Genomic DNA, 57,671 nt, shown 5'->3' with positions numbered 1-57,671 from the left:
TTCTGACAACTTCCGCCAGAGCTCAATCCAGGGAGTGATGAAACGGGTAAAAGCGAAAGGAGCGACGGTATTTGTCTATGAACCAACACTGGAGAATGGTTCTACTTTCTTTGGAAGTAAAGTAGAAAACGATCTGAATATTTTCAAGAAGGAATGTGACGTGATTATTGCAAACCGATATGACTCTTGCCTGGATGATGTAAGGGAGAAAGTGTATACGAGAGATCTATTTGAGAGAGACTAGAAATGAACGAAAATAGAATAAGCTACGGCTGAAAGAAAAGAGTTCTTCTTGATTTTGCCTTATATTTATGTAAAACTGTACCTATCTAATAAAAATCTGCTTTTTATGTTTCTAGGGCATTTTGCAGAATGATTCAAGGTAACACGTTTGAAAAGTCCAGGTCATTTGTCGGGAGAACTCTTTTTCTTTTTTCGCTTCAGAAGCATATCATGTTAGAACCTTTATAGGACAGATCTTTTAGAGTCAATCTTTTTATTCATCTTTTTATCTGAGGATAGCCACTGCCACTGTGCGGCTAAAATTACTGCCGTCCGATAAGAGCGGCAGTATCAGTTAATTTTTCAAAAAATCAGTTGGTGTGATCGCCAAAACTGTGGAACCGTCAAAGTTCTTGTTATTCCTTGTGAGGATATAGCTTGCATCGATCCGCTCCTTTGCTTTTTGAGCGGACTGGAACCCTTGTAGAGTATATAGAAAATATCATGCGATTTAAAATGTTCGGTGGCAATGGGACACTTTAATCTGTATGATTCGAGTTCATGACATGGGTAAAATAGAGAATCTTACTTTTTGCCAAATCCCCTTGACAATTATCTACCTTGTTATATAATGTAGTTAAGAAAAGAACCTTATATTACAAGGTAGATAGGAGGGAAGATGATGGGAACAGTATTAGAGGTTCGGGATATTATCAGAAATTACTCAAAGAAAGGAGATGGTGCCCGTCCGTCAGAGGATGATATCAAAGTAATACGCGGACTCAGCTTGAAAGTGGAGAAAAAAGATTTTCTTGGAATTATGGGGAAATCTGGTTGCGGGAAATCCACGCTTTTGAGAGTCCTGGGACTTTTAGACCGGCCGACGGAGGGAAAAGTATTTTTTGAGGATTTCGATACAGAGGAGCTTTGGAAGGATGAGCTGGCTGATATCCGTAGACGAAAGATTGGATTCGTATTTCAGGATTATTATCTCATGGACAGTCTGACGGTACGGGAAAATATGATTTTGCCAATGATTCTTGACAAGGCAGATTCTAAGGAGATGCAAAGAAGGGCAGAAAAGTATGCCGCGCAGTTTGAACTGACCCATCTTTTGGAGAAAAAGCCAACAGAGCTTTCAGGGGGAGAGAAGCAAAGAGCGGCAATCTGTCGGGCACTGATCAATGATCCGGAGCTGATTCTAGCGGATGAGCCAACCGGAAATCTGGACTCCAAGTCTGGAAAGATTGTGCTGGATGCACTCAAAGAAATCAACGGATGGGGCAAGACCATTATCATGGTAACTCATGACCCGCAGATGGCGAGCAACTGTAAGAAAGTCATTTTATTAAAAGACGGCGTTATTTTAAAGACGCTGGAAGGAAAAGGCGACAGTGAAGAGGAGAGAGAACGGTATTACCGTGAAATTCTCGGGGAGATGGAACAACTGTAACAAAGCCAGATAGAACAGGCGGTGAGGAGCATGGATAAAGCACAGCTTATGAAAGGAATCCTGGAGGGATGTATTTTAAAAATCATCGATCAGGAAGAGACGTATGGATATGAGATCGTGACCAGACTTCAGGATTATGGATTTACGGATGCGAAAGAAGGCACGCTTTATCCATTACTGCTTCGTTTGGAGAAAAAGAAACTAATTCAAGGTGTCTTTAAAGAAAGTCCTCTTGGACCTAAGCGGAAATACTATACGTTGACACAGGACGGGGAAATGTATGTAAGCCGGTTTTATCAGGTGTGGAAAGAAGTGGAGGCTTCAGTCGAGAGTATATTTGGCGGGAGGTGACAAAGTTATGATAAGGAAAAATAATCTGGAGATACTGAAAGAAGAAAATGTGGATCGGATCGCCAATATGGGCGGTGAAATGTGGGATCAGCTCGCTCCTGTTTTCCGCTATCTGTCAATCAGCATGATATCAGAATTTGAGATCGAATCGATCAAAAAAGATTTGATAGGAATGGCGGAAGAGGCCGAACTACAGCATATTTCTCTGGAAGAGAAACTTGGAATACCGGCGAAAGAATTTTGTGAGGATCTGATTCAAAGCGTGAGACGAGATGGCGGTGGGAAATCGAAAGCTGGAGAAATATGCATGGTTTTTCTCTCCTCTGTTGTAAGAACACTGACGTTCTTTTGGGTTCTGGACAATGTTTTCTTTGGGGAACCGGGAAGAATTAATCTTTTCAGCATCTGGTTTGCCGTAATCCTGGGGGCGATAGATGTGGGAGCTCTTGTGGCGCTGAAGTTTGCGTTTGACAGACGAAAAAGAGGGATGATAGAAGTAGGCGGGCTTGTACTCATTTTAATCTGCTTTTTCTACGGTGGAATAAGAAATTCCTTTATAGTAATTAGCAGAGGATGGAATCTTTTCCTGGGAATGATCCTGATAGCTGCCACGGTGTTGACGTATGGGATACAGAGATGGTACTGGAACCGACAGTCGCAGAAATATGAATGGAAATAGATTGACATTTGAAAAAGGGCCTTCGTGATGATTGGGGATGAAATCACGAAGGCCCTTTTTTGGAAAATAACTGAAATTGACTAAAATGAGCATGAAAATGACTGATTGTGAAAGAATTACAAAAATATAAATGGATTTTTGTGAAATAATATGATTGATTTTGAATGAAAATGGAAGTATAATAAGGGCAGAAAGAACGGAGGTAAGAAAAGATGATCTACACAGTAACATGTAATCCGTCCCTGGATTATATTGTAACCGTAAATGATTTTCAACTTGGACAGACGAACCGGACGACGTCAGAACAGATGCTTCCGGGCGGGAAAGGAATTAATGTATCTACAGTACTCAAAAATCTGGGGGTTGAAAATACGGCACTTGGATTTGTAGCCGGGTTTACCGGCCGGGAGATCGTAAGAAAAGTGCGGGAACTTGGTTTTCAAAATGAGTTCCTGGAGCTTTCGGAGGGATGGTCCCGTATCAATATTAAGATGAAGGATTTTGACGGAACAGAAATCAATGGAAAAGGTCCTGAGATCAGCGAAGAAGCGGTACAGGCTCTGCTGGACAGACTGGATCAGGTTGAGGAGGGAGATGTACTTGTGCTGGCGGGGAGTATCCCGGAGAGTATGCCGTCCACGTTTTATGCGGAGATTCTAAGCCGGATGCAGGGGAGAGGAATTCTGACTGTGGTGGACGCAACAAATAATCTTCTTCTGGAAGTGCTGCAGTACCGGCCGTTTCTTGTGAAGCCGAATCAGCATGAGCTGGGAGAAATCTTCGGCGTAAAGCTTGAGACACAGGAAGATGTCATTCCATATGCCGGAGAGCTTCAGGAAAAAGGGGCAGTCAACGTGCTCGTATCCATGGGAAGCAAAGGAGCAGTGCTTCTGGATGAACAAGGGGAGGTACACAGACTTCCGGCTCCGGAAGGAAAATTGATCAATGCGGTTGGAGCAGGAGACTCCATGGTGGCAGGTTTTTTAGCAGGATGGTTGGAAAAACATGATTATGAACACGCCTTTCGTTTGGGGGTTTCGGCTGGAAGTGCCAGTGCGTTTTCGGAAAAACTGGCTACAGAAGCCGAGATACGAAACTTATATAAAACAATCGGAAATAGGAGGTAAGAGGAATGAGAATTACGGAACTGCTTGATTTGAGAAGTATTTCTCTGGATGCAGTACCTGCGTCCAAACAGGAAGCGCTTGATATGGCCGTGGCATTGATGGCCAAAAGCGGCAAGATCCGGGATGAGGAAGCATACCGGAGAGAAGTCTACTTAAGAGAAGAGGAAAGTACCACCGGTGTGGGAGGGGGGATTGCGATTCCGCATGGAAAATGTGATGCTGTGATCCGTCCGGGGCTGGCGGCGATGGTGATTCCAAACGGTGTGGATTTTGATTCCCTGGACGGAGAGCCGGTTCACCTGATTTTCCTGATTGCGGCTCCAAACACCAAGGATAATGTGCACCTGGACGTGCTGAGCAAGCTTTCTGTTCTTCTGATGGACGAACAGTTTTCTGAGAAACTAAGACGGGCAAAGACGGCAGAAGAATTTTTGCGGATTGTAGATGAAGCGGATGCGGAGAAACCGGATATAGACGAGCAGCTTGCGGCGCAGACGATGGAAGAAAAGGAAAAGAAATCGTTCCGGATTCTGGCAGTTACGTCCTGCCCGACAGGAATCGCACATACCTATATGGCGGCAGAAGGAATAGAGAAGGCGGCAAAGAAAGCAGGATGTTTTGTAAAAGTGGAGACCAGAGGATCCGGCGGGGCAAAAAATGTGCTGACGGAGACGGAAATTCAAGAGGCTGACTGCATTATTGTAGCGGCGGACGCGGAAGTTCCGATGGATCGTTTCCATGGGAAACGGCTGATTGAATGTCCTGTTTCGGACGGGATCGGAAAGGCGGATCAGCTTGTGGAGCGTGCGATGAACGGAGAAGTCCCGGTATATCAGAGTGGAAATCTGAATGTTGGCAAGACCCGGAAGTCTTCTGGCGGTGGTGCTCATAAAGTCTACACACAGTTGATGAACGGGGTGTCCCATATGCTGCCGTTTGTCGTGGGCGGAGGAATCCTGATTGCCCTTGCGTTTTTGATTGATGGATTCAGTGTGGATATTCATTCCCTTTCCGATGAAATGCGTGCAAACTTCGGTACGATCACTCCGACGGCGGCAGCCCTCAAAGGAATCGGAAATACGGCGTTTGGATTTATGCTCCCGGTGCTGGCCGGATTTATCGCCATGAGTATCGGAGACCGTCCGGCTTTGGCCGTCGGCTTTGTCGGCGGTATGATCGCGTCCCAGGGGAAATCCGGATTTTTAGGAGCACTCCTTGCCGGTTTTATCGCAGGATATCTCATTGTCTTTTTGAGAAAAGTATTTGGCAAACTTCCTCAGTCCATTGAGAAGATTGCCCCGGTACTGTTATATCCGCTTTTCGGAATTCTTATTATGGGACTTTTGATGAATTATGTGATTGAGCCTCCGATTGGAGCCCTCAATACAGCCCTCAATACCGGACTCACCAATATGAGCGGAAGCAGTAAGGTTTTACTTGGCATGATTGTCGGCGGTATGATGTCCATCGATATGGGCGGACCGTTTAACAAAGCTGCCTATGTATTTGGAACGGCGTCCATTGCGGCAGGTAACTATGATATTATGGCGTCAGTTATGATCGGCGGTATGGTTCCGCCATGTGCGATTGCCCTTGCGACGTTACTGTTCAAACAGAAATTTACGAAAGAAGAAAGAGAATCCGGCCCTGTCAACTTTATCATGGGACTGGCATTCATTACAGAAGGTGCGATTCCATTTGCGGCGTCAGATCCGCTTCATGTTCTTCCTTCCTGCATCGTAGGTGCAGCGGCAGCAGGAGCACTTTCCATGGCATTTGGATGTACATTGATGGCTCCGCACGGTGGAATCTTTGTATTCCCGGTTGTGGAACATGCTCTGATGTATCTGGTAGCTCTGGTGATCGGAACGATCATAGGAGCAGTACTTCTTGGACTGTTAAAGAAAAAGGTAGAAGAATAAAAAATCCGGTGATGAAAACAGACTGACACTTGTCCATACTTCAGGTTTTGTTGTACAATAAATGCAGCCATGACAGAAAGGAAGGGAAGTATGCTGACAGAAAAAAGGCAGAAAGAAATCCTTCGTTTCCTGGATGAAAAGGGGAGTGTGACGGTGCAGGAGCTGACAGAACGTCTTGACGCTTCAGAGTCCACGATCCGCAGAGATCTGGCGGTACTTCACCAGAAAGGTGCTCTCGTCAAGGTGTTTGGCGGAGCAGTGCAGGCAGAATCCAGAATCAACATCCGGGAAGAGAAGGTGGCTCTTAGAAAAGAGCTGAATAAAGAAGAAAAGATCCGGATAGCGGCATATGCGGCCACCCTTGTGGAGCCGGACGACTTCGTCTATCTGGATGCCGGGACAACTACCGAGTATATGATTCCGTTTCTGACGGAGAAGTCCGCCGTCTTTGTGACAAATGCAGTGTCCCATGCATTGAGGCTGACGGAGAACGGATTCCGGGTTATTTTGATCGGCGGCGAATTGAAAGCCGCGACGGAGGCGATCGTCGGAAACGAAGCGTATGTCAATCTTCAGAAATATAATTTTACCAAAGGGTTTTTTGGAACCAACGGGTTGAATCGTACATCCGGATTTACCACGCCTGATATCAATGAGGCCATGATTAAAGAGTGTGCACTGAAGCATACCCAGAAGCCGTACATTCTTTGTGACAGCAGCAAGTTTCTGCAGACTTGCCCTGTAAGCTTTGGTGAATTTCATAGTGCCAGGATCATTACAGACCGGTATCCGGAAGAATCGATGGAAACGGAGGGCCATATTATCATAGCAAAATAGTGAGATGCCAAGGGGTAATCTGGACATAGAAAGGCAGCAGGAGAAATCCGCTGCCTTTTGTGATTTTGACCAGGCAGGGCATCCGGCCGGGATTTTCGGTTATTACATAAAAAGGAGGAGCCGTCTTGACGGCTCCTGAAGGAAGAGAGAAAAATCTATTCAAACTATAACGTAATGTCTTGGGCGAAGGACAACAGCCGCAAAGAACTAGGAACTCTCTACAACTGTTGTCTTCTTCTTCATTGAAGATGATTCTACTATATCGTACAAATGTGAGGGATTTATGTCTTTGTAATGAAGGTTTTATAAAAGAACTTAAGAAAATATAAACATCATCTGAATGATTTGGAAAGCTTACAGATACAATAAAGGGAAACAGGTTTTCCGGAGGATGGTGCGGTGAAAAAGAAAAGAAAAATCATCTTATATTTGTTTGTTCTGGCTGCTGCGGCAGGGTTATTCGTCATCTGGATTCTGGCAGGGAGAGAAAATCCAGGTTTGGGAGCAGAAGACCTCAATACACAGGGGATAGTCAGAGTACATTTTCTGGATGCAGGGCAAGGAGATAGTATCCTTATCCAGTCAGAAGGGGAAAATCTGTTGATTGATGCAGGGACGAACGAGGATGAGGAACTGGTTGTTTCCTATTTAAAAGAGCAGGGTGTGGAATATCTGGATTATGTGATCGCCACCCATCCGCATATCGATCATATTGGGGGAATGGACGCCGTGCTGGAGACATTTCCGGTGGGAATCTTCTTTCTGCCTGAAGAGGAGTACGATACGGAGAGTTATCAGGATGTGGAGAAAGCACTGAAACAAAAGGAAATTCGTATGAGGCATCCGGACTTCCTGGAAAACTATGAAATCGGGAGCGCCCGGTTTGTATTTATTACCCCGAATTCCCGGAAACAGTATGAAGATCCAAACGACGCTTCCCTTGGAATACGCCTTACGAACGGAGCCCATAGCTTTCTGCTGTGCGGGGATATCAGCAAATCCATAGAGGCCGAGATCCTGGCGTCCGGTGTCAGGATTCGGTCTGACGTGCTGAAACTCAATCATCATGGCAGCAGTGACGCCAATTCCTGGGAATTTCTAAAAGCGGTGGATCCGTCCTTCGTAGTTGTGACCTGTGCGCCCAGAAATGAATTCGGCCATCCTCACGAAAAAGTGATGAAGAGAGTGGAAAAACTGGGGGCAGGCGTTTTCCGGACTGACAGACAGGGAGCGATTGTTTTTGACAGCGACGGGAAACGACTGAAGAGCAGTACGGCGCCTGAAGACGAGGAAAAGGAAAAATAGTAATGTACACAAAAAGGACATATTTTTCTGTTAGAATACAAAAAAAGAATGGAAAAGAAGGGATCAATCGGTTATGGAACAGATCAAGATATTAGTAGTAGACGACGAAAGCAGGATGCGAAAGCTCGTCAGAGATTTCCTGGAGAGAGCTGGATTTCAGGTGCTGGAAGCAGGAGACGGGATGGAAGCGCTGGATCTTTTTTATGAGGATCAAGGGATCAGCCTGATTATCCTGGATGTGATGATGCCGAAGATGGATGGCTGGGAAGTGTGCAGAGAGATCCGTAAAGAATCCAAAGTCCCGATTATTATGCTGACGGCACGGGGCGAGGAGCGAGATGAACTCAATGGATTCGAGCTTGGAGTGGATGAATATATTTCCAAGCCGTTCAGCCCGAAGATCCTTGTCGCAAGGGTGAACGCGCTTCTTCGCAGGACGAGCGGTCTTTCCATGGATCAGACGATCGCGGCGGGAGGCATCGAGATCGACAAGGCAGCCCATATCGTGAAGATCGACGGCAATATGATAGATTTAAGCTTTAAGGAGTTTGAACTTCTGACATACTTTATTGAAAATCAGGGCATCGCCCTTTCCAGAGAGAAAATTCTCAATAACGTTTGGAACTACGATTATTTCGGGGATGCCAGGACGATCGACACCCATGTAAAAAAGCTGAGAAACAAGCTGGGAGACAAGGGGGAATACATCCGTACCATTTGGGGAATGGGCTATAAATTCGAGGTCACAAAAGCATGAGAAAATTAGGAGAAAAGCTTTCCATCCGGAAACAGATGATCGTCATCTTTGCCAGTCTGATTTTGTTTTTGCTTCTCCTTTTCATAGTTGTAAACGGGATGTTTGCGGAAGAGTACTATGTGGCAAACAAGCGGTCGGATTTGGTGAGTGTCTATAAGGAAATGGATTCCGTGTTGGAAGATGATCTTTTCCAGAGTAATACGGAGCTTTTAAAGCTGAACCGGATGCTGGAGAAAAACAACGTATCGGTCCTTTTGGAGGATGGCTCCGGGACAATCCTTTATGCCAATGTATATAATGTGGAACCGCTTCACAAACGTTTGGAACAGTATCTGTTTCATGCAAATTCCATGGCGAAGAAGTACCAGATCAACCGAACCCGGGAAATCATCAGTGGGGCGGAATATCTGGAGTTGTGGGCGCCGCTTGGAAATTCCAATTATCTGATGATGCGAAGTCCCCTGGACAGTATCCGGTCCAATGTCACAATTTCCAACCAGTTTATTTTCTACATCGGAATCGTGATTCTGGGAATCGGAGTGATCCTCGTATGGTTCTTTTCCCGGCAGATTTCAGAACCGATTCTGGAGCTGGCGGAGCTGTCTAAGAAGATGGCAAAGCTGGATTTTGACGCAAAGTATACCCGCGGAGGAGTGGATGAGATCGGAATTCTGGGGAAGAGCTTCAATACGATGTCTGATGAGCTCAAAGAAAAGATTTCTGAATTAAAGACGGCCAACTATGAGCTGCAGAAAGATATCAAGAAGAAAGAGCAGATCGAGACGATGCGTACAGAATTTATCGGGAATGTGTCCCATGAGCTTAAGACTCCGATTGCCCTGATCCAAGGCTACGCGGAGGGGCTAAAAGACGGGATCACCGATGATCCGGAGAGTATGGAGTTTTATTGTGACGTTATCATTGATGAGGCAGGCAAGATGAATCGGATGGTGAAAAATCTCCTTACCTTGAACCAGTTAGAGCTTGGAAGGGATGACACCCAGTTTGAGCGGATTGATATTACCAGCCTGATTCAAGGCGTCGTGCAGAGTCTTGATATTGTAGCCAGACAAAAGGAAGTTGATGTGCGTATGAATGTAAGCGGCCCGGTCTATGTATGGGCGGACGAGTTTAAAGTGGAGCAGGTCGTGCGGAATTATGTCAACAACGCCCTGAATCATGTGGACGGCCAGCGGATTATAGATATCCGTATTGAGGAACGGGAAGGAAAGATCCGTGTCAACGTCTTCAATACCGGGAAGCCGATTCCGGAGGAGGATATCGCACATATCTGGGAGAAGTTTTACAAGGTGGATAAGGCAAGGACGAGGGAGTACGGAGGCAATGGAATCGGACTTTCCATCGTCAAAGCTATTATGGAATCCTTTCATCAGAATTATGGAGTCAGAAACTACGAAAATGGAGTACAGTTCTGGTTTGAACTGGATAAAAAATAGGAATATGGGAATGATTCAGCCATGCGCCTCAAAGTTGCGGCTTGCAACAGACTTTATTGATTTCAGGATGCATGGCTGAATCAGAAAAAATGCGGGTAAGTCCCGCTTTTTACATTTCTTTTTTAAAACGAGTGTGGTAAACTGGAAAAGATAAGGAGTGGATAGCAATGATAGCATTGATCGATTATGACGCGGGAAATATGAGAAGTGTGGAGAAGGCGCTGACATATCTGGGGGAGCGGCCGGTTATCACACGAAAAAGAGAGGAGATCCTGAAAGCGGACCGGATCATTCTGCCAGGGGTAGGGTCGTTTGGGGACGCCATGGAAAATCTGGAGCGGTTTAGATTGTCGGAAGTGTTAAAGGAGGCAGCTAAGAGACAGATTCCTCTGCTTGGTATCTGTCTTGGTATGCAGGTGCTTTTTGAGGCGAGTGAGGAAAGTCCGGGAGTAAAAGGACTTGGGATTTTAGATGGACAGATCGTCCGTATCCCGAAGAAAGAGGGACTGAAGATTCCGCACATGGGATGGAATTCTCTTTCCTGTGCGCCGGACGGGACACTGTTTGAGGGACTTCCGGATCACCCGTATGTCTATTTTGTCCATTCCTACTACTTAAAGGCGAAAGATCCGCAGATCGTAAAGGCTATGGCCGAGTACGGCGTGATGATCCATGCCTCGGTGGAGAGCGGCAATGTTTTCGGCTGTCAGTTTCACCCGGAAAAGAGTGGGGAGACAGGGCTTCACATTCTGAGAAATTTCATAGCAAGACAGGGGGAGTGAAACGATGTTTACAAAGAGAATTATTCCATGTCTGGATGTGAATCAGGGACGTGTTGTCAAGGGAGTCAATTTTGTGGATCTTAGGGATGCCGGGGATCCGGTGGAGATCGCAAAGATTTACGATAGAGAGGGGGCCGATGAGCTGGTATTTCTTGATATCACCGCATCGTCGGACGCCAGAGCCACTGTGGTCGATATGGTAGAGCAGGTGGCGGAGAATGTATTTATTCCCTTTACCGTAGGCGGAGGAATCCGCACGGTGGAGGATTTTCGCACAATTTTGCGTGCCGGGGCGGACAAGATTTCCATCAATACTTCGGCCATTCATACGCCGGATTTGATCTCTGACGCGGCATACAAGTTCGGGAGCCAGTGCGTGGTAGTGGCAATCGACGTCAAGCGATGTGCGGATAGCAGCGGATTTCACGTCTATAAGAATGGAGGGCGGATTGATACAGGACTGGATGCGGTAGAATGGGCCGTGGAGGTCGAGCGCCGTGGAGCCGGGGAGATTCTTCTGACCAGTATGGACGGAGATGGGACAAAGGCAGGCTATGATCTGCGGATTACGAGACAGATTGCGGATGCGGTATCAATACCGGTCATTGCGTCTGGAGGAGCAGGGAAACTTTCCCATTTTTACGATGCCCTGGGCGATAACGGACGAGCGGACGCAGCGCTGGCGGCATCGCTGTTCCACTATAAGGAACTGTCAATCCGCGAAGTAAAAGAATATCTCCGGGACCTTGGAATCCCGGTCAGACTTTAACAGAGGAGGAAGAAATGGCAGCGATACAAAATGACTGGCTGGACGCCTTGCAGGGAGAGTTCAGACAGCCTTACTATAAGAAGTTATTTCAGACTGTAAACGAAGAATACCGGACGAGGCGGATTTTTCCGCCGGCGGATGACATTTTTAATGCCTTTCACCTGACGCCGCTTCGTGACGTAAAAGTGGTGATTCTGGGGCAGGATCCGTACCATGGGGAAGGGCAGGCACATGGGCTTTGCTTTTCCGTACGTCCTGGGGTGGAGATTCCACCGTCCCTTGTCAATATCTATCAGGAGCTTCACGATGATCTGGGATGTACGATTCCTAATCATGGATGCCTCGTCAAGTGGGCGCAGCAGGGCGTACTGCTTTTGAATACCGTATTGACGGTGAGGGCGCACCAGGCTAACTCTCACAAGGAAATCGGCTGGGAGAAATTTACGGATGCAGCCATCCGCAAGGTCAGTGAACAGGACCGGCCGATTGTGTTTATTTTATGGGGGAGGCCGGCACAGGCGAAGAAATCCATGCTTCATAATCCCAAGCATCTGATTTTGGAGGCGCCGCATCCAAGCCCATTGTCCGCATACCGGGGGTTTTTTGGAAGCAGGCCGTTTAGTCAGGCTAACCGGTTTCTAAAGGCACAGGGGATCGAGCCTGTGGACTGGCAGATCGATCCGATCGAAGAAAAGGAAGTATGACAGATGAGGAAAAAAATAGATTGTGCGGAAACAGAGTGTTGTGACTGTATTGAGATTCATGGGGAATGTATCAAAAAGGTAATAGAACGGATGCCGGCAGAAGTGACGCTGATCGATCTGGCAGCCCTTTTCAAGGTGTTCGGGGATCCGACGAGAGTGAAGCTTCTCTACGTCCTCATTCAGTCCGAACTATGTGTCTGCGACCTGGCCGAGGTGCTTCACATGACGCAGTCCGCCATTTCGCATCAGCTTCGGATTTTAAAGCAGATGAAGCTTGTGAAGAGCAGACGGGAGGGGAAGACCGTTTTTTACTCTCTGGCGGACGATCATATCCAGACGATACTAAACCAGGGCATGGAGCATGTGATGGAGTAGCCGGGGACAGTGAAAAAAGAGAAGGGTGATAGAAAGATGAAAAAGCGGTTTGGACTGGTGGCGGCAGGGCTTCTGGCGCTTACCATGGCAGGGTGTTCCACACAGATTGAGAAAGGGACGTCTCTTCTGAAAGAGGAAAAGTACGAAGAGGCGGCCGAAGTGTTTGAAAAAGCGTCCGGGAAATCTTCCATGGAGAGGGAAGCATACCGGGGGCTAGGTATCAGTTATTTTGAGCTGGGGCAGTATGACAAAGCTGCGTCAGCCTTTGAGACGGCTCTGGAAAAAGGAGTCAAGAAGACGCCGGAGCTATATAACCTCCTTGGTATCTCTTATATGAAGATCGGACAGTATGATAAAGCAGCGGTTTCTTTTGAGAATGGAAGCCAGATGGATGGGGCCGGAGATCAACTCAAAAGAGAAATGGCGTACAATGAGATCTTCGTCCTGGAAAAAGCGGGAGATTATACAAAGGCAAAGGAGAGGGCAGACGCCTATCTTCAGACGTGGCCGGATGATGAAGATGTGAAGAAAGAAGCAGAGTTTTTAGAGACACAGGCGGGAAATGCATGATTGAGACAGGAAAGAAACAGGAAAAAGTGATTCTCGTGGCGGCGGCTACGGAGGAGATAGAGAAGGCGGAGCGCTCCCTCGATGAACTTGGCGAGCTTGTTAAGACGGCGGGGGCCGAGGTGTGTGGACGTATGATTCAGGCAAGAGACATGATTCATACGGGAACTTATATCGGAAGCGGAAAGTTGGATGAGCTCAAGTGGCTCGTGTGGGAAAAAGAGGCAGATGGTATTGTCTGTGATGACGAGTTAAGTCCTGTCCAGCTCAAGAATCTGGAGGAGGCGCTGGACTGTAAGATTATGGATAGAACACTTGTAATTCTTGATATTTTTGCGGCGAGAGCGTCCACAAAAGAGGGGAAGATCCAGGTGGAGCTGGCACAGCTAAAATACCGGCAGTCCCGTCTGACCGGCCTGGGAAAGAGTCTTTCCAGGCTTGGAGGCGGTATCGGGACGAGAGGGCCGGGAGAAAAGAAACTGGAGATGGACAGAAGACTTATTAAAAACCGGATCGCCCAGTTAAACCGGGAGCTGGCAGATGTAAGGAGGCACCGGGAAATAACAAGAGAAAAGCGCAGTCAGAATCATATTCCGGTCTGTGCGTTGGTCGGATATACGAACGCCGGGAAATCGACACTTTTGAATACCTTGACCGGGGCGTCGGTGCTGGAGGAGGATCAGTTATTTGCTACGCTGGATCCGACCACAAGGATGTTGATTCTTCCGGGGAATCAGAAAATTCTTCTGACAGATACCGTTGGATTTATCAGTAAACTTCCCCACAATCTGATCGAGGCTTTTCGCAGTACATTGGAGGAAGCGAAATATGCGGACATGATACTCCATGTGGCGGATCTGTCCAATCCTCAGATGGAAGAGCAGATGCATGTGACTTACGAAACCCTTCGGGAGCTTGGCGTTTTGAATAAAACCGTGATCACCGTGTTTAATAAATGTGACAAGGCTTCGGAAGAGATTTTGATCCGGGATTTTCAAGCAGACGCGAAAGTGATTGTCTCCGCAAAGACCGGAGAGGGGCTTGACAGACTGCAAGCGCTTCTGGAGGACTGGGTCAGAGAGCAAAGAATGGAAATTAAGAGGCTGTATCCATATACGGAGGCAGGCAAAATACAGTTGATCCGCGCCTACGGGGAAGTATGCAAGGAAGAGTACCAGGAGGAGGGAATCTACATTGAAGGGTTCGTTCCCAGTGAATTGTACACAAAAGTGAATTAGGAGAAAAACATGGCATTGCAGTTTATTTTTGGGAGTTCCGGTTCAGGGAAGTCCCATTCTCTATATAAAAAGATAATCGAGGAGGCGGCGAAGCACCCGGAGCGAAATTACATCGTCCTCGTGCCGGAGCAGTTTTCCATGCAGACGCAGAAAGACCTGGTGGAGGCAAGTCCGGATCACGCGATTATGAACATCGACATCTTAAGTTTTGGACGGCTCGCCTACCGGGTGATGGAAGAGACCGGGGGGAACCAGAAGATCGTGCTGGATGACGAGGGAAAGAATCTGATTCTCAGAAAGATTGCTGGGGATTATGAGGACGAGCTGACGATCCTTAGAGGCAATCTGAAACGGCAGGGGTATATCAGCGAAGTAAAATCCGTGATCTCCGAGTTTGCCCAGTATGATATCAGAGAAGAACAGATTGATGCAATGATGGAGCAGGCAGGGGTGGGAACATCTCTGTATTATAAACTTTCCGATCTGAAGAAAGTTTATCAGGGATTCTATGCCTATCTGGAGGAGAACTATATTACAAGAGAAGAGATACTGGATCTTCTCTGCGAGCGGGTGCCAAAGTCTGCCATCCTGAAGGACAGCGTTCTTGCTCTGGATGGTTTTACCGGATTTACTCCGGTGCAGAACCGTCTTCTGGCAGAGCTGCTGCGAGTGTGCCGGGACGTGAAGGTGACGGTGACGATTCCTGGATCGGAAGATCCGTACCTCTACCAGGGTCCGTACGAACTGTTCGCCCTGAGTAAGGAAATGACGTCCAGGCTTCTTTTGATCTGCAGGGAGCAGAAAATTCAGGTGAAGGACCCGGTCTGGATGGACGGGAAGGTTCCGTATCGGTTCCGGAAAAATGAGCCGATGGCATTCCTGGAGAGTCATCTGTTCCGCTACCAGAAGGACCGTTATGAAAAAAAGCAGGACCGAATCCATATCCTGCATGCCTCCTCACCGGGAGATGAAGTGGAGGCGGCGGCAAGGCAGGTTCGCCATCTTGTCCGCACGAAAGGATGGCGGTACCGGGATTTTGCTGTTATTGTGCCGGACCTTTCGGCATACTCCGACGAGATCCGCACCCGGTTTTCACAGTACGGGATTCCCGTCTTTATGGACCAGAAGAGAAGCGTTCTTCTTAATCCCTTTGTAGAATATGTGCGGAGTGTCCTGGCGATGATTCAGAAAGGATTCACATATGAGAGTGTCTTTCGGTTTCTGCGGACCGGACTTTTTGAGTTTACCATGGAGGAAGTAGATACGCTGGAAAATTATGTGCTGGCTCTTGGAATCCGTGGCTACAAGAGGTGGCAGGAATCCTGGATACGGAAAAGTGCGGGAATGTCCGAAGAGGAGCTCGTGGAGGTCAACTGTTTGCGCATCCGATTTGTGGAACAAATGGAGAGCCTTGTCTTGGTACTGCAGAAGCGACGGAAGTCTGTCCGGGATATCACGGAGGCTCTCTACGATTTTCTCGTACAGGAGGAGATGTATCGGAAAGTCAGAGAGCAGCAGAGGTTTTTCGAGCAGAATGGCCAGCTTGCACTTGCCAAGGAGTACTCTCAGGTGTACCGGATCGTGATCGATCTGTTTGATAAGTTTGTGGAGCTTCTGGGGGAGGAAACGGTTTCACTTAAGGAGTACGGAGCTCTTTTGGATGCGGGACTTGAGGAGGCGAGAGTCGGCATCATTCCGCCTGGAACGGACGAGGTGATGGCCGGAGATGTGGAACGTACCCGGTTAAAGGAGATCAAAGCACTCTTTTTTCTGGGGGCAAACGATACGTTCCTTCCGGGGCAGCTTGGTTTGGGAGGGCTGCTCTCGGAAACCGACCGGGAGAAGATCCGCTCGGGCGGCACCAAGCTTTCGGCAGGAGGAAAGGAACAGGCTTACGTCCAGAAGTTTTACTTATATATGATGCTGACGAAACCGGAGGAGGAATTGTATCTGTCTTTTGCATCGGCGTCGGCGGACGGGGCTCAGCTTCGTCCGGCATATCTGATCCGGGATATCAAGAAACTCTTTCCTCAGATTTCAGTGAAGCGAGAAGAAGAGAGGACGTTACGGGAGACGGAGTTGACGAATAAAAACAGCCTGGAGCTTTTGATCCGGGGCTTGCAAAATGAAGACACAGAGCGGCCGGAATGGATGGAGCTTTGTGCCTGGTACAGGCGGGATCCGGCACGCCGAAAAAAGCTTGAGGAGGTGCTGGAAACATTCTTCTACCGGATGCCGGACGACCGGCTCTCAAAGGAGGCGGCAAAGATCCTCTATGAGGAGGGGATCGACAGGGGCGTGACGAGGCTGGAAAGGTATGCGTCCTGTGCGTTTGCCCACTTCCTGGCCTACGGTTTGAGACTGAGGGAGCGTCAGGAGTATGAGTTCAAGCCGCTGGACTGGGGGAATCTTTTTCACCGGGCTATGGAGCATTTTGCCAGAAAGGCAGAAATACTGTCTGTTCCCGTGACGGAGATCACGGATGAAATGCGGCGAAATCTTGTAGAAGAAAGTGTGGAGGAGAGTATCGTGGACTATGAAAACACGATTCTCTACAGCACGAAACGGAGGGAATATCTGATTACAAGAATGAAGCGCCTTGTGGACCGGACTGTCTGGGCTCTGCTTCGTCAGCAGAAGATGGGAGATTTTATTCAGACCGGAACCGAAGTCTGTTTTGATGGAGGAAAAATCGACCGGATTGACACCTGTGAGGAGGAAAATCAGGTCTATGTCAAGGTCACGGATTATAAGACGGGCTCCAAGGCGTTTGACATGACAGCGTTTTATTACGGACTGCAGCTCCAGCTTGCGGTCTATCTGAACGCTGCCCTGGAGCTGGAGAAAAAGAAGCATCCGAACAAGGAGATCATTCCGGCGGGTATCTTTTACTACCAGATGAAGGATCCGATGGTAGAAAAGACGGAGGAAGATCAGGTACAGGACGCTCTTTTAAAAGAGCTTCGTCCGGACGGACTTGTCAGTTCGGATCCGGAGGTGTTAAATCATCTGGATCATACGGGAACCAGAAGTTCATTGGCGGCTCCGTTTGCAAGGAATAAGGATGGAAGTATTTCCAAGACGTCCAGAGCAGCGTCCCGGAAAGAATTTGAACTTCTGTCTTCCTATACAAGGAAAAAGACGGGACAGCTCAAAGAGGAAATTCTGGAAGGAAATGCGAAAAAGGAACCGTATGAGCTGGGAACGAGTACCGGGTGCGACTATTGTCCGTACCACGGGATCTGTGGGTTTGACGAGAAAATCGAGGGGTGCGGATATCGGAACCTGGTATCACAGAAGCGGGAGGAGATCTTCCGCCTGATTGCCAGGGAGCTTTCAGAATGGGAAGGAGAGTAAGAGGCATGGGATGGACAACAGAACAAGAACAGGTTATTGCGGCAAGAAACTGCAATCTTCTCGTTTCAGCAGCGGCGGGTTCCGGCAAGACGGCCGTTTTAGTGGAGCGGATCATCACCAGACTGATTGAGGGAGAAGATCCACTTAACGTAGATCAGCTTCTGGTTGTAACGTTTACTGAGGCGGCGGCGGCAGAGATGAAAGAGCGGATCCGGGGAGCCATCGAAAAGAAGCTGGAGGAGGAGCCGGAAAATATTCACCTGCAGCGGCAGGCAACCTTGATTCATCATGCCAGAATTACGACGATCCACAGCTTCTGTCTCTCGGTCGTCCGAGATTACTTTCATACTATCGATCTGGAACCAGGATTTCGGACGATGGAGGAGGGAGAACGAAAGCTTTTGATGCAGGAGGTGATGGAAGAACTTCTGGAGGAAGAGTATAGGAAAGGGGAGGCGTCATTCACGGATTTTGTGGAAATGGCTGCCACCGGAAGAGACGATAGAAAAGTAGAAGAGCTGATTTTAAATCTATACGAGTTTTCCAGAAGTAATCCGGATCCGGAAACGTGGCTTTGCGACAGTATCCAAAGTTATGAGGAGGCAGAAAATCAGCCGTGGGATTCGCTTCCTTTTGTAAAACTGGCGTTGGAGCAGACATGGGCATCCCTGGAGGATCTGGAGCAGTCTCTCGTCTATGCGAAGTCTGTCTGTGAAGACACAGATGGTCCGGCGGCGTATGAAGCAGCCATTGTTTCGGATATTGAGAGGATTCGCAAGCTTCGTAAGGCAGAGAGTTTTCAGAAACTTCAGGAGGCACTTTCCGGGCTTTCCTTTGACCGTCTGGCGACAAACCGGGATCAATCCGTCTCCGAGGAAAAGATACAGACAGTGAAATCTCTGCGGGATCAGGTGAAGAAAGAGCTGACTTCTATCAGAGATCAGTTCTTCTATGAGATAGTGGAAGAGCTAAGGGGAGATCTAAGACGCGCCAAGCCTTTTGTCCAGGAACTGGTGCGCCTGACGGTGGCGTTCGGTCAGGCGTTCGAGGCAAAGAAGCAAAGCCAGGGTGTGATAGACTTTGGCGATATGGAACAATACGCTCTTCGGATTTTGCGAAAAGAAGAGATTGCTGAGGAATACCGGAACAAATATGAAGAGATTATGATTGACGAGTATCAGGACAGTAATCTCATCCAGGAAACTCTGCTTACACAAATTTCGCGGGTGAACAGGGGAAAATATAATGTGTTTATGGTCGGAGATGTGAAACAGAGCATCTATCGTTTCCGCCTTTCAAGGCCGGAGCTGTTCATGGAAAAGTATGAAACGTATGGGATAGAAGCAGATGGTCCCAAACGGAGAATCGACCTGCACAAGAATTTCCGGAGCAGAAGGGAAGTCCTGGATGCCGTAAACTATCTGTTTTATCAGATTATGACAAAGGCGCTCGGACGGGTAGAATATGATGAACAGGCTGCCCTTTACGTAGGAGCCCGGTTTGAGGAGAAGCCCGGATTTGACACGGAAGTTCTTCTGATCGAGGAGGGGGACTCCTTGGAGTCAAAGGAGCTGGAGGCGAGGGCAGTAGCGGCCCGTATTAAGGAGCTTAAAGCCGGGATGGTGATTTTTGATAAGGAAAGTGGAACATGCCGGAGCGTGGCGTATCGTGACATCGTGATTTTACTTCGTAGTCTCAAGGGTTGGACCGACATTTTTTCAAACGTGCTCAACGAAGAGGGGATTCCCACATTCTGTGGGACAAAGGAGGGGTATTTTCAGACAAGGGAGATCAGTCTGCTCTTAGATTACCTGAAAATTTTGGATAATGAAAAGCAGGATCTGCCGTTGACGGCAGTACTCGCCTCCTGCTTCGGAGGTTTGACAAGCGAAGAGCTGGCGCGGATCCGGTGCGCTTATCCACAGGGACCGTTCTACCAGGCGGCAATGGACTATGCCAGGGAAAGGAAGGATCCGAAGCTTTGCGCTTTTTTTGCACAGGTTCATGCGTTTCGGAAACAGGTGCCGTATACGGCGATCCATGAACTATTGGAGACGATTGTCTCTGTGACCGGATACCGGGACTATGTACTGGCTCTGCCGGGAGGCGTACAAAGAAGAGCAAATCTGGATATGCTGATTGAAAAGGCGAAGGCCTACGAGAGCACCAGCTACAAAGGACTGTTTCATTTCCTTCGCTATGTAGAGCAGCTCCGGAAATACCAGGTGGATTATGGCGAGGCCAACACAAGCGATGAGATGGGGGACGCTGTACGTCTGATGAGTATTCACAAAAGTAAAGGACTGGAATTCCCGGTTGTGATCGTTGCCGGAATGGGAAAGAGGTTTAATACCCAGGATATTCACAGTCAGATGGTGATTCATCAGGATCTGGGGATCGGGGTAGACGCTGTTTATTTAAAAGAACGGATGCAGGCTCCAACCTTTCTGAAGAAAATGATCCAGAATGAGACAAGATTGGAAAATCTCGGAGAGGAGCTTCGGGTACTCTATGTTGCGCTTACAAGAGCAAAGGAAAAGCTGATTCTTACAGGAACACTGAAAAGTGTGGAGGAAAAGAGAAAGCAGTACGACCGGATCCGGTCTCAGACGGGGCGTCCACTCGCTTTTGGTCTGCTCCAGAAGGCTGCAAGCTATCTGGATTTTCTTGTTCCGGCACTGATGAGGCTGGAACAAGACCACGCAAAGGGAGCGTATCCACCGATCCAAGTGGAAGTTTTGACAGAAGAAGAGATCTTGATGGAGTCGGTGATAGAAGAAGAGCGGCGGCAGATTCGAAGGGAGGATATCGAAGCGATCGATCCGGACAACGTGTACGATTCGAAGGTTCACGATCATCTGAGAGAAAGTTGGCTGTTCCGGTACCCGTACGAGGAGCAGAGCCACTGGAGCAGGAAATTCTCCGTGTCTGAGCTGAAACGGGCGGCCTACGAACCACAAACGGAGGAAGAGAGTGGAACGAGACTTTACGAAAAACCGCTCCATGAAAAATCAGATGAAGAGATTGTACCTAAATTTCGCAGGAGCCAGGACGAGACAGACATCAGCGGTGCGGCACGGGGAACGGCCTATCACAGGATCCTGGAACTTCTGGATTATTCCTGCTCTTATACAAGGGAGACGTTAAAGGCTGCCATTCAGAGATTTGTTGAAGACGCAAAGATCGACAGCGTGTCCGTACAGTCGGTGAATCCGGACGATCTCTGGCACTTTCTTCAGTCGGACTGCGCCGCAAGGATGCAAAAAGCGGCACTTTCCGGGAAGCTCAGAAAAGAACAGCCTTTCGTTCTTGGTGTGGAGGCAGGACGTGTTTACCAGGAAGCAGATCCGGAAAGGAAGGAGGAACTTCTGATCGTGCAGGGAATGATCGACCTGTTTTTTGAGGAAGACGGGGAGATTGTCCTTTTGGACTATAAGACAGATTGGGTGCACAATGAGGAGGAGCTGGTAAAGCGCTATCAAATCCAGCTTGACTATTATCAGGAAGCTCTCGAAAAGAGCCTTGGAAAACGAGTGAAAGAAAGACTGATCTATTCCTTTGCACTTGGCAGAGAGATCAGGGCATAGGAGGAAGGATGATCTGGCAATATGGATTATTAACTTGGGCTGTGTGGAATGTGATGGTCTTCACCCTGTACGGTGTGGATAAATGGAAAGCAAAAAGGCAAAAGTGGAGAATTTCCGAGATGACGCTCCTGGGAATGGCATTTGTCTTTGGCGCGGCGGGCGCTTTTGCGGGGATGCTGTTGTTTCACCACAAGACGAGAAAATGGAAATTCCGGATTCTGGTGCCACTGTTTTTGCTGTTGCAGGCGGCAGGGGGATACTGGATCCTGAGATGAGAAGGAGAAGAGAGATGCAAATTTTCATTGCGGCACTTGGAGGTGCCCTTGGGGCGTCTGCCCGTTATGGATTGAGCCTTCTTCCGGGAAAGTGGGACTTTCCGGTCTGGACATTTCTTACGAATCTTTGCGGGGCTGTTATCATCGGTTTTCTGGCGGGGATTTTGGCCGGGGAAGCGCAAGAGAGCTCCAGGAATGTTGCACTGTTCTGGAAGACCGGATTTTGTGGAGGATTTACGACCTTTTCCACGTTTTCTTTGGAGGCGTGGAATCTTCTGGAGCAGGGCAAAATGCTGACAGGAGGGCTTTATATTGTGGGTAGTGTAGTCTGCTGTCTTGCGGGCATATGCCTTGGAAAATTTTTAGCCGCCAGATGACAGAAAATGCGAGGGGATGACACAAAGGTGATAGGATCCTCCTTAAGTAGAAGTGGAAAGAATCAAAATCTACTTAAGGAGGATTTCATTATTTCAGTTCTGTACGACGAATAATAGCATAAGAACCACTTCCAAATACAGCAATGAGTAATAGGAAAGTCAGAGTAGGGAACAGGTAATTGATTCTTCCGTCATTCATAAAGCCCATGGCCTTTGTCAGAAATTCTATCACAGTACTTATGGTTTTTGCTGAAAAAACATATCGGAATAATGCGATGATCAGCAACACGATACCGCCAAAACAAACTCCCAGACAAAGGGATATTTTTTTCCCTGCTTTATTGATGATCAGTATTCCTAAATACAATAAACTACAAACTAATATATAAACAAGAAAAAGCCACAGCCAATTCATAAATAAATGATCATATCCGTATATTGAGCCATAAAGTGAAGAATAATTGTCGTTAAAATAATGAATCATATTTCCCACCGCCGCGTCTACAAGTGCCATTGTGCCGGCGATAAAGCAGAACATGGAAAATGTCGCTATAAAAATATATTTTCGGGTAAATCCATGCTGTATCAACATTTTGAAGTCTTCTTTAAATCCAAGTACGCCTAAAATACTGACGTAAACCAAGGAATTCATTTCTAAGCAGTTTGTTCCTACCTCCTCAAATGTTCCCATTACAAGTCCAACAATCATGGTAATAAAGCCGACAAGCGCGTACTGGATTGCATAGAAAAGCCAAATATACTTAAATGAAGTGGCACATTCATAGTGAATAATTGATTTCAGATTCTTCATATCAGATACCGCCTTTCTCTGTTAATTTGACAAACAGTTTTTGTAAATTCATAGCTGAAACCTGTAAGTTACTGCCTTGCGGGATTGCCGATTTTTCACCTAATATATAAGCAATTTTGAGACCGCCTAATTCATCGGAGTCAATTACATTTTTATCACTGCAATAGTCTTCAACATCTTTTGCCATACCGGAGACACAATACCCTGTCTCCAATAATGCTGCTACATTTCCCTGTAATAATAATTTCCCTTTATCGATCAAAATAACTTCCTCAATGATATTTGCGACTTCTTCAATTAAATGTGTTGCAATAATAAAGCTACGTTCTTCATTTTCGTATTCTTTCAGAAGCAGACTGTAAAACAGCTCTCTGTGATTTGCGTCCAACCCTAAAACCGGTTCGTCGAAAATGATATAAGGTACATGAAGCGACAAGGCGACGGTTAATTTGAAAATGGACTGATAGCCTTTTGACAAAGCCTTGAATTTTAGGTTTGTATTAAGATGGAATTGCTCTGAAATTTTTAAGGCTTTTTCCAGATCAAAGTTTTCATAGAAACGATGAATCCACTTAAAATGATCTTTGATTTTTAAACCGGTATCATATAAGTCCGCTTCACTCATACAAAAGATTTTTTCATGTATCGCCATATTTTCTGTTGCCGGCAAATCATCAATTAAAATTTCGCCGCTATCAGCAAAGATACGATTGGCAATAATATTAATCAGTGTCGATTTTCCGGCGCCGTTTCTTCCCAAAAAACCGTATATTTTTCCAAATTCAAAAGAAAAAGAAACATGGTCTAATGCTGTTACGCCATTATACGCCTTTGTAATATTTCTAATTTGGATGGTGTTCATTTCTAAAGCCCCTTTCTATTAGTTGAATTACTTCTTCTTTTGTCATGTTCAACTTCGATGCTTCCGCAACCAGCGTTGCGATATACTGGTCAAAAAACTGTCCTTGACGCTTGGCGCGGATTTTATTGACTGCCCCTTCTCTTACATACATCCCTAAGCCTCTTTTTTTATAAATAACTTCTTCGTCTACGAGCATATTCATTCCTTTCAGTACGGTATGAGGATTGATATTCAACAGTGCGGATATTTCATTTGTAGAGGGGATCTTCGTTTCCTCCGGAAATGTTCCTGTGAATATAGCGTCCTCAAGCTGTTCGGCTATCTGAATGAAGATAGGTTTATCGGCATTTGTATCTATATGCACAATATCACTCCTTTTGATTGCTAGTTTGTTACTTGAGCAACTAACTAGATTACGTCTTTAATATAGACAATAAAGAGAAAAATGTCAAGAGATTTTTATAAAATATTAGGAAAACTTTTCGCAATCCCTTATTGACGTACAATATTATACGTCATATAATATAGAAAATGATATAGGGATGGATGTGTCCTACACAAAAGGAAGTGAGGCTATGGTTTTTAATACCGGGGCAGCTCTCTTGGATGCGATCGTACTTGCAGTAGTATCGCAGGAAGAAGAAGGTACTTATGGGTATAAGATTACGCAGGATGTCAGAAAGGTGATTGAAATTTCCGAATCCACGCTCTACCCGGTGCTTCGTAGATTACAAAAGGACGAGTGTCTGGAAGTATATGATAAGCAGTATGATGGAAGGAACCGCCGTTATTACAAGACGACGGAGAAAGGCGTCCTTATGCTGGAATTGTACCGGTCAGAGTGGATGAAATACTCAAAAAAAATTACTGAAATATTCGAGGGAGGAATGAGTTGATGAATCGTCAGGAGTTTTTGGAAAAGTTGAGATTACTTCTCGGCGATCTTTCAGAAGAAGAGCGGGAAGAAGCGATCCAATATTATGAGGACTATTTTGCAGATGCAGGACCGGAGATGGAAGAACAGGTTATCCGGGAGCTTGGAAGCCCGGAGAAGGTCGCCTTGATGATCCGGGAGGCAATCCGGGGAGAAGAGCCAGGTGGAGAGTTTGCAGAGACCGGATATTCTCAGAGCCGGTACGACAACAGGGATGTTCCGGCAGACTACACTAGGAGAAGAACCGGGGATTCGGACTCTTACTGGCAAAAAGAGACCGGGGAAGAATACCGGAAACCGTGGACAGACAGGAGACTAAAACTGATCCTGATTATTTTGATTATTATTGTCGGTTGTTCTACGGTTGTTCCGGTGGTCGGGGGAGCCGTACTGGGAATCCTTGGCGTAATCGCAGGTATTTTCGGGGTTTTCATTGCCTTTGTCATTGCGGCCGTCTGCATTGTCGTTGCGGGTGTTGCGATGGCGATTGCCGGGATTCCGCTGATGATTGCAGGATCCGGAGCGGGGCTTCTTGTCTCCGGCATCGGCTTGTTGTTGCTGGCGGCAGGGGTTCTGGGTACGGCTTTTAGTATCCGGCTTTGCGGTGTGATGATCCCGGCGATTTTCCGGATCATGGTAAAAATCGCAAGAAGACTGATTTACAGAGGAAAGGAGCGCGCATAATGATGAAGAAACGATGGAAAGGACTTCTTGGCATCTGTGGAGCGATTGCCATTGTTGGAGCCGGGATGTGTATTGCCGCTGTTGCGGTAGGAGTCGACAGGTCAGAGATTCCGAATCAGATTTTTCCTCATGTCAGATGGCTTCATGAGACAAAAAACGATGGCGACCAGGGAACAGGAACGTATGTGGAGAGGTATAGCGGTATCCGATGTCTGGATTTCAGGGCAGATGCCACTTCTATTGAGATTCAAACCCAAAACAGTACCAAAGACCGGATTGAAATATCTACCCGTGGCATGGATAAGGATGAACTGGATGTAAAGAAAGACGGAAGCACCCTTGAGATTCGTACAAAAGGGAAGCCTAAGATTCATTGGATTGGAAAAAGCAGGACTGTGATTGTGACAATACCAAAAGAAAAGAAGTTTGATCAGGTTGAGGGAAAAGTTGGCGCTGGTTCGCTCTCCTTTGAAGAGATCCACTGTGACAAAATGGAGCTGGATGTAGGAGCCGGGGCAGTCGAAGCGTATGATTTTTCAGCGAATGAGATGAAAGTTGACTGTGGCGCAGGCAGCGTGGAATTATTCGGCGGCAATCATCCATCGAAGATCGATATATCCTGCATGGCAGGAGCGGTGGAGATGGAGCTTTCCGGTGATCGGACACAATATGACTATGAGGTAGATACCAGCGCAGGAAGCGTCAGTGTGGACGGCAGCTCCTTAAAGTCCGGCCATCACGATAACTATCACAGTCACCACGGTAATGGTGGGATGATTCACGCGGACTGCAAGGCCGGCAGTATTGAGATTATGTTTGCATAAAGCCCGGTTTCTGGGTAAGAGTAAGATAGACAGGAGGGAAATGTATGGAACCGGAAAAAAGATTATACCGTTCTAAAAATGACAGAATGTTGTGCGGAGTATGCGCGGGAGTGGCAGAATACTTTCACATTGATCCGACGTTGATCCGTCTGGGCTATGTGTTGTTTACCTGCGCAAGCTTCGGGGCGGGCGTACTCGGATATTTTATTGCGGCGGTTGTGATACCGGAGCGTCCGTAGGCGTATAAATAAGGAAAAAGATGGAAATACTCTCTTCTGTGAAAGGAGAGAGTATTTTTATGTCTCAGAAAAAGGAAAAGAAAATCAATTTGAACGAACTCACAGAAGAAGAATTATTAAAATATGAAGTCGCGGAAGAACTGGGATTACTTGACCGGGTCTTAAACCAAGGGTGGAAGTCTCTCTCTTCCAAGGAGACCGGAAGAATCGGAGGTATGGTCAACCGAAAGAAGAGGGAGAAAAAAGAAGAAAAGTGATACGAAAAAGGAGCCAGGGCAAGCGCGGAAACATATAAAATCCATTCTGCAAACGAATTTGCGAATGTCTTCCATATGTTCATGGCCCCTGGCTTGTAGCGTTACAAAAGTATTAATTTGTGTGAATAGAATGTAAAGAGTTTGCAAGAATTCTTGCAATACGTGCCCAGGTCTGCTATAATTGCCCGGTTAGGAATAATAGGTGATGGTATGTGTGAAAAGATTGAGGTTTTAGGGTTACAATTAGACGGATTTACTGCAAAAGAGGCCATGCAGGAAGCAATCCGTTATATGGAAACAGAACCGATCAGCACGATAGAGATTCTTGCCGGGACTTCGGTGGTCGAACTGACAGAAACAGGAGATCTGCGCGACAAGCTTGCCCAGATGGAGCTTCTCATTGTGGGCGACCGGACGCTTTTGGAGCTTTCCGGGATTGAGGACCGGACCCTTTTAAAGGAGGCTGAAACGCATTTATTTTTGAAGATGTTTCTCCGTTACCTGAAAAAAGGGAACAGAAAGGTCTTTCTGCTTGCACCAAGCGAGGAGAGAATGGGGAAGCTTCGGGACTATCTGGCACGGTATTACTCCGGGATTGAGATTTCAGGTGCTGAGATCGTGGAGGACAAGCCCCAGGTGGGCGATATGATTGTCAATAAGATCAACGGAGCCGAGACGGAGTGTATCTTATCGGTACTTCCGTCTCCACAGCAGGAGAACTTTATCGGGGAGAATAAAGCGGTACTGGATGCTAGAGTCTGGCTTGGGCTTGGCGATGGACTTTCAAAGAGCGACGCAAAGAAAAGTACGCGTGGAAAGATTCAGAATTTCTTTGTGAAGTTTATGTTGAAATCTGAAATAAAAAAGAAAGAAAAGAAACAGCACGGGCAGGCCGATGCAAAATAGAATTTCGTCACTATGCACAGTGGAGAGCAGGACAAATCCGAGCCCATGGAAGAGGAAATGCATAAAAAAATGCGATTTCCTCTTTCTTTTTTTGTGAATTTATATTAGTATATATCATAGGTGAATTTTAGAAAGCGAAAGAGAAACAAGATGCAGTTGTGAAAATTGCATACGAAAAATTGGAGAAAAGAGGAGTCGGAATGATATCAAACCAGATACTACAAAACACAATAGAAGGATTAAAAGGGATCACAAGAATTGACTTATGCGTCATGGACATCGATGGAAAAGTACTGGCATCAACCTTTTCTGAAAACGGCGATTATGAGAATGCGGTGCTTTCTTTTGTAGCATCTCCGGCCGACAGTCAGGTCATTCAGGGATATCAGTTTTTCAAGATTTTTGACGAACACCAGCTTGAATACATCCTTCTCGCAAACGGAGGGAACGACGATGTATATATGATCGGAAAGATCGCGGCGTTCCAGATCCAGAACCTGCTTGTCGCATACAAGGAGCGGTTTGACAAGGATAACTTTATCAAAAATCTTCTGCTTGACAATCTTCTTTTGGTAGATATTTACAACCGTGCAAAAAAATTGCATATTGACACTGACGTCAGACGTGTTATCTTTATTATTGAAACTTCTCACGATAAGGATACGAATACGCTGGACAGCGTACGCAGTCTTTTCGGGGGTAAGACAAGAGATTTCATCACGGCGGTAGACGAGAAAAATATTATTGTTGTAAAAGAGCTTTTCGCAGGGGAAGGCTACGCCGAGATGGAAAAGGTTGCCGAAGAGATGCTTTCTATGTTAAAATCGGAAGGCGAAGAGGGGGCGCATATCGCATACGGCACGATTGTGGGCGATATCAAGGAAGTGTCAAAATCATATAAAGAGGCAAAGCTTGCTCTGGACGTCGGCAAGATTTTCTTTGAGGAGAAGGACATCATTGCCTACAGTGCGCTTGGCATCGGACGGCTCATTTACCAGCTTCCGATCCCGTTGTGCAAGATGTTTATCCGTGAGATTTTTGAAGGGAAGTCTCCGGACGACTTCGATGAGGAGACACTGACGACGATCAACAAGTTTTTTGAGAACAGCCTGAATGTATCTGAGACATCAAGACAGCTTTACATCCACAGAAATACGCTGGTGTACCGTCTGGATAAGCTTCAGAAGAGCACCGGGCTGGATCTTCGTGTGTTTGAAGATGCCATCACCTTCAAGATTGCGTTGATGGTCGTGAAGTACATGAAGTATATGGAGACACAGGAATATTAGGCGGCAGCCTGTCTACAAGGAGTATCAGTAATTAGCAGGAGGAGACTTATGATTGAATTTAAGGACGTGACGAAAGAGTATTCCAAAGGAATCGCTGCTCTGAACGGGGTAAACTTAAAGATCGAAAAAGGTGAGTTTGCTTTTATCGTAGGGGACAGCGGTTCCGGGAAATCCACGCTGATCCGTTTACTGTTAAAGGAGCTGGATCCGACCAGCGGCAGCATTATTGTCAACGGTCAGAACTTAAATCGTCTGAAACACAGGAAGATTCCACAGTACCGGAGACATCTGGGGGTCGTGTTCCAGGATTTCCGTCTGTTGAAAGACCGGAACATCTATGAGAACATCGCGTTTGCTCTCCGGGTGACAGAGACGTCACCACGTATTATCAAACAGAAAGTGCCGGCAGCGCTGTCGCTCGTGGGACTGGCACAGAAATATAAGGCGTTCCCGAAGGAGCTTTCCGGAGGGGAGCAGCAAAGGGTGGCGATCGCAAGAGCGATTGTCAATGAGCCGGCGATTCTTTTGGCCGACGAGCCTACAGGAAATCTCGATCCGACCAATTCCTGGGAGATTATGAAGCTTCTGGAGGAGGCAAATGAGCGTGGTACGACAGTCCTTGTCGTAACGCACAACCAGGAAATTGTCAACGAGATGAAGAAACGCGTTATCACGATGAAAAAAGGCGTTATTGTAAGCGACGAACAAAAAGGTGGGTATAATAATGAAAATTAGTACAGTAGGATATTCGACAAAGCAGGGGGTAAAGAACATTTTCCGAAACAAACTGTTCTCACTTGCTTCTGTTGCCACAATGGCAGCATGTATTTTCGTGTTCGGCCTGTTCTTTGCGATCGTTATGAATTTTAACTACATGGTTCAGAAAGCAGAAGAGGGCGTGGCGATTACGGTATTCTTTAAAGAGGGTACGGCACAGGAACAGATCGATGCGATTGGGGCGGACTTAAAAGGTCAGCAGGGAGTTTTAAGAGTAGAGTATGTTTCAGCAGAGGACGCCTGGGCAGAGTTCCAGGATGATTATTTTGCGGGAAATGAGGATGCGGCAGAAGGGTTTGCGGATGATAATCCGCTGATTAATTCCAATCATTATGAAGTATATATGAGCGATGTTTCCAAGCAGCAGGATATCGTGGAACACGCACAGAGTCTGGAGGGCGTAGGCAATGTCAACAAGTCTGACGTGGTGGCAAAGACCCTGACAAAGTTGAATTCCCTGATTTGGTACGTGTCTATCGCGATCATCGCAATTCTGCTTGCGGTATCCGTCTTCTTAATCAGTAATACGGTCACAATGGGTGTTACCGTCCGGCGGGAGGAAATCGCTATTATGAAATATATCGGAGCGAAGGACGGATTTGTCCGGGCGCCGTTTGTTATCGAGGGTCTTGTTATCGGAATCGTGGGAGCGATTATCCCGTTGATTCTTCTCTACTTTATGTATAATAAGGCAGTAGAGTATATTATGATGAAATTCAGTCTTCTGAACAATATTATTGACTTCCTTCCGGTTATGGATGTTTATAAGACCCTTCTTCCGGTAGGGCTTGCGCTGGGGGCCGGGATCGGGTTCCTCGGAAGTTTTATCACGATTCGGAAGCACTTGCACGCATAGTCTTAGGAGGACAAAAGAACATGTTGAAAAAGAAAGCCAGACGAATGGCGGCTGCGATGATGGCGGGTATTCTGACCTGTTCTCTGACTGCAGTTCCTGTCAAGGCTGATTCTATTTCAGAGACCGAGCAGAGAGGAAAAGAGCTTCAAAAACAGAAGGAAGCAGCGGAGAATGAGAAAAGCTCTCTGGCCAGTCAGTTGAATCAGGTCATCAGCGATATGCAGGAAACTGAGAAAAAACTGACAGAGAAGCAGGACGAGATCAAGAAGGCACAGGATGAGCTTGTTCAAGCGCAGATTCAGGAAAATGACCAGTATGAAGCGATGAAGCTTCGCATAAAATATATGTATGAGAATGGCAACGCAAGTCTCCTTGAGATTCTTTTCAGCGCCAAGAGCATGGGAGATCTTCTGAACAAAGCGGAGTATGTACAGTCCATCTCTGAGTACGACAGAAACATGCTGGAAAAGTATGAGAAGCTTACAAAAGAGATTGAGGAAAAGGAAGCGGCTCTTGAAAAGGAAGAAGAAGAGCTAAAGACGCTTCAGAATGACTTGATTGCAAAGAGAAACAGTGTAAATCAGCTTCTGGCGGAGAAAGAGGTACAGATTTCCAGTCTGGAGGATCAGATCGGCGCCAATGCCGCAAAGCTTCAAGAGCTCATTAAGGAGGCTGAGGAGGCGAAACGCCGTCAGGAAGAAGCGGCGGCGGCCAAGCGTGCCGCGGAAGAAGCAGCAAGGAAAGCAGCGCTTGCCGCACAGCAGGCAGCATCCTCATCCGGAAGCAGTTCAGGTTCCGGTAGTTCCAGTGCCGGGAATTCTCATGTATCTGGAAACGGATCACTGGCTTATCCGGTTGCAAGTCCGCGGATCACAAGTGGGTACGGCTACCGTACTGCGCCCACAGCAGGTGCTACCAGCAGGCATGATGGAATCGATTTTGGGGGCGCGACAGGCACGCCGATCTATGCATCAGCGGCAGGGACCGTTGTTACAGCGGCATATAACAGCGCACGGGGCAACTATGTGGTAATTAACCATGGCAACGGGCTGCAGACCTGGTATCAGCACTGTAGTGCAGTCTATGTCAGTGGAGGACAGAAGGTATCGAAAGGACAGAACATCGCGGCCATTGGTTCCACAGGAATTGTCACCGGGCCGCATCTGCACTATGAAGTCCATGTAAATGGGACTCCGGTGAATCCACTGAACTACTTATAATTTTCAGACTCAGAAAGGGATCAGATGGAAGAGCAAAGGAAAGAAAAACGGATATTACTTAAGGGGGCGCTTTATGGCGCCCTCACGATGTTTCTGGCAGGGGTGCTCGTTTTGGCGGGACTGACGGCCACCGGGACGGTCAGTATTCACACGGGAGCCATCCAGGCCGGAACAACGAGAAAGGCCGAACAGATCCGGCAGATTATCGAGAAGCAGTTTCTCTACGGTGATGACATCAAAAATGAAGATCTGCAGAATATGTCTCTGAAGGGATATGTGGCGGGACTGGGAGACCCGTACTCTGTGTACTACGATCCGGAGGAGACGAAAGAGTTTTTTGCTTCGACGGAAGGGAAATATGCAGGGATTGGTGCTTTGATGTCTCAGGATCAGGAGACAAAGGCGATCACAGTAGAAGAAATCTATGAGGATACCCCGGCGGAAACAGCCGGCATGGAAACAGGAGATGTGTTGACGGCCGTAGATGAGAAGGATGTGACAGGAATGGACCTATCTGACGTGGTCGATCTTGTAAAGGGGGAGGAAGGCAGCAAGGTGAAGATCACCGTGCAAAGAGGGGGAGACTCCATTGAAATGGAGATGACCCGAAAGATCGTCAAAACACAGACAGTGGAAATCAAGATGAAAGACGAAGACGTTGGCTATCTGAAAATCAGTGAATTCGATGAGGTTACATTGGAGCAGTTCCGGGAAGGAATGGAGGAGTTGGAACATCAAGGGATGAAAGGCCTTGTAGTGGACTTACGGGACAATCCGGGTGGAAATCTGGACACGGTCTGTGAGATTCTCGATCTGATTCTTCCAGAAGGCATCATTGTCTACACGGAGGATAAGGAAGGAAAGCGGGTGGAGACAAAGACGTCGGATGAAGAGCATCAGTTCACCAAACCGATGGCAGTCCTTGTCAATGGGAACAGTGCCAGCGCTTCGGAAGTGTTCACAGGAGCGGTGCAGGACTACGGACTGGGGACAGTGATCGGAACCCAGACTTTCGGAAAAGGGATCGTACAGACGCTTTTTTCTCTGGATGACGGTTCATGCTTAAAGCTTACGACGGCACAGTATTTTACTCCGAATGGCCGAAATATTCATGGAGAGGGGATTTCTCCAGACATCGCAGTGGAGCAGCCGTACGGTGTGAAAGAGGATGTACAGTTGGAAAAGGCAGTAGAGACCGTGCGGCAGCAAGTTGCCGGATCCGAAAAGGAATGAGATTTTCATTCCTTTTTTTTGTGTCCTATGGTAAGATAAGTATGGAATGAAACAGAACAGGAAAACGATAGAAAATCAGAAAGGAAAAAACCGAATGAAAACATGGATTCAGAACGGGCATGTACTGGATCCGCTTACCGGAACGGATCAGATCTATGATGTTCTGGTAGACGGAAAGGATATCAAAAAACTGGGAACCCGGGAAGAGATCGCAAAAATTCTGAAGAGAGAGGAGAACGTTCAGGTACTGGATGCCTCCGGATGCTATGTGATGCCAGGTTTTATCGATCTGCATGTACATTTCCGTGATCCGGGACTGGAATATAAAGAGACGCTAAAGACCGGAGGGGAGGCAGCGGCCAGGGGCGGTGTGACGACTGTCTGCGCCATGCCAAACACGAAGCCGGTCATCGATACGAAAGAGAAAGTGGAGGAAGTACACCGCAGGGCAAAGGAGGAGTCCCCGGTTCATGTGATCCAGCTTGGAGCAATCACAGTGGGAGAGGAGGGAAAAGAGCTTGCCGATATTAAGGGGATGGCCGAGGCAGGATGTATTGCACTTTCTGAGGATGGCAAGTCTGTGATGAACTCTGCTCTCTACCGGGAAGGAATGAAGATAGCAAAGAAGTACGGGCTTCGGATCTTTGCTCATTGCGAAGAGATTGACCTGCGCCGTGACCCGGACACTGGGGAGGACGGCGTGATGAATAAGTGTGAGAAGAGCGAAGAGCTGGGACTTCCAGGCATTACCAATTCCGTGGAGGACATTATTACGGCTCGTGACATCTTTCTTGCAAAGGATACCGGAGTGCATCTTCATCTGTGTCATTGCTCCACGAAAGGGACGGTGGATCTGATGCGGATGGCAAAGGAGGAAGGCGTTTCTGTATCTGCTGAGGTGTGCCCGCATCATTTCATCCTTTCCACTGACGACATTACCGAGGATCACGGACGATTCAAAATGAATCCGCCACTTCGGGAGATGAAGGATGTGGAGGCGCTCCGACAAGGTATAAAAGAGGGCGTCATGGAGGTGATTTCCACCGACCATGCACCTCATTCCGCCGAGGAAAAGGATGCGCCGATGAGAAAAGCCGCCTTTGGAATTGTAGGACTGGAGACGAGCGCATCTCTGACCTATACAGAGCTTGTGGAGGGAGGCGTACTCACGCCGATGCAGATGGCAGAGCGGATGAGCTTTGCCCCGGCTAGAATTCTGGGGCTGGAGAACAAGGGGTCAGTATCCGAAGGAAAGACTGCGGATCTGGTTGTCTTTGATCCGTCCAGAGAATACGAGATTGATACGGACACGTTCTTGTCCAAAGGAAAGAACACACCGTTTGATGGATGGAAAGTCAAAGGTGATGTCAAATATACATTGGTAGACGGAAAGCTTGTCTACAAAAATAAAGCATATGAGGAACAGGAGTAGAGATTATGATTAACAAATTAGTGGCGAATATTAAAAAGACAAACGCACCAATCGTAGTAGGACTGGATCCGATGTTGGATTACGTTCCGGATCAGGTGAAAGCAAAGGCATTCGCTGAGTGCGGAGAGACCCTTGAAGGGGCGGCAGAAGCAATCTGGCAGTTCAATAAAGAGATCGTGGACAAGACTTACGATCTGATCCCGGCTGTGAAGCCACAGATCGCCATGTACGAGCAGTTCGGAATACCGGGACTGATGGCGTTTAAAAAGACAGTGGATTACTGTAAAGAAAAAGGCCTGGTTGTCATCGGAGATATCAAGCGAGGCGATATCGGTTCCACGTCGGTAGCTTATGCGGTAGGACACATCGGGAAAGTAAAGGTGGGCGAAAAGAGTTACGCACCGTTTGACGAAGATTTTGTGACAGTCAACCCATACCTGGGATCTGACGGCATCAATCCTTTTATTGATGTGTGTAAGGAAGAGAAAAAAGGTCTCTTCATTTTGGTAAAGACGTCTAACCCGTCCAGCGGGGAATTCCAGGATCTGATTGTTGACGGACGCCCACTTTACGAACTGGTAGGAGAGAAAGTTGCCCAGTGGGGAGAGGACTGTATGGGGGATGAGTACAGTTATATCGGAGCGGTTGTCGGAGCGACCTATCCGGAGATGGGAAAAGTGCTGCGTAAGATTATGCCGAAATCCTATATCCTCGTGCCGGCATATGGCGCACAGGGTGGACGGGGGAAAGACCTCGTACATTTCTTCAATGAAGACGGCCTTGGAGCAATCGTCAATTCTTCCAGGGGAATCATCACCGCATATAAGCAGGAGAAATACGCACGTTTTGGTGAGGAGCATTTCGGAGATGCGTCCAGAGCGGCAGTGGAAGATATGATTGCGGATATTAGTCAGGCACTGAATTAGAGATCATACTGGATAAGGGGAAAGAAAAATGGCAGAAAGAGAAAAAGAGCTGGCAGTTGTCTGTTCGCAGGAGCAACTGGCAGAAGGAATTTTCAGTATGTGGATCCGGACGAAGGCAGCTATGACGGCAGTGCCTGGACAGTTCCTTTCCATGTATACAAATGATAAGAGCAAACTGCTTCCTCGCCCAATCAGCATTTGCGAGATCGACAGGGAGAAGGGGATGATAAGAGTCGTTTACCGAGTGACCGGGGAACATACCGGAACGGAGGAATTCTCCAGGATGCGTGAGGGGGATACGCTTCCGGTTATCGGTCCTCTTGGAAATGGATTTCCACTGGAGGAGGCAAGAGGCAGAAAGGCTTTTTTAATCGGCGGTGGAATCGGTGTTCCCCCGATTCTGGAGCTTGCCAAGCAGATTAATTGCGAAAAGCAGATAATTGTAGGATACCGGGACGACCAGACCTTTTTAAAAAAGGAATTTGAGCAAAATGGAGCTGTCTACATTTCTACAGAGGACGGAAGCGTGGGGACGGCCGGAAACGTCATGGATGCGATCCGGGAGAACGCTCTACAGGCTGATATCATTTATGCCTGTGGTCCAACTCCGATGTTAAAAGCGATCAAGGCTTACGCGAAAGAGCAGGAGATCCCATGTTACATCTCCCTGGAAGAGCGGATGGCATGTGGTATTGGAGCCTGCCTTGCCTGTGTATGTAAATCCAAGGACAAAGACCACCACAGTCACGTACACAATAAACGCATTTGTAAAGATGGGCCGGTATTTCTTTCGACGGAGGTGGAATTATAATGGCAGATACAAGAGTAACGATTGCGGGCGTCGAATGGAAAAATCCGGTTACAACTGCTTCCGGAACGTTTGGATCCGGCACGGAGTTCAGTGAGTTCGTAGATTTGAACCATCTGGGAGCTGTCACAACAAAAGGTGTTGCCAATGTTCCATGGGAAGGTAATCCGACGCCGAGAGTGGCCGAGGTTTACGGTGGTATGATGAATGCGGTAGGTCTTCAGAATCCGGGGATTGACGTCTTCTGTGAAAGGGATATTCCATTTCTCAGAAAGTATGATACGAAGATCATCGTTAATGTATGCGGACGTTCCGAGGAGGATTACTGTGAAGTCGTGGAGCGGCTGGCGTCCGAGGATGTGGATATGCTGGAAATCAATATTTCCTGCCCGAATGTCAAAGAGGGAGGAATCGCCTTTGGACAAAATCCGAAGGCAGCGGAAACTATTACCAGAGCAGTGAAAAAATACGCAAAACAGCCCGTGATTATGAAGCTGAGCCCGAATGTCACAGATATCACGGAGATGGCAAGAGCCGTTGAGGCAGGCGGGGCGGATGCGGTCTCCCTGATTAATACCCTGACCGGAATGAAGATCGATATCAACCGGAAACAGTTCGTTCTTGCTAATAAGACGGGCGGAGTGTCCGGACCGGTCGTGAAGCCGATTGCTGTTCGGATGGTTTACCAGGTGGCAAATACAGTCAAGATTCCGATTATCGGCATGGGAGGCATCAGTACATGGGAGGATGCGGTAGAATTCCTGCTTGCGGGGGCAAGCGCCGTATCCGTCGGAACCGCCAATTTCTACAATCCGAAAGCAACGGAGGAGATCGCGGACGGTATTGCTGCTTATATGGACCGGAATGGATATGCGGCCGTACCGGAGATGGTAGGAATTGTGAAATAGCGTTGTGCCGGAGTGAAAGAGAGCAAAACCAGAGGCGTATCGTTTAGATGCGCCTCTTTTTCAAAACTCAGAAGGGTAGGAGGGACAGACGATGACAGATTTAGAACAAAAGCTCAACTCAGGGAAAGTATATCAGGTGATAGCCCAGGAAAATCAGGATCCTCGGTTTTACGAGTATCTGGAAAAGATGGAGAAGTACAATACTCTGGGATATACGGAAAGAGCAGAAAAAGAGAAACAGCAGATTTTAAAAGAGCTGTTTGCGGAAATTGGAAACAATTCCTACATTCAGGCACCGTATCATGCGATGTGGGGAGGCCGGCATGTCCACCTTGGAAAAAACGTATATATCAATTTTAACTGCACTTTTGTCGATGACGCACAGGTCTATATCGGAGATGATACGCTGATTGCTCCGAATGTGACGATTATCACTGCTTCCCATCCGATTTCTCCGGCACTGCGGGCACAGAAATATGGATGTAACTGGCCGGTTTTCATCGGAAAAAATGTCTGGATCGCTTCCAATGTTACTATTCTTCCGGGCGTTACGATCGGAGATAATTCGGTTATCGGGGCCTGCTCTGTGGTGACAAAAGATATTCCGGCCAATGTGGTCGCAATGGGAACTCCGGCAAAAGTAGTAAGAGAGATCACACCGGACGATGACATCTATTATGATCATGGAAAGCTGATTGCCGAAAATATGGCGTAAACAGAAAGAGCGGAGAACTTACAGAAAAAGATGAATCGACTCAGGTGGTAAACTGGCGGGGCAGGGGAGAGACAATGAATGGGATTTTAATCAGGAGGAATGTATGAAGAACTATTATGGTAGTTTATGTACAGAGATGTATGAAATTTTACATGAGAGTGCGCCTGGGGATGAATTGAATTTTTATCTTTCCTATGCGGAGAAAGGAATGTCAATTTTGGAACCTTTATGTGGAAGCGGAAGGTTTTTGATCCCATTTTTAGAAAGAGGGTTTGAAATCTGTGGTCTCGATTTGTCCGAAGAGATGCTTGCGAAACTAAAAAAGAAGGCGCCTCAAGCTAAATTTTTTCAGGGAAATATATTGGAGTATGAATCGAAAGAAAAATTTGATTATATTTTCATTTCATCAGGATCGGTGTCACTATTTACGGACATAGACGTATGTAAAAAGATATTGTGGAAAATGAAAGAATTATTAAAGCCGGGAGGGAAATTCGTTTTTGCAGTCGACTCTATAAAAGATCGGTGTGAGGATGACGAGGAATACAAAACGTCTATAGAGGTGAAGACAAAAGAGGGATTTGACCTTGTATTGAAAGGAAAAAATCGATTCGATGAGGAGACCAATACACAGTATTCTCCAAGTGTTTATGAATTATACCGTGGTTCGGAATTATTACAGAAGGAAGAGATGGATTTCCAGACCCACCTTTATGAATTGGGGGAATTGGAACCGTATCTGGAGGAGATCGGATTTTCCAAGGTGACGGTGTATTGTTCTTATGAGAAAGAAATTGCACAGAATAATGAAACAAATATGTTTTTATATGAATGTTCATTATAATTGGAGAAAGAAAGTTAGAAACGTATGATCCGGTTATATAAAAAGCATGGATTATTGTTATAGTGGGTGTAAAACACCCAAAATCGGGGAGGAAATTTAGGATCATGGAACAAACAGAACAGGGATTGTCCTGTGGAGGTATGAAAGATGAGAAGTGAAAAAGAAATGATGGAGCTGATTCTTAGCGTGGCCAGGAAGGATGAGCGTATCCGTGCGGTTTACATGAATGGATCCAGAACAAACCCGAATGTGAAAAAGGATATTTTTCAGGATTATGATATTGTGTATGTTGTGAAGGAAAACAGGCCCTTTTATGAAGACGAAAGATGGATCGACCGATTTGGAGAACGACTTTATATGCAATGTCCAGAAAAGATGGATAAGGATCGCGGACAGGCAGTGGATCTCGATCAATGTTTTGGATGGCTGATGCAGTTTCAGGATGGAAACAGGCTGGATCTGCATGTTGTCCCAGTAGAAAAAGCAAATGTCATGGAGGATAAGCTTTGCGTGATTTTACTTGACAAAGACCATATTCTCCCATCGATCCAGCCGCCGACAGATGAGGATTACTGGATCAGAAAGCCTTCAGAGCCGGAGTTTCTGGCTTGTGCAAATGAGTTCTGGTGGTGCCTCAACAATGTGGCAAAAGGATTGTGGAGGGAAGAAATTCCCTATGTACACGCAATGTATACGGAAGGAAGTCACGCCCAGCTTCTTAAAATGCTTAACTGGAAAGTCGGATATGAAAATGGATTTTGTCTGTCCACCGGAAAAGCATCGAAATATCTGAAAGATTATCTGCCCGAGAATTTGTGGGGAAGATTTTTGAAAACATATATCACGGGTGATATTCCGCAGATATGGGATGCTATGTTCATCATGTGTGATCTGTTCCAAGAGACGGCGACAGAACTTGGCGGACGACTGGGCTATGCATACAATATCCAGGAAGCAGAGGCGAGTTATCAATATGTAAAACATGTTCGGACGTTACCCAAAGACGCCAAAGGGGTATTTTAAAACAAATAGGAAACGTGATAAAACTTCCATAGAGAAGGGGATGTAGAAAGGTGGGGGGCCTAAGAAATTGCAGGCTCTACCAGCGGAGGAAATTTATGAAAAGAAAAGTACAGGAATATTTTTTCTATTTTATGTTGTATTCTATTTTAGGATGGATCTATGAAGTGTTTCTGGAAGTCGTCATTTATAAGTGGGGATTTTCTAACAGGGGCGTTTTATTCGGTCCATATTGCGTTATATATGGAGTGGGGGCTCTTGTTTTGATTATTTTATTGGGAAAAGCAAAACAAAAAGCGGTACATATTGGGAAATGGAATGTGACGCCGATTTTGATTTTTATTGCAATCATAGGAATTACTACAGTGATCGAATTGATTGGAAGTTATATTATGGAATTCACAAGGGGAGAATGGCTGTGGGATTATACGAGGTTCCGGTTTAATTATCAGGGGCGTATTGCCTTGAATCCAAGTATCCGTTTTGGAATCGGAGGTATGATTTTCTTATATGTGTTGCAGCCGATTTTTGTCAAACTAACAGAAAAGATGAATAGAAGATTGTTTGAAAAGATTGTCGCTATTATGGGGATTCTGTTTGCGGCAGACGTTCTCGTATTGATCATCAAATAAAAAAGTAAAATCGTTCAAAGAATGTAAGCAGGCAGGTTCCTCAATCCTTGGCGGGTAATTGAAATGAAGGGGATTCTATGTTAGAATGGAAAAGATTTAAAGTACAATGTAAATCATAGCTGGCGAAAGATAAAACAGGGCGTATAAGCCTGATTATATAGGAGGTTGAAACAGATGGAAACTTATAAGAAAGAATTTATCGAGTTTATGGTGCAGAGTGATGTGCTCAAGTTTGGAGAGTTTACATTGAAGAGCGGAAGAAAGTCCCCGTTTTTTATGAACGCAGGAGCTTATGTGACAGGGGCTCAGTTAAAGAGACTGGGAGAATACTACGCAGAGGCGATTCACGATAATTACGGTGATGATTTTGACGTGCTTTTCGGACCAGCATATAAGGGGATTCCTCTTGCTGTCGTGACAGCAATCGCTTACAGTGAGTTATATGGCAGGGAAGTGCGTTACTGTTCCGACAGGAAAGAGGAAAAGGATCACGGCGCGGACAAGGGAAGCTTTCTTGGGAGTAACTTACAGGACGGTGACCGTGTAATTATGATTGAGGATGTAACGACTTCGGGAAAATCCATGGAGGAGACTGTGCCGAAAGTAAAAGGGGCTGCGGACGTCACGATTAAAGGATTGATGGTTTCCTTAAACCGCATGGAAGTCGGAAAAGGAGGGGAAAAATGCGCCCTTGATGAGATAAAGGATCTGTATGGTTTTGATACCGCTGCGATCGTGACGATGGAAGAGGTTGTCGAGCACCTCTACAATCGGCCATGTCAGGGTCGGATTGTAATTGATGATGCATTAAAATCAGCGATTGACGCATATTATGAACAGTACGGAGTAAAATAGGGAGGCTTGTGATTATGGAAGAAAAGGTATATCGCAGCATGGGAGTCATTGGCGCATGTAATCTTGCGGTGGGAATCATTCTGATTGTCGTCGGAGTGGCATGTGGGATTCTTTCTATTATCGGAGGAGCACGGTTATTCAAAAATCAGAAGATGCTGACATTTTAAGGCGGTGCCGGATTGTGAGAACTCGGGAAAGAAAGTGGCTTCGCCGTTTTGGCAAATTGTTGTTTCTTCTTTATATTGTGTTTCTGTTCTGGTTTCTGTTGTTTTCGGACTGGTACGGCCGCGGCGGGGAGATGCGGGAGTACCACTATAATCTGGAACTGTTCCGTGAGATCCGGAGATTTTGGACGTATCGGGAGCAACTGGGATTTCTGGCCTTTGCCAATCTGGCGGGAAATGTACTGATTTTTGTGCCGTTTGGTTTCTTTATGCCGATGGCGAGCAGATCCTGGAACCGGAGTTTTTTTCTTACGGTATTTTACAGTTTTGGAATTAGTTTTTTTGTGGAAGTCTTTCAGCTCCTTACAAAAGTAGGGAGCTTTGATGTCGATGATATGCTGTTGAACACAGCCGGGGGATTGTGCGGATATATCTTGTTTGCACTGTGTAATGTAATAAGGAGAAGCTATGTGGAAGAACGAAAAGGACAACGACAGAGAAAAAAGAAGAGTAAGAGGTAGAAAAAGGCGGGAACGGGAAATAGAGAGGCGGAAGAAGTCTGCCCGGAAACGGGAGGAAAATAAAACGCCTCATGCATCCAGAGGGATTACATCCTGTATCTATGCGGGAGGATTTTTTGCGGCTCTGATTGCTATGATTGTCATTTCTGTGGCAACTGGAGGGAAGGCGCCTGCTTTTGTGGGTGGGCTTTCGATTGTAATCTTTTTCGGAGCATGGATGGGAGTGATTACCGGATTTCGGGGATTCAAAGAACGGGACAAGAATTATGTGACCTGCAAGATCGGTGTTGCCTGTAATCTGGCAATTCTGGCCTGTTTTGTAGGAATTTTTATCAGGGGGCTTTTGTAAGATGGATGAAAGTATGATGAAAGAACGGTATGCGCTGGCAAAAGAGCGACTTGGCGGGATCCTGACAGAGGAGACGGTAAAGGAGCCATACCGGGATTATTTTCAGAAGACAGCGGCATTTCTTCTGATGCTTGCTGAAGTACAGGAAAAGATACAGGGAAGAGATTGGGGATCCTTAGACCCGGAAGAATTAAATGAGGAGAATGAAAAGCTCTATCAGGATATTTTGCCGGAACGATATGGGACGAGCTACGGGAATCCGGCTTTTGCAAAAGAAACGCTCGGCGGGACGTTTGGCCCGTTCTTAAGCGCTCTTTACAGTGAGCTTCGCGGTGGGATCGTCTATGCCTTTGAAGGGCAGGTCGAGTTTCTGACGATTTTAAATGAGCTCTTTATTGAAGTCTACAATAGTTTTGAGCAGGAAGAGCCACAGTATCAGACAGTGCGGGACATTTTCTATTGGTACGCCATCGATTACTGTGAAGTATTTGCGGCACATCGTGTTCTGGAACAGATTGATCCGAAGTGTTCTTTTGCTATGGATATTATCTGCGACAGCGATTTGAGTGATCCAAAGTATTTGTACCGTTATGGAGAGTACATTTCCAAGAATGAGATTGAGACAGCGAAGTTTATCGGTGAGCTTCCGGAGGAGACAGTGCGGATGATGGCTGATGTGTACACAGAGGGATTCCGCAAAGGCTTTGTGCTTGGAAACAAAGATCTGACAAAAAAGTCAACCGTAAATATACGTTTTAAGCTTGGATTTGAACGGGTGGTGAAGCAGGCAATCGAGAACTTCCAGGCTATGGGGCTTGCTCCGACTATCTATCGATCGGGAGCCAGTGTTCTGACCAAAAGAGGTGCATCCAGAAACGGCTATTTCGGGGGAATACCGAACAAGCAGTTTGATTACGATCATAAGGATGATCAGATGTTATTTTTGGACAAGCATTACGTGGAGCGCAGACTTGAGGTCTTAAAAACTGTGTATGAGCAAAACAAAGAGCTGGCGGCAGGATTTGCAGGACCGGCTGTTATGGAGGTGTTTGGTGAAACGCCGTTTGCACCGCGCAAGAAGGAAGAAGCGCTGGCGCTTACGAAGAAGCAGGAGGAGCTTCTGCTCTCATTTGACGGGAAAGCAAGTCAGATTTCCAATACCTATATGCCGGGGGATGAGAGAAGCTTTACGATTATTTCCTACCCGGTGCCGGAAATCGGAGATCAGTTCAGGGAGATTTTCGAGGAAGTGATCCGGATTAATACCTTGGATTCAGACCTTTATTTGCAGGTACAGCAGAAGATGATCGACGCCCTGGACCGGGGAGAGGCGGTACGCATCCTTGGAACCGGGACAAACCACACAGATTTGACGGTACAGCTCTACCGTCTGAATGATCCGGAAAAGGAGACAATCTTTGAAAACTGTGTTGCGGACGTCAATATTCCAGTGGGCGAGGTCTTTACGTCCCCGGTATTACAAGGGACGAACGGCGTGCTGCATGTGAGCCGGGTATATCTAAATGGCTTACAGTACAAAGATCTGGAAATATGCTTTGCGGATGGTATGATTTCCGGGTATGGCTGTAAGAATTTTGCAGATCCGAATGTATGCCGGGACTATGTAAAGGAAAATATTCTTTTCAACCATGAGACGCTTCCGCTTGGCGAGTTTGCTATCGGAACAAATACGACAGCTTATGTGGCGGGCAGAAAGTACGGGATTGAGGAAAAGTATCCGATTCTGATCGCGGAGAAGACCGGACCGCACTTTGCTGTAGGTGATACATGTTACAGTTACAGTGAGGACACGGAGGTGTATAATCCGGACGGAAAAGAGATTGTGGCAAGAGACAATGAGGTCTCTATTCTCCGGAAAGGACATCCGGAGCAGGCGTACATGCACTGTCACACGGATATCACGATCCCATACGATGAGCTGGGTTCCATCACGGTACTTTGTGCGGATGGAAACGAGATACCGATTCTGAGGGACGGACGGTTTGTTCTTCCGGGAACGGAAGTGCTCAATAAAGCCTTTGATGGATTGAAATCATAAGCCAGGGACATTTCCAGTTATAAGAAAATATAATCACTAATACAGGCGGGCATCTGTTGACAGAGCTCGCCTGTATTAGTAAAATAACTTATAAATAGGAATTTATTTATTTCAACAACTTATAAATCATAAACGTGGGAAAGAAAGGAAGTACACTATGCCAAAAGTAGGAATTGTAATGGGCAGCGACTCCGATATGAAAGTCATGGGTCAGGCTGCAGACATGCTGGAGAAATTAGGAGTAGAGTACGAAATGACGATTATCTCTGCTCATCGTGAGCCGGATGTATTCTATGAATATGCGAAATCCGCGGAGGACAGGGATTTTAAAGTAATTATTGCTGGAGCAGGAATGGCTGCACATCTTCCTGGTATGTGCGCTGCGATCTTTCCGATGCCGGTCATTGGTATCCCGATGACTGGAAAGGTGTTGGACGGACAAGACGCACTGTATTCTATCGTTCAGATGCCGCCTGGAATTCCGGTTGCGACCGTAGCGATCGACGGAGGGAAGAATGCGGCGATCCTTGCGGCAAAGATTCTTGCCACATCTGATCCGGAGCTGTTGCAGAGACTCAAAGACTTTTCCAAAGAGATGAAAGAGGAAGTCGAGGCAAAGGCAGAAAGGCTTGCAAAGCTCGGACATAAGGAATACATGGCTCAGAAAGCCGCGAAATAAACTAAAAAACACGATCTGATGGAGGAACGATCATGGATTATAAGAACGCAGGTGTGGATATCGAAGCAGGTTACAAGTCAGTGGAGCTGATGAAGGAGCACATCAAAAAGACGATGCGCCCTGAAGTCATCGGGGGACTTGGTGGATTTTCCGGTGCTTTCTCACTGGAGAAGATCAAGGAGATGGAAGAGCCTGTATTATTGTCCGGTACAGACGGATGTGGAACCAAGGTAAAGCTCGCCATGGTTTTGGACAAGCATGACACAATCGGAATTGATGCAGTGGCAATGTGTGTCAATGATATTGCATGTGCAGGAGGAGAGCCTCTATTCTTCCTGGATTATATCGCATGTGGAAAAAATGAGCCGGAAAAGATCGCTGCCATCGTAAGCGGTGTGGCAGAGGGCTGTGCACAGTCCGGCGCTGCTCTGATTGGAGGAGAGACGGCAGAACATCCGGGCCTGATGGCAGAGGACGAATACGATCTGGCAGGATTTGCTGTTGGTGTCTGTGATAAGAAAGATATGATTACCGGGGAACACTTAAAGGAAGGCGACGTACTGATCGGCCTTGCTTCTTCCGGCGTACATAGTAACGGATTCTCTCTTGTAAGAAAAGTATTCGATATGAGCAGGGAGTCTCTGGAGACTTACCATGAATGTCTGGGATGTACTCTTGGTGAGGCTCTGCTTGCCCCGACCCGGATTTATGTAAAAGTATTAAAGACCATCCGGGAAGCAGGAGTGACCGTCAAGGCATGCAGCCATATCACAGGAGGCGGCTTCTATGAGAATGTACCACGTATGTTAAAAGAGGGCACCCACGCCGTAATCCGCAAGGACAGTTATGAAGTACCGGTTATCTTCGATATGCTTGCAAAGGAGGGCGACATCGAGGAGCACATGATGTATAATACATTCAACATGGGAATCGGAATGGTAATCGCTGTAGACGAGCAGGATGTGGAGGCTGTACTGTCCGCTGTCAAAGCGGCAGGCGACAAGGGCTTTGTCATCGGAACGATTCAGGCAGGAGAAAAAGGAGTCACATTATGCTAAGAGTGGCGGTACTGGTATCCGGGGGCGGCACCAATTTACAGGCCATTCTGGATGCGGTTAAGGCAGGAACGATCGACAATACCGAGGTTGTCGGGGTGATCAGCAACAATAAAAATGCGTATGCGCTGATAAGAGCTCAGAAAGCGGGGATTGAAGCGCACTGCGTTTCTCCAAAGGATTTTGAAGAGCGCGGGGAGTTTAATGCGGCACTTATGGATACGATTGATGCGTTGTGCCCGGACTTGATTGTACTTGCGGGATTTTTGGTGGTAATTCCGTCAGAACTCATCCGTAAATATGAAAACAGGATCATCAATATCCATCCGTCCTTGATTCCGTCTTTTTGTGGGAAAGGTTATTACGGTCTGAAAGTTCACGAAGCGGCACTGGCCCGTGGCGTGAAAGTAACCGGAGCGACGGTGCATTTTGTGGATGAAGGGACGGATACGGGGCCGATTCTTCTCCAGAAAGCGGTGGAAGTACGCACGGGTGATACGCCTGAGGTGCTTCAGCGGCGTGTGATGGAGGAGGCCGAGTGGAGGATTCTGCCTGAGGCGATCCAATTGATAGCCAATGGAAAGGTAGCTGTCAAAGACGGACAGGTTATGATTCAGAAATAGAGAGTAAAAGGGTATTGGATGCAATAGAGATCAGCAATACCCTTTTTCTGGTTGATACGAGAAGGAGGATGTCAGATGAAAGTAATGATTGTAGGAGGCGGCGGCAGAGAACATGCGATTGCAATGAGCGTAGCAAAGAGTGAGAGGGTAGAGAAGATTTACTGTCTGCCGGGGAACGCGGGGATCGAGGCAGTGGCGCAGTGCGTGCCGATCGGCCCGATGGAGTTTGAGAAAATCCGGGATTTTGCAAAGGAGCAGAAGATCGACTTAGCGGTGATCGGAATGGATGATCCGCTGGTGGGTGGCCTGACTGATATTCTGGAGGCGGAAGGAATCCGTACATTCGGACCCCGAAAAAATGCTGCCATTCTCGAAGGAAGTAAGGCTTTTTCTAAGGATCTGATGAAAAAATATCAAATTCCAACTGCTGCCTACGAAAATTTTGATAATGCAGACGATGCGCTTTGTTATCTGGAGAGAGCAAGCTACCCGATCGTACTCAAAGCAGACGGTCTTGCACTTGGAAAGGGCGTTCTGATCTGTAAAAGTTTTGAAGAAGCGAAAGCGGGCGTCAAAGAGATCATGTTGGATAAGAAATTCGGGGCTTCCGGAAATACAATGGTTGTGGAAGAGTTTATGACTGGAAGAGAAGTTTCTGTGCTGTCTTTCGTGGACGGAAAAACAGTAAAGACAATGACGTCCGCCCAAGACCACAAGCGTGCGAAAGACGGAGATGAGGGACCAAATACCGGAGGAATGGGGACCTTTTCTCCAAGTCCGTTCTATACAGAAGAAATCGCACGGTATTGTGAAGAACATATCTTCCAGCCGACGGTGGATGCAATGCGCACGGAAGGCCGGGAATTCAAAGGCATCATTTTCTTTGGCCTGATGTTGACGGAGGACGGGCCGAAGGTACTGGAGTATAATGCAAGATTCGGTGATCCGGAAGCACAGGTTGTTCTTCCAAGAATGAAAACGGATATTGTGGATGTAATGGAAGCCTGCATCGACGGAACGCTCGATCAGGTGAACCTGGAGTTTGAAGATAATGCGGCGGTTTGCGTTGTGCTGGCGTCCGATGGTTATCCGTTGGCATACGAGAAAGGAATTCCAATCGAAGGTTTTGAGAAGTTTGAAGGGAAAGACGGATATTACTGTTTCCACGCCGGCACGAAGAAAAATGAGCAGGGGCAGATTGTCACCAATGGAGGACGTGTCCTTGGAATTACGGCAAAGGGAGCTGATCTAAAAGAAGCGAGGAAGAATGCCTATGCAGCGACGGAGTGGATTTCCTTTGCTAATAAGTATATGCGCAACGATATTGGAAAGGCGATCGATGAGGCGTAAGAAAAGATGAAAAGAGAACATTCATAGAGAAATGGGCAGGGCAGATGCAGGAAAATGGCGTCCGCCTTGCCTTTTTAATTTGTTGACTCGGATTGCAAAAGGAGATGGAAGGGCATATAATAAGAAGAATGAAAAGAAAAGGAGAAAAACAGATGGTTTATGAGAATATACTTGAGGCGGCGGGGAATACTCCATTGATTCGTCTGCATCATATGACAGGAGAGGAGGATGCTCAGATTTTTGTGAAGTTTGAGGCAGTAAATGTGGGCGCCTCTATTAAGACGAGGACGGCCCTTGGTATGATCAAAGCGGCCGAAAGAGAAGGAAAGATCACCAAGGAGACGATCATTGTGGAGCCGACCAGCGGTAACCAGGGGATTGGTCTGGCACTGATTGGGGCAGTGCGTGGATACCGTACCATTATCATCATGCCGGATTCCGTCAGTGAAGAGCGCAGAAAGCTGGTCAGACAGTATGGAGCCGAGGTCCGGCTGATCCACGATGCCGGAAATATCGGAGAATGTATCCGGGAGTGCATGGATACTGCTCTTCGCATGGCAGCAGAAGATCCTCGTATCTTTGTGCCTCAGCAGTTTGAGAATCAAAATAATGTCCGTGTTCATTATGAGTGGACGGGGAAGGAGATTTTGGAGCAGGCAGATTGTAAGGTGGACGGATTTTGCTCCGGTATCGGAACAGGAGGAACAATTTCAGGAGTCGGAAAGGCATTAAAAGAGGCAAATCCAAAGACTCTTATCTGGGCTGTGGAACCGGAGCAGGCGGCGATTTTGTCCGGTAAAGAAGTGGGAAGTCATTTGCAGATGGGGATCGGAGACGGTCTTGTGCCAAAGATTCTGAACCAGCAGATTTATGATGATATTGTCATTATCACAGACGAGGAGGCTCTGAAAACCGCAAAAGATCTTGCGGCAAAGGAGGGGCTCATGTGCGGCATCACAGGAGGCACGAATGTGGCGGCAGCGCAGAAGATGGCCAGGAAACTCGGAAAGGGGAAGACCATTGTCACGATCTTGCCGGATACTGCGGAGCGTTATTTTTCCACACCACTTTTTGACGAGCAGTAGGATGCGGGGAAAAATCTTTTCTTGCAAAACCGTGACATCTGTTATATTATGGATGTAACAAACGAAAGAAAAGGGTGAAGTGTTTATGAAAGAAATTATGATCGAGATTGATTTTAACAGCGACGAGGCTATTTATATGCAGCTCCGCAATCAGATCATTATGGGGATCGCGCTTTCTGCGGTTCGGGATGGGGACACACTTCCCTCGGTCAGGAAGCTTTCAGAGCAGATTGGCGTGAATATGCACACGGTCAACAAGGCATATGCCGTACTGAAACAGGAGGGGTTTATTCAGCTTGACAGAAGAAAAGGTGCAGTGATTGCAGTCAGTGAGGATAAGCTTCAGGCGCTGGAAGATATGAAACAGCAACTCCGCATGGTGCTTGCACGAGGCTACTGTAAGAATATCACACGGGAGGAAGTACACAAGCTGGTGGATGAGATTTTCCACGAATACGAGACCGAGTAATTCAGATCAGGAGGACAGACATGGAAAACAGATATACAAAGCAGGCCCGGGAAGCTCTGGATGCGGCCGAGGTTTATGCAAAGGAATTGAAGCATCCTTATATTGGTACGGAGCATCTGCTTATGGGACTGAGGACTTCCATTTCCGGGGTGGCGGCTCAGGTGTTGGAGATGAACGGCCTGAGAGAAGAAGATGTGCGTAAGGTTGTCGGAGAGCTTGTCTCAAGAGTCGGAGATGAGCCTTTTGCAGGAAGGCCAAAGGAGAGCCCGAGACTTAAGTTTATTTTGGAAGAAGGGCGGAAGATGGCAGAGCGCTTCCGGATGCCGGAAGTAGGGACGGAGCATCTGCTGCTTGCCATTGTGCGGGATACAGACTGTGTGGCAGCCCGTATTCTTATTACACTGAATATCAATCTTCAGAAAATTATGCAGGACTGCCTGACGACTATCGGGGAAAATCCGAAAGCTCTGTCAGACCGTGGTGATGGCACAGGCAAAGGCTCTGTGTTGGAGCAATTCTGTACCGATCTGAATGCTCTTGCGGAAGACGGTAAGCTGGATCCGGTGGTCGGCCGGGAAGAGGAGATGCAGAGACTGATGCAGATCTTAAGCCGCAGGACGAAGAATAATCCGTGTATGGTGGGGGAGCCGGGAGTCGGTAAGACGGCTATCATTGAGGGGATCGCACAGCGAATCGCGAAAGAAGCGGTTCCGGAGAAGATGAGGGACAAACGGATCTTCTCCTTGGATTTGGCGGCGCTGATCGCCGGTTCCAAGTACAGGGGAGAGTTTGAGGAGCGGATGAAGAGGCTGGTCGGAGAAGTCCGGGCTGCCGGTAATATCATCCTTTTTCTCGATGAGATTCATACGGTTGTGGGTGCAGGGGGAGCAGAGGGCGCCATGGATGCGTCCAATATTCTCAAGCCATCTCTGGCAAGAGGGGAGATTCAGCTTATTGGAGCTACGACGATCACGGAATACCGGAAGTATATTGAGAAGGATGCCGCTTTGGAGCGCAGGTTTCAGCCGGTGATGGTGGAGGAGCCGTCAAAAGAAGAGACGATCAGGATTCTGGAAGGGATCCGGGGAAAATACGAGGTACATCACAGAATTGAGATCAGTCAGGAGGCCATTCGGGCTGCGGTGATGCTTTCTGACCGGTATATCAGTGATCGTTTTTTGCCGGACAAGGCTATCGACGTGTTGGATGAGGCGTGTTCGAAAGCTGCTCTTAGGGGCTACAAGATGCCGGAACAGATAGAAGATCTGGAGCAGATCATCGGGGAACTGAACCAGGAGCTGGAGGACGCCATTAAAGAGAGAAATATGGAGAAGGCTGCTCTCCTTGCAGCAGACAAAAATCAGATTAATGAGAAATTAAAACGGGCGAAAGCCAGAAGAGAGCGGCAGCAGCAAAAGCTCCGTATCGCTCTGACGGAGGGAGATATTGCGGACGTAGTATCCGAATGGACGCGGATTCCGGTTCAGCGGCTTGCTCAGTCTGAGACGGAGCGGCTGAAAAAGCTGGAGGCGACTCTCCATAAGAGAGTGATCGGACAGGAGGATGCGGTAAGTGCAGTAGCAAGAGCTGTCAAGAGGGGGCGTGTAGGTCTCAAAGATCCGTCACGGCCGGTGGGCTCATTTTTGTTCCTGGGACCGACCGGAGTCGGAAAGACCGAACTTTCCAAGGCACTTGCTGAGGCTCTCTTTGGGAATGACGAGTCGATGATTCGAATCGACATGTCCGAATATATGGAGAAACACAGTGTGTCAAAGTTAATCGGTTCCCCTCCGGGATATGTAGGACACGAAGACGGAGGACAGCTCAGTGAGAAAGTCAGAAGACATCCGTATTCGGTGGTACTCTTTGACGAGATTGAGAAAGCCCACCCGGATGTGTTCAATATCCTGCTTCAGGTATTGGATGACGGTCATATCACAGATTCCCAGGGGCGGAAGGTAGATTTCCGTAATACGGTCATTATTATGACGTCTAATGCCGGAGCCCAGTCCATCGTGGACGCGAAACGTCTGGGATTCAATACGGTACAGGACGAGAAGGAAGATTACAAGAAGATGCAGAGCAATGTGATGGATGAGGTGAAGCGCATTTTTCGTCCGGAGTTCCTAAACCGGATCGATGAGATCATTGTATTCCATGCGCTTACTGAAAGCGAGCTGGAGAAAATCGTTGGGCTTTTGTGTCAGGATTTGATTCAGAGAGCAAAAGAGCAGCTTGATATTACCTTAAAGATCAAAAGCGCCGCAAAGAAACTGATAGCGGAGGCAGGCACGGACCGTAAATATGGGGCAAGACCGCTCAAGCGTGCCTTACAGACGAAGCTTGAGGATCCACTGACGGAGGCAATTTTAAATGGTGAGATCAAACGGAGCGATCTGGTGGAGACAGGTGTTTCTAAAAATGAGATAAAATTTTCGGTGAAAGAGACAAAGAACTAGAAAAAAAGAATCGTTTATTATATAATGAGACTACGGTAAATATAAGATACGACCAGGAGGAAAAAGACATGACAGCAGTCAAAGAGTTACTGAGGGCGAATGAAGATGGAACGATCAGCTTCGGCGATTATACCTTATCTTCCAAGACGAAGAAGGAAGGATTCGAGTTTGAGGGAGACATTTATAAGGTAAAGACATTTTCGGAGATTACAAAGCTGGAAAAGAACGGCATGTTCGTCTATGAATCGGTCCCGGGAACTGCAGTAGAGCAATTTCGTGCGGAGGAAAGCGGAGTGTCTTTCCATGTGAGCGGGAACGAGGATGCTCAGTTTACACTGGAGCTGGAGGCAGACAGCGAGTACACGGTATATCTGGATGATGTGAATGCGGGAAAGATGAAGACAAACCTGAGCGGGAAATTAAGTGTCAGTACAGAGCTGCAGCCGGATCAGACTGTTTGTGTGAAGATTATAAAGGCTTAATACAAAGAGAAGGCAAAATGCTGCAAAGATCAGAGAATGGCTTTGCGGCATTTTTTCTTTGAACGATGTCTTTCAGGGACAAAGAGTCTGGTGTCGGGAAAAGAGTTCGGAATTAGAAAGAGGAAATGTGATGGCTAAAGCAAAAAAAACAGTATTTTTCTGTCAGAACTGTGGACATGAGGAAGCCAAGTGGTTGGGACAGTGTCCAGTCTGCAAGGAATGGAATACATTTGTAGAAGAGAAAAAGTTGCCTGAGAAAGGGAGTGAGTCGGGAATCCGCAGAAAGGCAGAGCCCATTTCCCTTTCCAGGATTGAGACGAAAGGCGAGGAGCGGATCCGGACAGAGATGGAAGAGTTGGACCGTGTACTTGGCGGAGGGATTGTGAAGGGATCTCTGGTGCTGGTAGGGGGAGATCCTGGCATTGGGAAATCCACCCTTTTACTACAAGTCTGCCGGATTTTAGGGGAGAAAGGTGAGGAGATCATCTATATTTCCGGAGAGGAATCCGCAAGACAGATTAAGCTTAGAGCCGACCGGATGGGAAAGTTTGACGATCGGCTTTCTCTGTTGTGTGAAACGAATTTGGAGACGATCGAGGAAGTTATCCGAACAAAGAAGCCGCATATTGCGGTCATTGACTCCATTCAGACAATGTACAGCGAGGAGATTGGATCCGCTCCGGGAAGTGTGTCCCAGGTGCGGGAGGCAACCAATACCCTGATGCACCTGGCAAAGGGAATGGGCATTACAATCTTTATTGTCGGGCATGTAACCAAAGAGGGGACGGTGGCAGGCCCAAGGGTACTGGAACACATGGTGGACACAGTGTTGTATTTTGAAGGAGACCGTCATGCTTCCTACCGGATTCTCAGAAGTGTGAAGAACCGATTCGGATCCACCAATGAGATCGGCGTGTTTGAGATGCGGGAGAATGGACTTCAGGAGGTGAAGAATCCGTCTGAATTTATGCTGAACGGCCGGCCGGAACACGCTTCCGGTTCGGTTGTCGCCTGTTCCATGGAAGGAACGAGACCGATTCTGCTTGAGATTCAGGCTCTCGTATGCCGGACAAACTTCGGGATGCCGAGGCGTACAGCGGCGGGGACTGACTACAACCGGGTCAATCTTCTGATGGCGGTGCTGGAAAAAAGGCTGGGTATGGCGCTTGCGGACTGTGACGCTTATGTAAATATAGCAGGGGGGATCCGGATGAATGAGCCGGCTATTGACCTGGGCATCGTTCTGGCTCTTGTCTCCAGCTATCAGAACAAGCCGGTGGATCCATATACGATTGTCTTCGGAGAAGTGGGATTAAGCGGAGAAGTTCGGGCAGTCAGTATGCCAAAGCAGAGAGTCATGGAGGCAAAGAAACTTGGATTTCATACCTGTATTCTGCCGGGGGTCTCTGTAGAGAGTGTCGGAGAAGTGTCGAAGATGAAAATAATTGGTGTGAAAAATGTGAGCGAAGCGATACAGCATTTATAAAAAACTGTTGACAAACATACCGATAGTATGATAAATTTGAAACATACCAAAAGTATGTAAAAGGAAGTGAGCGGAAATGGCACGAAACAAGCATCCCGAGGAGACGGTTGGTCGGATCCTGGATGTGGCAAGCCGCCTGTTTCTGGAGAAGGGATACGAGCATACCTCTATTCAGGATATCATCAACAACTTGGGAGGACTGAGCAAGGGAGCGATTTACCATCATTTTAAGTCAAAAGAGGAGATCCTGATTGCGGTAACAGACAGGATGACCGCAGAATCCAATCACATGTTGGCACAGATTCGGGATGCTTCCGGACTTAATGGAAGAGAAAAACTGAGGTGGATTTTTAAAGCCTCCATCAATCGGCCTGTCCAAAATGACATTTTTTCTGTAGCGCCGGATTTTCGAAATAATCCAAGACTTCTGGACAGTCTTTTACGGGAGAGCGTGGAAGAGGTGGCGCCGCAGTACATTCTTCCGATTATTCGGGAGGGGATTGAAGACGGATCGATTCAGACCGAATATCCGGAACAGTTGGCGGAATTGATTATGTTAGCAGCCAATATTTGGATGAATCCGATGGTATTTGACAGCAGTCCGCAGGAGTCCTTAGGTAAATTTATGGTGTTCCGGCAGATGATGAGCGGACTTGGTGTTGATATTGTGGATGAAGAGATGATTCGGAGACTGGCAGAACTGACGGACATTTACAATCGGAGAAAATAAAAAGGGAGCCTGCCCTGAAGAAAGGGCAGTTTTCTTTTAAATTTATACATACCGACGTTTGGTATTAAAAGGAGGAAAAAGATGATTGTTGTAAGAGGAATCGGTATCGATAAAAATTTCGGGGCAGAACCAGTGCTTTCGCAGTGCAGTATCTCCCTTCAAAAAGGTGAAATCTATGGTCTGGTCGGGATCAACGGAGCCGGAAAGACGACACTGATGAAAATTCTGCTTGGACTGCAAAGACCGGATGAGGGAATTGTCGAGTTGTTTGGGAAGGAGCCAAGTGAGGACAGAGGGTATCTGCTAAAAATCGGGAGTATGATCGAGAGACCGGTTTTTTATGAGCATCTCAATGCTATAGAGATACTGGAAATGCATCTCAGATATATGGGAAAAGAAGCTTCAGTGTCCGGGATGCTCGATCGTGTCGGATTGTATCATGCCAGAAAAAAGCCGGTGTCCAGTTATTCCCTTGGTATGAAGCAGAGGCTGGGATTTGCGAGAGCCTTGATTCACCGCCCTGAACTGATTGTTCTGGATGAACCACTGAATGGGATGGATCCAGTAGTAGCGGCAGAGATGATCCAGATGTTGAAAGAAGCGGCACAGAATGGAGCGGCTATTCTTCTCTCAAGTCATATGCTTGGTGAAATGCGAAAGACGGCAGACCGGATTGGGGTTCTGACAGGTGGATGTATCCGACGTGAAATTACAGAGAAAGAAGAGATCCGGGATCATCCGCAGGAGATGGAAGAAGAGTTGGTGACGTTGATGAGGGGAGGCGTAACAGATGAGAAAACTGTATGACTTGGAAAAGGAGAAAATTTGCTGGAAACCCTGGATGATTTCCGGTGTCGGGATCTGGACGGGGCTTGTGGCAATGGGACTTTTATTGTTTGCCGTAGCCTGTTCGGAGGGAACGGGAGGCGGGCAGTCATCAGAAGACCTGATTTTGTTTAGCTGGGAGGGACAAATCGCCCTATTGTCAGCGCTTGATTTTGCCTGTGGGAGCATTTTTGCCGCAGCACTGGCCTCCCGTGTGGTAGTACGGGACTATGGGAAAGACTATGCATCCGTTTTGCTTCTTTATCCAATGAACAGAAAAAGGATGTTTCGGGCGAAAGAGCTGCTGATTAGTTTGCGTACTGTGCTTTTATGTTTGCCGGCACTTCTGATTGCCACAGGAATTCTGGCATTTGTGGCGGCAGTGGCGAGGGTTCGCCTTTCAATACAGTCTCCTTGGTTTTGGATCAGTGTCCCGGCAGCAGGACTTCTTGTCGGATTGATGGCGTCAGCAGTTGGTATGATTTCCGCTTATGCCGGATGGAAACGGAAATCCCAAATGGCCAGTATTGTCTGCGGGATTCTGATTGTATGTCTGGTGTCAAACGGGATTGTCATCATGCCAAAGTATCTGACAGCGGTTCTGATGGGAATGGCAGTTTTTATTTGTGTGTTCGCCGGAGTGCTGTGTGGGAAATTGGAACAGAATATAGAAAAAATGGAGGTATAGGGATATGAAAGAGAAAGGATTTTCTAAAGATTTTATTATGGTAGTAATTGGACAGATTATCTCTCTGTTCGGAAACGCAGCACTCCGGTTTGCGCTCCCATTATATCTGCTCAATCAGACCGGGTCGTCGGCACTCTATGGCACTGTGACTGCCTGTGCGTTTCTTCCGTCCATCGCAATGTCACCTATTGGAGGAATTGTGGCAGACCGGGTAAATAAACGAAATATTATGGTGGCACTTGATTTTTTGACAGCTGCGGTTGTTGGAGGACTTGCGGTTTGCCTTCGGTTTGGAAACGAGGTGCTGCTGATTGCGCTGACACTGATGCTTTTATATGGAATTGCAGGAGCATATCAGCCGTCTGTGCAGGCAGCTATCCCAGTGCTTGTCAGACAGGAGAAGGTGATGAGTGCAACTTCTATTATTAATACAGTAAGTTCACTTTCCTCCTTGACCGGTCCGGTTCTCGGTGGAATTCTATACAGTATGTATGGCCTGGTTCCGGTGCTCATATTATGCACCACTTGTTTCTTTGCCTCTGCGGTAATGGAGATATTTATACATATTCCTTACCAGAAACCAGAAAAACATGACCACATTGTTAGGATTCTGAAAACAGATTTTGCACAGGGAATCCATTTTGCATGGAAAGAAAATCGGAAGATCGGGGATGTTGTGCTGATTATCTGTGGAATCAATCTTTTTTTATCTGCTATGATGATTGTAGGAATCCCATATCTTGTGACAGAAGTACTGGAACTGGCAAATCAGCTTTGTGGTTTTGCGGAAGGCGCCCTTGCGGCCGGTGGACTTGTAGGAGGAATTTGTGCGGGTATTTTTGCAAAGAGACTGAAATTCAGTCAGGCTGGAAATCAGATTATGGCTGCGGCAGCGAGTGTCTTCCCGATGGCAATCATTCTTTTTTTACCGGTTTCGGCAATAGTAGTCTATGGAGTAATGATGGTATGCTGTTTTGGGATTATGATGTTTGCTACTATTTTCACTGTACAGATGATGTCCTATGTACAGATCGTAACGCCCCGCAATCTGACGGGGAAGGTCATTGCCCTTGTTCTGATGGTATCCACCTGTTCTCAGCCTCTTGGAAATGCGATGTATGGGATTCTATTTGAACTGTGTCGGGGAGCAGAAGCATTTGTCGTACTGTTTTCAGGAATTGTGTCATTTGCGCTTGCGGCTGTGACAAGAAAAAGCTTTCAGAGTATGGAGACAGAATATAGAAATGCATAAAGAAAAAAGATAAAAAAAGTCGAAAAAAGAAGTTGACATTTATAAGCACAGATGATATGATATAACACGTTCCGCTGATAAGTGTCAGAACAAAACATCAAATGCAGATGTCTGGCCCGGGCGGATCCCGGATAGAGAGACCGGGACGCCGGATCAGAAAACTGGAAAAAAGATGAAAAAAACACTTGACACAGAGGAATGGATGTGATAATCTAATATAGC

General features: G+C 47.0%; 60 protein-coding genes (1 of these 60 running past the window's edge). 57 read left to right on the top strand and 3 right to left on the bottom strand.

The annotated features are described in order from the left end of the window. The 20 genes from AOA56_RS11590 to crcB form a co-directional block, all read left to right on the top strand. On the top strand, positions 1-244 hold the 3' end of the coding sequence (locus AOA56_RS11590) for a nucleotide sugar dehydrogenase (RefSeq protein ID WP_274600381.1). The gene continues 1,007 nt to the left of window position 1, outside the view; only the last 244 of its 1,251 coding nucleotides appear in the window; its start codon lies beyond the left edge, outside the window; its stop codon occupies positions 242-244. A gap of 657 nt (positions 245-901) precedes the next feature. Then, positions 902-1,675: an ABC transporter ATP-binding protein gene (locus AOA56_RS11585; protein WP_034594831.1), complete on the top strand. Its 774-nt coding sequence runs from the start codon at positions 902-904 to the stop codon at positions 1,673-1,675. 30 nt (positions 1,676-1,705) lie between these two features. After that, the gene (locus AOA56_RS11580) at positions 1,706-2,026 is read left to right on the top strand and encodes a PadR family transcriptional regulator (protein WP_024733330.1); all 321 of its coding nucleotides are present in this window, start codon (positions 1,706-1,708) and stop codon (positions 2,024-2,026) included. Positions 2,027-2,033: 7 nt separating this feature from the next. Continuing rightward, positions 2,034-2,705, top strand: a complete 672-nt coding sequence (locus AOA56_RS11575; protein ID WP_048620389.1) for a hypothetical protein — start codon at positions 2,034-2,036, stop codon at positions 2,703-2,705. Between the two features lie 212 nt (positions 2,706-2,917). After that, positions 2,918-3,832, top strand: a complete 915-nt coding sequence (gene pfkB / locus AOA56_RS11570) for a 1-phosphofructokinase (RefSeq protein ID WP_053769704.1) — start codon at positions 2,918-2,920, stop codon at positions 3,830-3,832. 5 nt (positions 3,833-3,837) lie between these two features. Continuing rightward, positions 3,838-5,754 (top strand): PTS fructose transporter subunit IIABC, encoded by a 1,917-nt coding sequence (locus tag AOA56_RS11565; RefSeq protein WP_053769703.1) that lies wholly within the window; start codon positions 3,838-3,840, stop codon positions 5,752-5,754. 90 nt (positions 5,755-5,844) lie between these two features. After that, positions 5,845-6,591: a DeoR/GlpR family DNA-binding transcription regulator gene (locus AOA56_RS11560; protein WP_024733326.1), complete on the top strand. Its 747-nt coding sequence runs from the start codon at positions 5,845-5,847 to the stop codon at positions 6,589-6,591. Positions 6,592-6,990: 399 nt separating this feature from the next. Next, on the top strand, positions 6,991-7,896 hold the full coding sequence (locus AOA56_RS11555) for a ComEC/Rec2 family competence protein (protein ID WP_024733325.1): 906 nt from the start codon (positions 6,991-6,993) through the stop codon (positions 7,894-7,896). Between the two features lie 73 nt (positions 7,897-7,969). Next, complete coding sequence (locus AOA56_RS11550; protein WP_024733324.1) at positions 7,970-8,653, top strand: response regulator transcription factor; 684 nt, start codon at positions 7,970-7,972, stop codon at positions 8,651-8,653. Continuing rightward, positions 8,650-10,110, top strand: a complete 1,461-nt coding sequence (locus tag AOA56_RS11545; RefSeq protein ID WP_024733323.1) for a sensor histidine kinase — start codon at positions 8,650-8,652, stop codon at positions 10,108-10,110. The genes AOA56_RS11550 and AOA56_RS11545 overlap by 4 nt, the downstream gene beginning before the upstream one ends. A 167-nt stretch (positions 10,111-10,277) precedes the next feature. Then, a complete protein-coding gene (gene hisH, locus AOA56_RS11540) occupies positions 10,278-10,892 on the top strand; it encodes an imidazole glycerol phosphate synthase subunit HisH (protein ID WP_053769702.1) in 615 nt (204 codons plus the stop codon). A gap of 4 nt (positions 10,893-10,896) precedes the next feature. After that, entirely contained in the window at positions 10,897-11,661 is a 765-nt protein-coding gene (gene hisF, locus AOA56_RS11535; protein ID WP_024733321.1) for an imidazole glycerol phosphate synthase subunit HisF, read from the top strand. Between the two features lie 14 nt (positions 11,662-11,675). Next, complete coding sequence (gene ung, locus AOA56_RS11530; RefSeq protein WP_024733320.1) at positions 11,676-12,365, top strand: uracil-DNA glycosylase; 690 nt, start codon at positions 11,676-11,678, stop codon at positions 12,363-12,365. A gap of 3 nt (positions 12,366-12,368) precedes the next feature. Then, on the top strand, positions 12,369-12,740 hold the full coding sequence (locus tag AOA56_RS11525; RefSeq protein ID WP_024733319.1) for an ArsR/SmtB family transcription factor: 372 nt from the start codon (positions 12,369-12,371) through the stop codon (positions 12,738-12,740). A 9-nt stretch (positions 12,741-12,749) separates the two neighbouring features. Continuing rightward, positions 12,750-13,310 carry a tetratricopeptide repeat protein gene (locus AOA56_RS11520; protein WP_062304460.1) on the top strand — a complete coding sequence of 187 codons (561 nt, stop codon included), beginning with the start codon at positions 12,750-12,752 and terminating at the stop codon, positions 13,308-13,310. Beyond that, a complete protein-coding gene (hflX, locus tag AOA56_RS11515; RefSeq protein WP_053769700.1) occupies positions 13,307-14,545 on the top strand; it encodes a GTPase HflX in 1,239 nt (412 codons plus the stop codon). The genes AOA56_RS11520 and hflX overlap by 4 nt, the downstream gene beginning before the upstream one ends. 9 nt (positions 14,546-14,554) lie before the next feature. Beyond that, the gene (gene addB, locus AOA56_RS11510; RefSeq protein ID WP_053769699.1) at positions 14,555-17,902 is read left to right on the top strand and encodes a helicase-exonuclease AddAB subunit AddB; all 3,348 of its coding nucleotides are present in this window, start codon (positions 14,555-14,557) and stop codon (positions 17,900-17,902) included. A 5-nt stretch (positions 17,903-17,907) separates the two neighbouring features. Beyond that, positions 17,908-21,489 (top strand): helicase-exonuclease AddAB subunit AddA, encoded by a 3,582-nt coding sequence (addA, locus tag AOA56_RS11505; RefSeq protein ID WP_238117729.1) that lies wholly within the window; start codon positions 17,908-17,910, stop codon positions 21,487-21,489. Positions 21,490-21,497: 8 nt separating this feature from the next. After that, complete coding sequence (locus AOA56_RS11500; RefSeq protein WP_024733314.1) at positions 21,498-21,764, top strand: DUF1294 domain-containing protein; 267 nt, start codon at positions 21,498-21,500, stop codon at positions 21,762-21,764. Positions 21,765-21,778: 14 nt separating this feature from the next. Then, positions 21,779-22,141: a fluoride efflux transporter CrcB gene (gene crcB / locus AOA56_RS11495; RefSeq protein ID WP_053769697.1), complete on the top strand. Its 363-nt coding sequence runs from the start codon at positions 21,779-21,781 to the stop codon at positions 22,139-22,141. Positions 22,142-22,229: 88 nt separating this feature from the next. Here the strand turns inward: crcB and AOA56_RS11490 are convergent, their stop codons facing one another. From AOA56_RS11490 to AOA56_RS11480, 3 genes are read right to left on the bottom strand one after another with little or no spacing between them, the layout of a single operon-like run. Beyond that, positions 22,230-22,952: a hypothetical protein gene (locus tag AOA56_RS11490; RefSeq protein ID WP_053769696.1), complete on the bottom strand. Its 723-nt coding sequence runs from the start codon at positions 22,950-22,952 to the stop codon at positions 22,230-22,232. Position 22,953: 1 nt separating this feature from the next. Continuing rightward, complete coding sequence (locus tag AOA56_RS11485; protein ID WP_053769695.1) at positions 22,954-23,814, bottom strand: ATP-binding cassette domain-containing protein; 861 nt, start codon at positions 23,812-23,814, stop codon at positions 22,954-22,956. Further along, complete coding sequence (locus AOA56_RS11480) at positions 23,795-24,178, bottom strand: GntR family transcriptional regulator (protein ID WP_024733310.1); 384 nt, start codon at positions 24,176-24,178, stop codon at positions 23,795-23,797. Before AOA56_RS11480 ends, AOA56_RS11485 begins: the two co-directional genes overlap by 20 nt. Before the next feature lie 211 nt (positions 24,179-24,389). Here AOA56_RS11480 and AOA56_RS11475 point away from each other — a divergent pair, with 211 nt between their 5' ends. The 37 genes from AOA56_RS11475 to AOA56_RS11295 all read left to right on the top strand — a co-directional run bounded on the left by AOA56_RS11475 (position 24,390) and on the right by AOA56_RS11295 (position 57,449). Then, a complete protein-coding gene (locus tag AOA56_RS11475; RefSeq protein WP_024733309.1) occupies positions 24,390-24,710 on the top strand; it encodes a PadR family transcriptional regulator in 321 nt (106 codons plus the stop codon). Further along, positions 24,710-25,432: a DUF1700 domain-containing protein gene (locus AOA56_RS11470; RefSeq protein WP_053769694.1), complete on the top strand. Its 723-nt coding sequence runs from the start codon at positions 24,710-24,712 to the stop codon at positions 25,430-25,432. Before AOA56_RS11475 ends, AOA56_RS11470 begins: the two co-directional genes overlap by 1 nt. Next, entirely contained in the window at positions 25,432-26,256 is an 825-nt protein-coding gene (locus AOA56_RS11465) for a DUF4097 family beta strand repeat-containing protein (protein WP_048620375.1), read from the top strand. Before AOA56_RS11470 ends, AOA56_RS11465 begins: the two co-directional genes overlap by 1 nt. Positions 26,257-26,300: 44 nt before the next feature. After that, positions 26,301-26,495, top strand: a complete 195-nt coding sequence (locus AOA56_RS11460; RefSeq protein WP_024733305.1) for a PspC domain-containing protein — start codon at positions 26,301-26,303, stop codon at positions 26,493-26,495. A 59-nt stretch (positions 26,496-26,554) separates the two neighbouring features. Beyond that, complete coding sequence (locus AOA56_RS11455; protein WP_024733304.1) at positions 26,555-26,752, top strand: small, acid-soluble spore protein, alpha/beta type; 198 nt, start codon at positions 26,555-26,557, stop codon at positions 26,750-26,752. Positions 26,753-26,962: 210 nt separating this feature from the next. After that, entirely contained in the window at positions 26,963-27,658 is a 696-nt protein-coding gene (locus AOA56_RS11450) for a WecB/TagA/CpsF family glycosyltransferase (protein ID WP_024733303.1), read from the top strand. 200 nt (positions 27,659-27,858) lie between these two features. Further along, positions 27,859-28,947: a PucR family transcriptional regulator gene (locus AOA56_RS11445; RefSeq protein ID WP_048620459.1), complete on the top strand. Its 1,089-nt coding sequence runs from the start codon at positions 27,859-27,861 to the stop codon at positions 28,945-28,947. A 48-nt stretch (positions 28,948-28,995) separates the two neighbouring features. After that, a complete protein-coding gene (gene ftsE / locus AOA56_RS11440) occupies positions 28,996-29,682 on the top strand; it encodes a cell division ATP-binding protein FtsE (RefSeq protein WP_024733302.1) in 687 nt (228 codons plus the stop codon). Next, positions 29,672-30,580 (top strand): permease-like cell division protein FtsX, encoded by a 909-nt coding sequence (gene ftsX, locus AOA56_RS11435; protein WP_024733301.1) that lies wholly within the window; start codon positions 29,672-29,674, stop codon positions 30,578-30,580. Before ftsE ends, ftsX begins: the two co-directional genes overlap by 11 nt. A gap of 20 nt (positions 30,581-30,600) precedes the next feature. Further along, a complete protein-coding gene (locus tag AOA56_RS11430) occupies positions 30,601-31,800 on the top strand; it encodes a murein hydrolase activator EnvC family protein (RefSeq protein WP_053769693.1) in 1,200 nt (399 codons plus the stop codon). Positions 31,801-31,824: 24 nt separating this feature from the next. Beyond that, the gene (locus AOA56_RS11425; protein WP_053769692.1) at positions 31,825-33,033 is read left to right on the top strand and encodes a S41 family peptidase; all 1,209 of its coding nucleotides are present in this window, start codon (positions 31,825-31,827) and stop codon (positions 33,031-33,033) included. A gap of 94 nt (positions 33,034-33,127) precedes the next feature. Beyond that, positions 33,128-34,465, top strand: a complete 1,338-nt coding sequence (locus AOA56_RS11420) for a dihydroorotase (RefSeq protein WP_053769691.1) — start codon at positions 33,128-33,130, stop codon at positions 34,463-34,465. Between the two features lie 5 nt (positions 34,466-34,470). Further along, the gene (gene pyrF / locus AOA56_RS11415) at positions 34,471-35,391 is read left to right on the top strand and encodes an orotidine-5'-phosphate decarboxylase (RefSeq protein ID WP_053769690.1); all 921 of its coding nucleotides are present in this window, start codon (positions 34,471-34,473) and stop codon (positions 35,389-35,391) included. A gap of 28 nt (positions 35,392-35,419) precedes the next feature. After that, positions 35,420-36,202: a dihydroorotate dehydrogenase electron transfer subunit gene (locus AOA56_RS11410; protein ID WP_053769689.1), complete on the top strand. Its 783-nt coding sequence runs from the start codon at positions 35,420-35,422 to the stop codon at positions 36,200-36,202. Further along, positions 36,202-37,107 carry a dihydroorotate dehydrogenase gene (locus AOA56_RS11405; RefSeq protein WP_024733296.1) on the top strand — a complete coding sequence of 302 codons (906 nt, stop codon included), beginning with the start codon at positions 36,202-36,204 and terminating at the stop codon, positions 37,105-37,107. The genes AOA56_RS11410 and AOA56_RS11405 overlap by 1 nt, the downstream gene beginning before the upstream one ends. A 91-nt stretch (positions 37,108-37,198) precedes the next feature. Then, positions 37,199-37,822 (top strand): sugar O-acetyltransferase, encoded by a 624-nt coding sequence (locus AOA56_RS11400; protein ID WP_024733295.1) that lies wholly within the window; start codon positions 37,199-37,201, stop codon positions 37,820-37,822. Between the two features lie 103 nt (positions 37,823-37,925). Continuing rightward, positions 37,926-38,666, top strand: coding sequence for a class I SAM-dependent methyltransferase (locus tag AOA56_RS11395; protein ID WP_024733294.1), 741 nt, complete (start codon positions 37,926-37,928; stop codon positions 38,664-38,666). 147 nt (positions 38,667-38,813) lie between these two features. Further along, complete coding sequence (locus AOA56_RS11390) at positions 38,814-39,689, top strand: aminoglycoside 6-adenylyltransferase (RefSeq protein WP_053769688.1); 876 nt, start codon at positions 38,814-38,816, stop codon at positions 39,687-39,689. 95 nt (positions 39,690-39,784) lie between these two features. Then, positions 39,785-40,318: a putative ABC transporter permease gene (locus tag AOA56_RS11385; RefSeq protein WP_024733293.1), complete on the top strand. Its 534-nt coding sequence runs from the start codon at positions 39,785-39,787 to the stop codon at positions 40,316-40,318. 174 nt (positions 40,319-40,492) lie between these two features. Further along, positions 40,493-41,173: an orotate phosphoribosyltransferase gene (pyrE, locus tag AOA56_RS11380; protein ID WP_048620366.1), complete on the top strand. Its 681-nt coding sequence runs from the start codon at positions 40,493-40,495 to the stop codon at positions 41,171-41,173. 14 nt (positions 41,174-41,187) lie between these two features. After that, entirely contained in the window at positions 41,188-41,340 is a 153-nt protein-coding gene (locus AOA56_RS16135) for a hypothetical protein (RefSeq protein ID WP_024733291.1), read from the top strand. 11 nt (positions 41,341-41,351) lie between these two features. Next, on the top strand, positions 41,352-41,858 hold the full coding sequence (locus AOA56_RS11370; protein WP_034594836.1) for a VanZ family protein: 507 nt from the start codon (positions 41,352-41,354) through the stop codon (positions 41,856-41,858). Next, complete coding sequence (locus tag AOA56_RS11365) at positions 41,806-42,207, top strand: DUF6142 family protein (RefSeq protein ID WP_024733289.1); 402 nt, start codon at positions 41,806-41,808, stop codon at positions 42,205-42,207. Before AOA56_RS11370 ends, AOA56_RS11365 begins: the two co-directional genes overlap by 53 nt. Positions 42,208-42,220: 13 nt before the next feature. Continuing rightward, positions 42,221-44,266 carry an aminopeptidase gene (locus AOA56_RS11360; RefSeq protein ID WP_053769716.1) on the top strand — a complete coding sequence of 682 codons (2,046 nt, stop codon included), beginning with the start codon at positions 42,221-42,223 and terminating at the stop codon, positions 44,264-44,266. A gap of 157 nt (positions 44,267-44,423) precedes the next feature. Then, a complete protein-coding gene (purE, locus tag AOA56_RS11355; RefSeq protein WP_024733287.1) occupies positions 44,424-44,945 on the top strand; it encodes a 5-(carboxyamino)imidazole ribonucleotide mutase in 522 nt (173 codons plus the stop codon). Between the two features lie 32 nt (positions 44,946-44,977). Next, on the top strand, positions 44,978-46,003 hold the full coding sequence (gene purM / locus AOA56_RS11350) for a phosphoribosylformylglycinamidine cyclo-ligase (protein ID WP_053769687.1): 1,026 nt from the start codon (positions 44,978-44,980) through the stop codon (positions 46,001-46,003). After that, a complete protein-coding gene (purN, locus tag AOA56_RS11345) occupies positions 45,997-46,623 on the top strand; it encodes a phosphoribosylglycinamide formyltransferase (RefSeq protein WP_053769686.1) in 627 nt (208 codons plus the stop codon). The genes purM and purN overlap by 7 nt, the downstream gene beginning before the upstream one ends. A 75-nt stretch (positions 46,624-46,698) precedes the next feature. Next, positions 46,699-47,973 carry a phosphoribosylamine--glycine ligase gene (purD, locus tag AOA56_RS11340; protein ID WP_053769685.1) on the top strand — a complete coding sequence of 425 codons (1,275 nt, stop codon included), beginning with the start codon at positions 46,699-46,701 and terminating at the stop codon, positions 47,971-47,973. A 152-nt stretch (positions 47,974-48,125) separates the two neighbouring features. Further along, positions 48,126-49,058 carry a cysteine synthase A gene (cysK, locus tag AOA56_RS11335; protein WP_053769684.1) on the top strand — a complete coding sequence of 311 codons (933 nt, stop codon included), beginning with the start codon at positions 48,126-48,128 and terminating at the stop codon, positions 49,056-49,058. Positions 49,059-49,152: 94 nt separating this feature from the next. Next, positions 49,153-49,527: a GntR family transcriptional regulator gene (locus AOA56_RS11330; protein WP_048620456.1), complete on the top strand. Its 375-nt coding sequence runs from the start codon at positions 49,153-49,155 to the stop codon at positions 49,525-49,527. 20 nt (positions 49,528-49,547) lie between these two features. Beyond that, positions 49,548-51,986, top strand: a complete 2,439-nt coding sequence (locus AOA56_RS11325) for an ATP-dependent Clp protease ATP-binding subunit (protein ID WP_053769683.1) — start codon at positions 49,548-49,550, stop codon at positions 51,984-51,986. 68 nt (positions 51,987-52,054) lie between these two features. Continuing rightward, positions 52,055-52,468 (top strand): hypothetical protein, encoded by a 414-nt coding sequence (locus AOA56_RS11320; protein ID WP_024733280.1) that lies wholly within the window; start codon positions 52,055-52,057, stop codon positions 52,466-52,468. A 130-nt stretch (positions 52,469-52,598) separates the two neighbouring features. Further along, on the top strand, positions 52,599-53,954 hold the full coding sequence (gene radA / locus AOA56_RS11315) for a DNA repair protein RadA (RefSeq protein WP_024733279.1): 1,356 nt from the start codon (positions 52,599-52,601) through the stop codon (positions 53,952-53,954). 76 nt (positions 53,955-54,030) lie between these two features. Then, positions 54,031-54,684: a TetR/AcrR family transcriptional regulator gene (locus tag AOA56_RS11310; protein ID WP_024733278.1), complete on the top strand. Its 654-nt coding sequence runs from the start codon at positions 54,031-54,033 to the stop codon at positions 54,682-54,684. An 81-nt stretch (positions 54,685-54,765) separates the two neighbouring features. Continuing rightward, entirely contained in the window at positions 54,766-55,491 is a 726-nt protein-coding gene (locus AOA56_RS11305) for an ABC transporter ATP-binding protein (RefSeq protein WP_048620359.1), read from the top strand. Continuing rightward, positions 55,475-56,197, top strand: a complete 723-nt coding sequence (locus tag AOA56_RS11300; protein WP_024733276.1) for a hypothetical protein — start codon at positions 55,475-55,477, stop codon at positions 56,195-56,197. The genes AOA56_RS11305 and AOA56_RS11300 overlap by 17 nt, the downstream gene beginning before the upstream one ends. A 4-nt stretch (positions 56,198-56,201) precedes the next feature. Then, positions 56,202-57,449 carry an MFS transporter gene (locus AOA56_RS11295; RefSeq protein ID WP_048620358.1) on the top strand — a complete coding sequence of 416 codons (1,248 nt, stop codon included), beginning with the start codon at positions 56,202-56,204 and terminating at the stop codon, positions 57,447-57,449. Positions 57,450-57,671: the final 222 nt, after the last annotated feature.

This window comes from Sellimonas intestinalis (assembly GCF_001280875.1).
GTDB lineage: Bacteria > Bacillota > Clostridia > Lachnospirales > Lachnospiraceae > Sellimonas > Sellimonas intestinalis.
Note: the sequence above shows the minus strand (reverse complement) of the source record. Positions and strands in the feature narration are given on the sequence as shown.

Coding starts and splice junctions, on each gene's coding strand:
- AOA56_RS11585 (WP_034594831.1), top strand. CDS start 902: ATGATGGGAACAGTATTAGAGGTTCGGGATATTATCAGAAATTACTCA.
- AOA56_RS11580 (WP_024733330.1), top strand. CDS start 1,706: ATGGATAAAGCACAGCTTATGAAAGGAATCCTGGAGGGATGTATTTTA.
- AOA56_RS11575 (WP_048620389.1), top strand. CDS start 2,034: ATGATAAGGAAAAATAATCTGGAGATACTGAAAGAAGAAAATGTGGAT.
- pfkB (WP_053769704.1), top strand. CDS start 2,918: ATGATCTACACAGTAACATGTAATCCGTCCCTGGATTATATTGTAACC.
- AOA56_RS11565 (WP_053769703.1), top strand. CDS start 3,838: ATGAGAATTACGGAACTGCTTGATTTGAGAAGTATTTCTCTGGATGCA.
- AOA56_RS11560 (WP_024733326.1), top strand. CDS start 5,845: ATGCTGACAGAAAAAAGGCAGAAAGAAATCCTTCGTTTCCTGGATGAA.
- AOA56_RS11550 (WP_024733324.1), top strand. CDS start 7,970: ATGGAACAGATCAAGATATTAGTAGTAGACGACGAAAGCAGGATGCGA.
- AOA56_RS11545 (WP_024733323.1), top strand. CDS start 8,650: ATGAGAAAATTAGGAGAAAAGCTTTCCATCCGGAAACAGATGATCGTC.
- hisH (WP_053769702.1), top strand. CDS start 10,278: ATGATAGCATTGATCGATTATGACGCGGGAAATATGAGAAGTGTGGAG.
- hisF (WP_024733321.1), top strand. CDS start 10,897: ATGTTTACAAAGAGAATTATTCCATGTCTGGATGTGAATCAGGGACGT.
- ung (WP_024733320.1), top strand. CDS start 11,676: ATGGCAGCGATACAAAATGACTGGCTGGACGCCTTGCAGGGAGAGTTC.
- AOA56_RS11525 (WP_024733319.1), top strand. CDS start 12,369: ATGAGGAAAAAAATAGATTGTGCGGAAACAGAGTGTTGTGACTGTATT.
- hflX (WP_053769700.1), top strand. CDS start 13,307: ATGATTGAGACAGGAAAGAAACAGGAAAAAGTGATTCTCGTGGCGGCG.
- addB (WP_053769699.1), top strand. CDS start 14,555: ATGGCATTGCAGTTTATTTTTGGGAGTTCCGGTTCAGGGAAGTCCCAT.
- addA (WP_238117729.1), top strand. CDS start 17,908: ATGGGATGGACAACAGAACAAGAACAGGTTATTGCGGCAAGAAACTGC.
- AOA56_RS11500 (WP_024733314.1), top strand. CDS start 21,498: ATGATCTGGCAATATGGATTATTAACTTGGGCTGTGTGGAATGTGATG.
- crcB (WP_053769697.1), top strand. CDS start 21,779: ATGCAAATTTTCATTGCGGCACTTGGAGGTGCCCTTGGGGCGTCTGCC.
- AOA56_RS11490 (WP_053769696.1), bottom strand. CDS start 22,952: ATGAAGAATCTGAAATCAATTATTCACTATGAATGTGCCACTTCATTT.
- AOA56_RS11485 (WP_053769695.1), bottom strand. CDS start 23,814: ATGAACACCATCCAAATTAGAAATATTACAAAGGCGTATAATGGCGTA.
- AOA56_RS11475 (WP_024733309.1), top strand. CDS start 24,390: ATGGTTTTTAATACCGGGGCAGCTCTCTTGGATGCGATCGTACTTGCA.
- AOA56_RS11470 (WP_053769694.1), top strand. CDS start 24,710: ATGAATCGTCAGGAGTTTTTGGAAAAGTTGAGATTACTTCTCGGCGAT.
- AOA56_RS11465 (WP_048620375.1), top strand. CDS start 25,432: ATGATGAAGAAACGATGGAAAGGACTTCTTGGCATCTGTGGAGCGATT.
- AOA56_RS11460 (WP_024733305.1), top strand. CDS start 26,301: ATGGAACCGGAAAAAAGATTATACCGTTCTAAAAATGACAGAATGTTG.
- AOA56_RS11455 (WP_024733304.1), top strand. CDS start 26,555: ATGTCTCAGAAAAAGGAAAAGAAAATCAATTTGAACGAACTCACAGAA.
- AOA56_RS11450 (WP_024733303.1), top strand. CDS start 26,963: ATGTGTGAAAAGATTGAGGTTTTAGGGTTACAATTAGACGGATTTACT.
- AOA56_RS11445 (WP_048620459.1), top strand. CDS start 27,859: ATGATATCAAACCAGATACTACAAAACACAATAGAAGGATTAAAAGGG.
- ftsE (WP_024733302.1), top strand. CDS start 28,996: ATGATTGAATTTAAGGACGTGACGAAAGAGTATTCCAAAGGAATCGCT.
- ftsX (WP_024733301.1), top strand. CDS start 29,672: ATGAAAATTAGTACAGTAGGATATTCGACAAAGCAGGGGGTAAAGAAC.
- AOA56_RS11430 (WP_053769693.1), top strand. CDS start 30,601: ATGTTGAAAAAGAAAGCCAGACGAATGGCGGCTGCGATGATGGCGGGT.
- AOA56_RS11425 (WP_053769692.1), top strand. CDS start 31,825: ATGGAAGAGCAAAGGAAAGAAAAACGGATATTACTTAAGGGGGCGCTT.
- AOA56_RS11420 (WP_053769691.1), top strand. CDS start 33,128: ATGAAAACATGGATTCAGAACGGGCATGTACTGGATCCGCTTACCGGA.
- pyrF (WP_053769690.1), top strand. CDS start 34,471: ATGATTAACAAATTAGTGGCGAATATTAAAAAGACAAACGCACCAATC.
- AOA56_RS11410 (WP_053769689.1), top strand. CDS start 35,420: ATGGCAGAAAGAGAAAAAGAGCTGGCAGTTGTCTGTTCGCAGGAGCAA.
- AOA56_RS11405 (WP_024733296.1), top strand. CDS start 36,202: ATGGCAGATACAAGAGTAACGATTGCGGGCGTCGAATGGAAAAATCCG.
- AOA56_RS11400 (WP_024733295.1), top strand. CDS start 37,199: ATGACAGATTTAGAACAAAAGCTCAACTCAGGGAAAGTATATCAGGTG.
- AOA56_RS11395 (WP_024733294.1), top strand. CDS start 37,926: ATGAAGAACTATTATGGTAGTTTATGTACAGAGATGTATGAAATTTTA.
- AOA56_RS11390 (WP_053769688.1), top strand. CDS start 38,814: ATGAGAAGTGAAAAAGAAATGATGGAGCTGATTCTTAGCGTGGCCAGG.
- AOA56_RS11385 (WP_024733293.1), top strand. CDS start 39,785: ATGAAAAGAAAAGTACAGGAATATTTTTTCTATTTTATGTTGTATTCT.
- pyrE (WP_048620366.1), top strand. CDS start 40,493: ATGGAAACTTATAAGAAAGAATTTATCGAGTTTATGGTGCAGAGTGAT.
- AOA56_RS16135 (WP_024733291.1), top strand. CDS start 41,188: ATGGAAGAAAAGGTATATCGCAGCATGGGAGTCATTGGCGCATGTAAT.
- AOA56_RS11365 (WP_024733289.1), top strand. CDS start 41,806: ATGTGGAAGAACGAAAAGGACAACGACAGAGAAAAAAGAAGAGTAAGA.
- AOA56_RS11360 (WP_053769716.1), top strand. CDS start 42,221: ATGATGAAAGAACGGTATGCGCTGGCAAAAGAGCGACTTGGCGGGATC.
- purE (WP_024733287.1), top strand. CDS start 44,424: ATGCCAAAAGTAGGAATTGTAATGGGCAGCGACTCCGATATGAAAGTC.
- purM (WP_053769687.1), top strand. CDS start 44,978: ATGGATTATAAGAACGCAGGTGTGGATATCGAAGCAGGTTACAAGTCA.
- purN (WP_053769686.1), top strand. CDS start 45,997: ATGCTAAGAGTGGCGGTACTGGTATCCGGGGGCGGCACCAATTTACAG.
- purD (WP_053769685.1), top strand. CDS start 46,699: ATGAAAGTAATGATTGTAGGAGGCGGCGGCAGAGAACATGCGATTGCA.
- cysK (WP_053769684.1), top strand. CDS start 48,126: ATGGTTTATGAGAATATACTTGAGGCGGCGGGGAATACTCCATTGATT.
- AOA56_RS11325 (WP_053769683.1), top strand. CDS start 49,548: ATGGAAAACAGATATACAAAGCAGGCCCGGGAAGCTCTGGATGCGGCC.
- AOA56_RS11320 (WP_024733280.1), top strand. CDS start 52,055: ATGACAGCAGTCAAAGAGTTACTGAGGGCGAATGAAGATGGAACGATC.
- radA (WP_024733279.1), top strand. CDS start 52,599: ATGGCTAAAGCAAAAAAAACAGTATTTTTCTGTCAGAACTGTGGACAT.
- AOA56_RS11310 (WP_024733278.1), top strand. CDS start 54,031: ATGGCACGAAACAAGCATCCCGAGGAGACGGTTGGTCGGATCCTGGAT.
- AOA56_RS11305 (WP_048620359.1), top strand. CDS start 54,766: ATGATTGTTGTAAGAGGAATCGGTATCGATAAAAATTTCGGGGCAGAA.
- AOA56_RS11300 (WP_024733276.1), top strand. CDS start 55,475: ATGAGAAAACTGTATGACTTGGAAAAGGAGAAAATTTGCTGGAAACCC.
- AOA56_RS11295 (WP_048620358.1), top strand. CDS start 56,202: ATGAAAGAGAAAGGATTTTCTAAAGATTTTATTATGGTAGTAATTGGA.